The organism is Schaedlerella sp., assembly GCF_056796775.1.
This window is the reverse complement of record NZ_JBQIKP010000012.1, coordinates 1-57,671: the sequence shown is the minus strand read 5'-3', so window position 1 is coordinate 57,671 and position 57,671 is coordinate 1. Positions and strand designations below refer to the sequence as shown.

General features: G+C 50.7%; 56 protein-coding genes, 1 tRNA gene and 1 other RNA gene (1 of these 58 running past the window's edge). 6 read left to right on the top strand and 52 right to left on the bottom strand.

Translation table 11 applies throughout. The features are described from left to right. The 15 genes from ACTOY7_RS08090 to ACTOY7_RS08020 form a co-directional block, all read right to left on the bottom strand. Positions 1-458 carry the 5' portion of a carbohydrate ABC transporter permease gene (locus ACTOY7_RS08090; RefSeq protein WP_482670445.1) on the bottom strand. Its footprint begins 412 nt before the window's first position, so 458 of the gene's 870 nt are visible here — the first part of the coding sequence; its start codon is at positions 456-458; the stop codon falls past the left edge of the window. A gap of 153 nt (positions 459-611) precedes the next feature. After that, positions 612-2,075: an ABC transporter substrate-binding protein gene (locus ACTOY7_RS08085; protein ID WP_482670446.1), complete on the bottom strand. Its 1,464-nt coding sequence runs from the start codon at positions 2,073-2,075 to the stop codon at positions 612-614. 384 nt (positions 2,076-2,459) lie between these two features. Next, on the bottom strand, positions 2,460-3,488 hold the full coding sequence (locus ACTOY7_RS08080) for a LacI family DNA-binding transcriptional regulator (protein WP_016296754.1): 1,029 nt from the start codon (positions 3,486-3,488) through the stop codon (positions 2,460-2,462). Positions 3,489-3,586: 98 nt separating this feature from the next. Next, positions 3,587-4,174, bottom strand: a complete 588-nt coding sequence (locus tag ACTOY7_RS08075) for a hypothetical protein (protein WP_160280658.1) — start codon at positions 4,172-4,174, stop codon at positions 3,587-3,589. Between the two features lie 4 nt (positions 4,175-4,178). After that, complete coding sequence (ade, locus tag ACTOY7_RS08070) at positions 4,179-5,876, bottom strand: adenine deaminase (protein WP_300884894.1); 1,698 nt, start codon at positions 5,874-5,876, stop codon at positions 4,179-4,181. A gap of 209 nt (positions 5,877-6,085) precedes the next feature. Next, a complete protein-coding gene (locus tag ACTOY7_RS08065; RefSeq protein ID WP_482670447.1) occupies positions 6,086-6,655 on the bottom strand; it encodes a DNA-3-methyladenine glycosylase I in 570 nt (189 codons plus the stop codon). A 106-nt stretch (positions 6,656-6,761) separates the two neighbouring features. Further along, positions 6,762-7,382 carry a cytidylate kinase-like family protein gene (locus ACTOY7_RS08060; RefSeq protein WP_482670448.1) on the bottom strand — a complete coding sequence of 207 codons (621 nt, stop codon included), beginning with the start codon at positions 7,380-7,382 and terminating at the stop codon, positions 6,762-6,764. 117 nt (positions 7,383-7,499) lie between these two features. After that, positions 7,500-8,210: an ABC transporter ATP-binding protein gene (locus ACTOY7_RS08055; protein WP_160280662.1), complete on the bottom strand. Its 711-nt coding sequence runs from the start codon at positions 8,208-8,210 to the stop codon at positions 7,500-7,502. Positions 8,211-8,221: 11 nt separating this feature from the next. Further along, a complete protein-coding gene (locus ACTOY7_RS08050) occupies positions 8,222-8,980 on the bottom strand; it encodes an ABC transporter ATP-binding protein (protein ID WP_160280663.1) in 759 nt (252 codons plus the stop codon). Between the two features lie 5 nt (positions 8,981-8,985). Next, positions 8,986-10,053 (bottom strand): branched-chain amino acid ABC transporter permease, encoded by a 1,068-nt coding sequence (locus tag ACTOY7_RS08045; RefSeq protein WP_300884905.1) that lies wholly within the window; start codon positions 10,051-10,053, stop codon positions 8,986-8,988. 9 nt (positions 10,054-10,062) lie between these two features. After that, the gene (locus tag ACTOY7_RS08040; protein ID WP_160280665.1) at positions 10,063-10,947 is read right to left on the bottom strand and encodes a branched-chain amino acid ABC transporter permease; all 885 of its coding nucleotides are present in this window, start codon (positions 10,945-10,947) and stop codon (positions 10,063-10,065) included. 146 nt (positions 10,948-11,093) lie between these two features. Next, positions 11,094-12,320 (bottom strand): ABC transporter substrate-binding protein, encoded by a 1,227-nt coding sequence (locus tag ACTOY7_RS08035; protein WP_300884888.1) that lies wholly within the window; start codon positions 12,318-12,320, stop codon positions 11,094-11,096. Between the two features lie 172 nt (positions 12,321-12,492). Then, positions 12,493-12,747 carry a 3'-5' exonuclease gene (locus tag ACTOY7_RS08030; RefSeq protein WP_482672122.1) on the bottom strand — a complete coding sequence of 85 codons (255 nt, stop codon included), beginning with the start codon at positions 12,745-12,747 and terminating at the stop codon, positions 12,493-12,495. A 25-nt stretch (positions 12,748-12,772) separates the two neighbouring features. Then, a complete protein-coding gene (locus ACTOY7_RS08025; protein ID WP_160280668.1) occupies positions 12,773-13,189 on the bottom strand; it encodes a DUF1284 domain-containing protein in 417 nt (138 codons plus the stop codon). Continuing rightward, entirely contained in the window at positions 13,180-13,728 is a 549-nt protein-coding gene (locus tag ACTOY7_RS08020) for a biotin transporter BioY (RefSeq protein ID WP_482670450.1), read from the bottom strand. Before ACTOY7_RS08020 ends, ACTOY7_RS08025 begins: the two co-directional genes overlap by 10 nt. 448 nt (positions 13,729-14,176) lie before the next feature. Between ACTOY7_RS08020 and ACTOY7_RS08015 the strand changes: the two genes are divergently transcribed. After that, positions 14,177-15,910 carry an Rqc2 family fibronectin-binding protein gene (locus ACTOY7_RS08015; RefSeq protein ID WP_482670451.1) on the top strand — a complete coding sequence of 578 codons (1,734 nt, stop codon included), beginning with the start codon at positions 14,177-14,179 and terminating at the stop codon, positions 15,908-15,910. A gap of 166 nt (positions 15,911-16,076) precedes the next feature. On the opposite strand, the gene ACTOY7_RS08010 is transcribed toward ACTOY7_RS08015, so the two are convergent. The 3 genes from ACTOY7_RS08010 to pheA form a co-directional block, all read right to left on the bottom strand. Further along, positions 16,077-16,904, bottom strand: coding sequence for a DUF6612 family protein (locus ACTOY7_RS08010; protein ID WP_482670452.1), 828 nt, complete (start codon positions 16,902-16,904; stop codon positions 16,077-16,079). A 16-nt stretch (positions 16,905-16,920) separates the two neighbouring features. Further along, positions 16,921-18,219, bottom strand: coding sequence for an ATP-binding protein (locus tag ACTOY7_RS08005; protein ID WP_300885782.1), 1,299 nt, complete (start codon positions 18,217-18,219; stop codon positions 16,921-16,923). 106 nt (positions 18,220-18,325) lie between these two features. Then, a complete protein-coding gene (gene pheA / locus ACTOY7_RS08000) occupies positions 18,326-19,456 on the bottom strand; it encodes a prephenate dehydratase (protein ID WP_300885781.1) in 1,131 nt (376 codons plus the stop codon). A 421-nt stretch (positions 19,457-19,877) separates the two neighbouring features. Here pheA and pyrB point away from each other — a divergent pair, with 421 nt between their 5' ends. Then, a complete protein-coding gene (gene pyrB / locus ACTOY7_RS07995) occupies positions 19,878-20,798 on the top strand; it encodes an aspartate carbamoyltransferase (protein ID WP_160280674.1) in 921 nt (306 codons plus the stop codon). A gap of 146 nt (positions 20,799-20,944) precedes the next feature. Further along, the gene (locus tag ACTOY7_RS07990) at positions 20,945-21,388 is read left to right on the top strand and encodes an aspartate carbamoyltransferase regulatory subunit (RefSeq protein WP_300885779.1); all 444 of its coding nucleotides are present in this window, start codon (positions 20,945-20,947) and stop codon (positions 21,386-21,388) included. 217 nt (positions 21,389-21,605) lie between these two features. On the opposite strand, the gene ACTOY7_RS07985 is transcribed toward ACTOY7_RS07990, so the two are convergent. The 20 genes from ACTOY7_RS07985 to ACTOY7_RS07890 all read right to left on the bottom strand — a co-directional run bounded on the left by ACTOY7_RS07985 (position 21,606) and on the right by ACTOY7_RS07890 (position 39,964). Continuing rightward, a complete protein-coding gene (locus ACTOY7_RS07985; RefSeq protein ID WP_300885778.1) occupies positions 21,606-22,637 on the bottom strand; it encodes a 3-deoxy-7-phosphoheptulonate synthase in 1,032 nt (343 codons plus the stop codon). Positions 22,638-22,671: 34 nt separating this feature from the next. After that, positions 22,672-23,070, bottom strand: an RNA gene (gene rnpB, locus ACTOY7_RS07980) — RNase P RNA component class A. 140 nt (positions 23,071-23,210) lie between these two features. Beyond that, positions 23,211-23,687 (bottom strand): ribonuclease HI, encoded by a 477-nt coding sequence (gene rnhA, locus ACTOY7_RS07975; RefSeq protein ID WP_160280677.1) that lies wholly within the window; start codon positions 23,685-23,687, stop codon positions 23,211-23,213. A gap of 99 nt (positions 23,688-23,786) precedes the next feature. Beyond that, positions 23,787-24,491, bottom strand: a complete 705-nt coding sequence (locus tag ACTOY7_RS07970; protein ID WP_300885777.1) for an MBL fold metallo-hydrolase — start codon at positions 24,489-24,491, stop codon at positions 23,787-23,789. 102 nt (positions 24,492-24,593) lie between these two features. Continuing rightward, the gene (locus ACTOY7_RS07965; RefSeq protein ID WP_160280679.1) at positions 24,594-25,055 is read right to left on the bottom strand and encodes a MogA/MoaB family molybdenum cofactor biosynthesis protein; all 462 of its coding nucleotides are present in this window, start codon (positions 25,053-25,055) and stop codon (positions 24,594-24,596) included. Between the two features lie 85 nt (positions 25,056-25,140). After that, positions 25,141-26,418: an amidohydrolase gene (locus tag ACTOY7_RS07960; protein ID WP_160280680.1), complete on the bottom strand. Its 1,278-nt coding sequence runs from the start codon at positions 26,416-26,418 to the stop codon at positions 25,141-25,143. A gap of 21 nt (positions 26,419-26,439) precedes the next feature. Next, positions 26,440-27,261: a purine-nucleoside phosphorylase gene (locus ACTOY7_RS07955; RefSeq protein ID WP_160280681.1), complete on the bottom strand. Its 822-nt coding sequence runs from the start codon at positions 27,259-27,261 to the stop codon at positions 26,440-26,442. 116 nt (positions 27,262-27,377) lie between these two features. Further along, positions 27,378-28,310, bottom strand: coding sequence for a thiamine pyrophosphate-dependent enzyme (locus ACTOY7_RS07950; protein ID WP_160280682.1), 933 nt, complete (start codon positions 28,308-28,310; stop codon positions 27,378-27,380). A gap of 13 nt (positions 28,311-28,323) precedes the next feature. Then, positions 28,324-29,505 carry a pyruvate ferredoxin oxidoreductase gene (gene porA, locus ACTOY7_RS07945; RefSeq protein WP_160280683.1) on the bottom strand — a complete coding sequence of 394 codons (1,182 nt, stop codon included), beginning with the start codon at positions 29,503-29,505 and terminating at the stop codon, positions 28,324-28,326. Between the two features lies 1 nt (position 29,506). Then, the gene (locus tag ACTOY7_RS07940; protein ID WP_482670453.1) at positions 29,507-29,809 is read right to left on the bottom strand and encodes a 4Fe-4S binding protein; all 303 of its coding nucleotides are present in this window, start codon (positions 29,807-29,809) and stop codon (positions 29,507-29,509) included. Then, entirely contained in the window at positions 29,809-30,381 is a 573-nt protein-coding gene (locus ACTOY7_RS07935; protein ID WP_160280685.1) for a 2-oxoacid:acceptor oxidoreductase subunit gamma family protein, read from the bottom strand. Before ACTOY7_RS07935 ends, ACTOY7_RS07940 begins: the two co-directional genes overlap by 1 nt. A gap of 376 nt (positions 30,382-30,757) precedes the next feature. Further along, a complete protein-coding gene (gene gpmI / locus ACTOY7_RS07930; RefSeq protein ID WP_482670454.1) occupies positions 30,758-32,296 on the bottom strand; it encodes a 2,3-bisphosphoglycerate-independent phosphoglycerate mutase in 1,539 nt (512 codons plus the stop codon). A 279-nt stretch (positions 32,297-32,575) separates the two neighbouring features. Next, entirely contained in the window at positions 32,576-33,325 is a 750-nt protein-coding gene (tpiA, locus tag ACTOY7_RS07925; protein WP_016296777.1) for a triose-phosphate isomerase, read from the bottom strand. Between the two features lie 50 nt (positions 33,326-33,375). Next, positions 33,376-34,569: a phosphoglycerate kinase gene (locus ACTOY7_RS07920; protein WP_160280690.1), complete on the bottom strand. Its 1,194-nt coding sequence runs from the start codon at positions 34,567-34,569 to the stop codon at positions 33,376-33,378. Between the two features lie 132 nt (positions 34,570-34,701). Beyond that, a complete protein-coding gene (gene gap, locus ACTOY7_RS07915; protein ID WP_160280691.1) occupies positions 34,702-35,715 on the bottom strand; it encodes a type I glyceraldehyde-3-phosphate dehydrogenase in 1,014 nt (337 codons plus the stop codon). A 224-nt stretch (positions 35,716-35,939) separates the two neighbouring features. Continuing rightward, positions 35,940-36,755 carry a histidinol-phosphatase HisJ family protein gene (locus tag ACTOY7_RS07910; RefSeq protein ID WP_300886172.1) on the bottom strand — a complete coding sequence of 272 codons (816 nt, stop codon included), beginning with the start codon at positions 36,753-36,755 and terminating at the stop codon, positions 35,940-35,942. Further along, positions 36,752-37,822, bottom strand: a complete 1,071-nt coding sequence (mnmA, locus tag ACTOY7_RS07905; protein ID WP_482670455.1) for a tRNA 2-thiouridine(34) synthase MnmA — start codon at positions 37,820-37,822, stop codon at positions 36,752-36,754. Before mnmA ends, ACTOY7_RS07910 begins: the two co-directional genes overlap by 4 nt. Next, complete coding sequence (nifU, locus tag ACTOY7_RS07900; RefSeq protein ID WP_160280694.1) at positions 37,822-38,265, bottom strand: Fe-S cluster assembly scaffold protein NifU; 444 nt, start codon at positions 38,263-38,265, stop codon at positions 37,822-37,824. The genes mnmA and nifU overlap by 1 nt, the downstream gene beginning before the upstream one ends. Positions 38,266-38,282: 17 nt before the next feature. Then, entirely contained in the window at positions 38,283-39,473 is a 1,191-nt protein-coding gene (nifS, locus tag ACTOY7_RS07895) for a cysteine desulfurase NifS (RefSeq protein ID WP_160280695.1), read from the bottom strand. A 32-nt stretch (positions 39,474-39,505) separates the two neighbouring features. After that, positions 39,506-39,964, bottom strand: a complete 459-nt coding sequence (locus ACTOY7_RS07890; RefSeq protein WP_160280696.1) for an RrF2 family transcriptional regulator — start codon at positions 39,962-39,964, stop codon at positions 39,506-39,508. A gap of 444 nt (positions 39,965-40,408) precedes the next feature. Here ACTOY7_RS07890 and ACTOY7_RS07885 point away from each other — a divergent pair, with 444 nt between their 5' ends. After that, the gene (locus tag ACTOY7_RS07885; RefSeq protein WP_482670456.1) at positions 40,409-41,800 is read left to right on the top strand and encodes a polysaccharide biosynthesis protein; all 1,392 of its coding nucleotides are present in this window, start codon (positions 40,409-40,411) and stop codon (positions 41,798-41,800) included. On the opposite strand, the gene vanT is transcribed toward ACTOY7_RS07885, so the two are convergent. From vanT to ACTOY7_RS07830, 11 genes are all read right to left on the bottom strand, one after another. Continuing rightward, positions 41,781-43,964: a serine racemase VanT catalytic subunit gene (gene vanT / locus ACTOY7_RS07880; protein WP_482670457.1), complete on the bottom strand. Its 2,184-nt coding sequence runs from the start codon at positions 43,962-43,964 to the stop codon at positions 41,781-41,783. The two genes, ACTOY7_RS07885 and vanT, sit on opposite strands and share 20 nt — an antisense overlap. Continuing rightward, entirely contained in the window at positions 43,957-44,769 is an 813-nt protein-coding gene (locus tag ACTOY7_RS07875; RefSeq protein ID WP_305181908.1) for a M15 family metallopeptidase, read from the bottom strand. Before ACTOY7_RS07875 ends, vanT begins: the two co-directional genes overlap by 8 nt. Next, positions 44,766-45,809 (bottom strand): D-alanine--D-serine ligase VanG, encoded by a 1,044-nt coding sequence (gene vanG, locus ACTOY7_RS07870; RefSeq protein ID WP_300884943.1) that lies wholly within the window; start codon positions 45,807-45,809, stop codon positions 44,766-44,768. The genes ACTOY7_RS07875 and vanG overlap by 4 nt, the downstream gene beginning before the upstream one ends. Positions 45,810-46,141: 332 nt before the next feature. Beyond that, on the bottom strand, positions 46,142-47,311 hold the full coding sequence (gene vanS, locus ACTOY7_RS07865) for a vancomycin resistance histidine kinase VanS (RefSeq protein WP_482670458.1): 1,170 nt from the start codon (positions 47,309-47,311) through the stop codon (positions 46,142-46,144). Beyond that, the gene (vanR, locus tag ACTOY7_RS07860) at positions 47,304-48,011 is read right to left on the bottom strand and encodes a VanR-ABDEGLN family response regulator transcription factor (protein WP_160280701.1); all 708 of its coding nucleotides are present in this window, start codon (positions 48,009-48,011) and stop codon (positions 47,304-47,306) included. The genes vanS and vanR overlap by 8 nt, the downstream gene beginning before the upstream one ends. Before the next feature lie 15 nt (positions 48,012-48,026). Beyond that, positions 48,027-48,641 carry a stage II sporulation protein M gene (locus ACTOY7_RS07855; protein ID WP_300884941.1) on the bottom strand — a complete coding sequence of 205 codons (615 nt, stop codon included), beginning with the start codon at positions 48,639-48,641 and terminating at the stop codon, positions 48,027-48,029. Positions 48,642-48,800: 159 nt separating this feature from the next. After that, the gene (locus tag ACTOY7_RS07850) at positions 48,801-49,340 is read right to left on the bottom strand and encodes an NUDIX hydrolase (protein WP_160280702.1); all 540 of its coding nucleotides are present in this window, start codon (positions 49,338-49,340) and stop codon (positions 48,801-48,803) included. Between the two features lie 185 nt (positions 49,341-49,525). Further along, positions 49,526-51,073, bottom strand: a complete 1,548-nt coding sequence (gene rny, locus ACTOY7_RS07845) for a ribonuclease Y (RefSeq protein WP_394683336.1) — start codon at positions 51,071-51,073, stop codon at positions 49,526-49,528. A gap of 86 nt (positions 51,074-51,159) precedes the next feature. Then, positions 51,160-51,786, bottom strand: a complete 627-nt coding sequence (locus tag ACTOY7_RS07840) for a regulatory protein RecX (protein ID WP_482670459.1) — start codon at positions 51,784-51,786, stop codon at positions 51,160-51,162. Between the two features lie 39 nt (positions 51,787-51,825). Next, a complete protein-coding gene (gene recA / locus ACTOY7_RS07835; RefSeq protein WP_482670460.1) occupies positions 51,826-53,010 on the bottom strand; it encodes a recombinase RecA in 1,185 nt (394 codons plus the stop codon). Positions 53,011-53,077: 67 nt separating this feature from the next. Next, entirely contained in the window at positions 53,078-53,299 is a 222-nt protein-coding gene (locus tag ACTOY7_RS07830) for a hypothetical protein (protein WP_482670461.1), read from the bottom strand. Between the two features lie 256 nt (positions 53,300-53,555). Here ACTOY7_RS07830 and ACTOY7_RS07825 point away from each other — a divergent pair. After that, positions 53,556-53,626 (top strand) — tRNA-Gly (locus ACTOY7_RS07825). A 343-nt stretch (positions 53,627-53,969) separates the two neighbouring features. Here ACTOY7_RS07825 and ACTOY7_RS07820 read toward each other — a convergent pair. From ACTOY7_RS07820 to ACTOY7_RS07810, 3 genes are all read right to left on the bottom strand, one after another. Then, positions 53,970-55,502 carry a sodium:solute symporter family protein gene (locus tag ACTOY7_RS07820; RefSeq protein ID WP_160280707.1) on the bottom strand — a complete coding sequence of 511 codons (1,533 nt, stop codon included), beginning with the start codon at positions 55,500-55,502 and terminating at the stop codon, positions 53,970-53,972. A gap of 348 nt (positions 55,503-55,850) precedes the next feature. Further along, complete coding sequence (locus ACTOY7_RS07815) at positions 55,851-55,949, bottom strand: putative holin-like toxin (protein ID WP_482670462.1); 99 nt, start codon at positions 55,947-55,949, stop codon at positions 55,851-55,853. Positions 55,950-55,970: 21 nt separating this feature from the next. Beyond that, positions 55,971-56,672 carry a helix-turn-helix domain-containing protein gene (locus ACTOY7_RS07810; protein ID WP_482670463.1) on the bottom strand — a complete coding sequence of 234 codons (702 nt, stop codon included), beginning with the start codon at positions 56,670-56,672 and terminating at the stop codon, positions 55,971-55,973. A gap of 64 nt (positions 56,673-56,736) precedes the next feature. On the opposite strand from ACTOY7_RS07810, the gene ACTOY7_RS07805 reads away from it, so the two are divergent. Further along, a partial coding sequence (locus ACTOY7_RS07805) for a tyrosine-type recombinase/integrase (protein ID WP_482670464.1) occupies positions 56,737-57,671 on the top strand: 935 nt, incomplete at its 3' end.

Sequence of the window (57,671 nt, the reverse complement as noted above, 5' to 3'; positions counted from 1 at the left end):
GCTGTCTTCATATCCGCCAGCGGAGAACTGATGTCAAATCCCATATTCCGGAATACGGAGATCACGCCGGATACCGGGCTGAATACCACATTCAGCCAGAGCATGGCATTGACAGAGGGTGCAAGCACATAGGGAATCAAAAACGCGACCTGGTAGATGCTCCTGGTCTTTTTTCTGGAGAGCAGCAGCATGGCCGCCAGCATCCCGATACAGACCGGGATCGTCAAAAACAGCAGGGTCCAGATGATGTTGTTCTGGATCGCTTTGAAAAAGATCTTATCCTGGAAAAGCTCAATAAAGTTTTTCAGTCCGATAAAATTGATGTTTGGAGATAATCCGTTCCAATCCGTAAAGGAATACGCGAATGTCATAACCCCCGGGAGCAATATAATACTTACGCTGATCAGCAGCGCAGGAGCGATCAGAAAATAATTCCAATTGATTTTTCTTTTTTTCATCTTTTTCTCCTAATAAATGTAAGCAATTTGCGCAGCAAAGTGCCTGCCTGCTTGTACAAAGGAAGCTTTAGTGAAAAAGCGGACCGGAATCTGCTATTTGATCCATTCCGGCCCGCTTGATCACTTATTCATGGTTCTTCAGCACACAACTCCTTAATCCATATTGGGCTTCGGAGTCGGCGGCACCATACCGTTCTCGAACTCTGTTTTAAATTCATCCTCCAGGGACTGTACATACTCATCTACCGTTGATGTCTCATACCAGACTTCATCGATATTGACGATTCTTGTCTGCGTTGCGGACGGGAAGAAGGTGTTGTCATAATATCCGAAATTTCCCTGGTTAACAGCATCTGAAATATCGCTGACTACCTTTACAAATTCTGCGGACAGATAATTCATATTGCCTGTGTCAACACCGGAGAGGTCCTTCAGAGGAGTTCCCCAGTATCCGGGCCAGGCTGCTGTCATTTCCTGCATAAATTCTGCATTCATCATCATATCAATGATTTTTGCAGCTTCATCCTTATGGGAATCCTCCGCGTTTGCATTGATGGACAATGTGCAGGCCCCGCCTAATGTATAAGTCTCATCCGGAACCTGTTCCGTTGCCGGGAACGGGATAAACGCGATGTTTTCTTCCTTATCGCCTGTAAAGAAGGAAGCTGCCCACTGGAATGCAATAGACGGTCCCACGAAGAAAGGTGATTTTTCGTCGGATAAGAGCTGCAGTGATTCACTGAAGTTCAGGTTTACATAATCTTCACCTGCAAGATATCCTTTATCCCACCATTCTTTTGATTTTTCAATGGCTGCTTTCACGTCGTCATTTACCCAGCTTTCTTCGCCCGTCAGAACCTTGTACATGGTCTGAGGCGTCGCGATATGGGTCAGAAACAGAGACGCGTAATTTTCATTTACCGGCTGCCAGCCTTTATTACCTGTGACAGAAGCATACATTCCCTTTTCGATCGCTTCATCCATGATTGCTTCCATTTCTTCGATGGTCGTGGGAACTTCCCATCCATTATCCTGCAGCACTTTTTTATTGTAGAATACGCCCATTGTGCTGACGCCGTTTACCAGGCTGTAAAGGCTTCCATGTACTGTACCTGACTCATAATATGGTTCCAGGATCTTGTCCTTCCATCCATACTCTTCTGAATATGCATCCATGTTTTCCAGCTTTTCTGCTTCTACCAGCGGCATTACAAAGGATGGGCCGGAACCGTAAATGATGTCCGGTCCCTGATTTGCTGCCAGGGCTGTTTTGATATCTGCATCTACAGACGGACGGAACTCTACTACAAGCTGATAATCATCCTGAGATGCATTATAGCTGTCTACAAGTATTTTTTTGAAAGCCTCCTGAGCATATGGCTCTGCACCCCAGAACCACAATGTAATCTCCTCTCTGCCTTCCAGATCTTCATCCTTCATGACAACAACATCGTCCCCTGCTTCTGCGTCAGAATCTGCATCATCTGAGCCTTCTGTTCCTTCCGTGCTCTCTGTGCCGCTGTCATCAGACTCTTTTGTGGTTGATATCGCGCATCCGGATAAAATAGATGTGAACATTGCAGCACACAGTAACATGGATAACATTTTCTTTTTCATGTACTTCCTCCTTTAATTTCATCACTTCTTGATAAACTTTTATCTTTTGTTTATCATTTTTTATTTGTTAAGCATACTATATCTTAGTTTTTCTCATTTGTCAATTACTATTTATGCACATTATTAATTTTACATATTATAATTTTCATTATTTTTTATACATTAAATTAAATAATCTGATTATAAGTATTTTATCAAACATATTTTTCCTTATTTACATATGATAAACTTTGATAAACTTTATATTTTTGTAAGTTATGCACAAAAAAAGCACATTCATTTCTATGATTCTTACAAAACATAAAATGAATGTGCTTTTTTATTTTATAACTCATAAATGATACTCACGTCCGATGAAATCTGGTGCTCAGTATATAGCCGGTATCAATGCCCGATTCTTTTTACAGAGTCTCCCTGCCGCAGGGTGGGTGTAAAATAATTCGTATGGATCCCTCCGATCTCTTCATGCCGAATCCGGCTGATCAGCACTTCCACTGCCTTTCGCCCCATCTGCTCCCCCGGCTGAATGATACTGGTCAGCATGGGATTCACCCACCCGGCCTCCCTGAGATTTCCAAAACTCACGATCGAAATATCCTCTCCGATCACCTTGTTGTTATCTCTGGCATATTCATATACCCCCAGTGACATTTCTCCATTGCAGGATACCAGCCCTGTCACCCCCTTTGAAAGAAGATAACCGGTTCCCTCGTACCCTGACTGCCGGGAATATTCTCCATAGTAGACCAGTTCTTCGTCATACTCCAGGCCATGGAGCGCCAGGCTGTCTTTATAGCCTTCCACTCTTTTTCTGGTGTTATAGATTTCTTTTTTTCCGGCCAGAATCCCAATCCTTCGATGGCCGTAGCTGAGCAGATGGTCCATTGCCATGTCAGCGCCCAGTTTATTGTCCGTTGTGATAAAATCACAAAACACCTTATAGACCGCTTTATCCAACAGAAGATACTGGATCCCGGAATGCTTCAGCGCTTCCCCCAGCAGGATATGGTTATCCCCTGTATTCATGTCATTCGGCGGAATCAGGATCAACCCGGCCGCCCCAATGAACACCGCTATTTCAATCTGCTCAATACACTTCTGCGTTGTCTCCGAACAGTATAGCTGAAATACATGGTAGTCATACAACGACGCATACTCTTCAATCCCCTGCATGCATTCTTCGATCAGTTCATTCCGAAGGCGCGGATAGATCAGCGCGATCAGCCGGCCGCTGTACCTGCTTTTGCTTTTTATTCTGTCTTTCTTTCTGACATAGCCGATTTCCCTGGCCGTATCAAATATTTTCTGTCTCGTTTCTTCTGAGATTCTGCAATCCCTGTGATTCAGCACCAAAGAAACACTTGCAGAAGAAACTCCGACCCGTTCTGCAATCTCCCTGATCGTTGCTTTCAATCAATCACCTCACTCCTTTTGCGGGAGTTCAATTTGCCCTCTTCCTATTCTAGCCGTCAGACAAGCAGATTGCAAGTTTTTTGGTAAATATTTACTATTTAATTTTCAGAAAAAAAGTTTAGCAGCATCAGCGCATTGTCCAGATTCGAAGCATTACCAGCCAGACCAGCCACCGGCTTTTCCATCGGGACCCCGGCAATCTCCCCGGCATATTTTCCAAAACAGCTTTCCGGTCCCGTACCAGTCACATTGCCTTCCTTATCATACTCCGCCAGTCCGCACAGGAAAGCGTCCGGCTGCTCTGCTTCTGTGTCGCCCAGATCCTTCAGATACCCGGCCTGTGCGTATTCCGTCATCTGCTCTTCTTCCCCTATGACCACATCCACTACCTCCGCCCGAATCCAGGTCAGCGCAACCGCTTTATTCGTCCCGACTCCGGCAGAAATGGTCCGAATCTCTATTTCCTCATCCTCGGCCGCCCCAAGCACTTCCCGGACCTGCTGCTCCAGCACGGAGGTATCCTCCATAAATTCCAGGACCAGCACGGAAACAGCCGTCTTTTTGTTCTGCACAAACATGATATTGATAAAATATGCTGCAAGCAGAAGGACCGCACAGCCTGCCAGCAATACGGCGGCATATTTTCTTATGAAACTGATCAAGTGATTTTCTTTTTTCTCTGCCATCTCTCTACTCTTTGATAAACCGCATTGTCGTCACATCAAACATCCCGGCTTCCGTAAGCCGCAGCTCCGGAATCACGGTCAGCGCCATAAAGGAAAGCGTAATGAACGGATCCACTCCCTCGGATACGCCCATGCTCCGCGCCTTCTGTACCATTTCTCCGGTTTTCTTCTGCACAGCCTCCGCACGGTCCACGCTCATCAGTCCGCCGATGGCAAGGGGAAGCTCATCCACTACCTTGCCGCCGGAAGCGATCACATATCCGCCCTGGATCCGCTCCAGTTCCCGGACTGCGCACAGGATATCCCGGTCGTTATCGCCTGCCGCAATGATGTTGTGGGAATCATGGGAAATGGTCGTCGCAATAGCGCCGGACTGGATCCCGTATCCTTTCACCGGGCACACTCCTACCTTTCCGTTTTTGCCGTGCCGCTCTACCACGGCCAGCTTCGCGTAATCCTTGTCCGGAATAAACACGCCATGCCGGCCCGGAACTTCTTCCACCCTGTGCAGAGTCAGCAGCTCATTCGGCACCAGCTCCAGCACATGGTTCTTTTCTTTTTTTGTCAAAAGCAGATCTTCCTCTGACATGCTCCGGATCCGGACTGTACGGAGAAGGGATCGGTCCTTGAGTTCATATCCGAAGGAATCCAGCCATGCTTCCTCCACGATCCTCCCGTCCTTGAGCACCATGGAAGGCACTGCTTCCTTCAGATTGTCAATGATCAGAAGGTCTGCCCGGTAGCCCGGCCCTACTGCGCCTGTGTCCTTGAGGCCATAAAACCTTGCCGCATTCCAGGACGCCATTTTGTATGCCCGCGCCTCCGGCACGCCCAGGGCGATGGCCTTGCGGACGCAGTAATTGATATGTCCGTCCTTTTCGATATCCTCCAGATGCTTATCGTCCGTACAGAACATGCACTGATCCAGGGAAGCCCCGTTTTTGAGGAGACCGCTTAAGATCCCTTCCAGGTTCTTCGCCCCGCTGCCTTCCCGGACCAGGATGTGGAATCCGGCCCGAAGCTTTTCCAGTGCTTCCTCGCCGGTGGAGCACTCATGGTCGTCCTGAATCCCGGCCATCCGGTATGCCTGGATCTCTTTCTGTGAGATCCCCGGAGCATGCCCGTCCATCACCATATCCGAAAACGCATCCAGCTTATCCAGGGTTTCCGGCTCCTCGTTCAGCACATCCACGAACCGCATCATCTCTCCCAAGCCCAGCACCCTCGGATGGGATTTGTATTGTGCCATGTCCTCTGCCAGAAATTTTCCGGCGCCGTTGGTGTCAATGTTGGTGGCAGGCACCGACGAGGGCACCATCACATAGACGTCCGCCGGAACCTGCTCCGACGCGTCCAGGATATAGTCCATCCCCCGCTTTCCGCTGACGTTCACGATCTCATGAGGATCCGCCACGATCCCGGTGGTCCCTTTTCTGATGATATACTTCGTAAACTCCAGGGGGGACACCATGGAGGATTCAATATGTACATGGGCGTCGATCAGCCCCGGGGCGATGTACTTGCCCGTGCAGTCAATCTCCCGTTCCCCTTCGTAGCTCCCCAGTCCCACAATGCGGCCGTCCACAATGGCCACATCACAGGGGACGATCTCCTCTGAAAATACATTCAATACGCTGCCGTTCTTCAGTACCAGGTCTGCGGGAATCTCGCCCTTCGCAGCCCGGATCATACTTTTGCTCATAGCTGCCTCCTTCTCCTTTTTTCTTTGCACACTCTCTATAAAATCTTTTTTCAGCTTCATACTATCATCTGGTGTTGTAATCAATCTTAGCATAAAGGAAACCGCTTTGCAAGCAGGGCAAAAATTCTTAATCTAAACATGTTTGTCATTTTCTTTTCTGAAATTTCTCCGCAGAAAATGAACCGCCCATCTATGAGCGGTTCAAAAATCTAACATTTTTCTTCACAATGTTCCAAAAAGCACCCTTCCTCATGGGAATAGATCACCCCGACTGCCTGCAGATACGCATAGATGATCGTTGTCCCGACAAAGGTCATCCCCCGCTTTTTCAGATCCTTTGACACCTGATCCGAAAGTTCTGAGGACGCAAGCCCTGTTTCATAGATGACCTTCCCGTCTGTCCAGTGCCAGATATACTCCGAAAAACTCCCGAATTCCTTCTGAATCTCCCGAAACACATTTGCGTTGGATACCGCGGCCCGGATCTTCCGTTTATTGCGGATGATATCCGGATTTTCCTGCAGCCTTTCGAAATCCTTTTCCGTATACGCGCACACCTTTTCCAGATCAAATCCTTCGAATGCCTCCCGGAACGCCTCCTGCTTATTCAGCACGCATTCCCAGGAGAGCCCGGCCTGAAAGGATTCCAGTATCAGCATTTCAAACAGCTTATGGTCGCCATATACGGGAACCCCCCATTCCTCATCATGATAATGAATATACTTCTCATTGTTGGGATTAGCCCAGCGGCATCTGCTTTTTCCATCGCTCCACTGCATGATCGTATTCCTTTCTCCAAAATTTTTCTAACTGTACGGTTGCTGATTCGAAATATCGGTTTTATTGCAATAAAACTGAGATTTTGGATTAGCAGCCTAAACCTTTTCATTCAAATCTCACCTTAATATACGCCTTGATCTCCTCCACACACTTCACAAATCCCAGCTTCCCGCTGTTCAGACACAGGTCATAGTTCCTTGCGTCCGTCCATTCCCTGCCGGTATAGTGCTTATAAAAATCAGAGCGGTACTTATCCGTCGAGGCAATGAATTTCTCCATCTCCGCCGTTGTCATGCTGTTGCGTTCCATGGCCCGGGCCAGGTTGAATTCCGGCGAAGCATGGACAAATACGCTGACCACGTTGGGATAGTCCTTGAGCACAAAATCCGCCGCACGCCCGATGATCACGCAGGTCTCGCTTTTTGCCAGCCGCTTGATGACCTCCGCCTGCCAGTTGAACAGATTTTTCGCAGATACGAAATCCTTATGTCCCGGCGGGATCACCTTCCCGTCATAGAGATCTGTCGTCATGCGCAGCAACAGGTTATTCCTCAGCTTTTCGTCAAACTGCATGAAAAGCTGCTCATTGATGCCGCTCTCCTCCGAAGCCATTTTCAGAAGGTTCATCCCATAGCAGGGGATCCCCAGCTCCTTCGCGTACATTTCCCCCACGGTCTTTCCGCCGCTTCCATACTGCCTTGCGATCGTTACTACAATATTTTCCATATCCGCAGTCCTCCTCTCTCCTGCTGAAAAAACGCTGCCATGCACAGAAGTCCCGTCACGGACGATTTCCAGCTGCAGACAGCGTTTCTGTCATTCTTTCAATTCCCTTTCACCGTTTTATTCTCCCAGATACGCCTTCTTGATGGAATCATCGTTCATCAGTTCTTTCGCGTCTCCGTCCAGCACGATCTTCCCGGTCTCCAGCACATACGCCCGGTCTGCGATGGATAATGCCTTCTTCGCGTTCTGCTCTACCAGAAGCACGGTGGTCCCGCCTGCGCTGACCTCCTGGATGATATCAAAGATCTCATTCACCAGGATCGGGGACAATCCCATAGACGGCTCGTCCATCACGATGATCTTCGGATGGGACATCAGCGCCCGGCCCATAGCCAGCATCTGCTGCTCCCCGCCGCTTAAGGTCCCTGCAAGCTGGTTTTTCCGCTCCTCCAGACGTGGAAACCGTTTGTAGACCATTTCTAGAGTCTGGGCGATCTCCGCCTTGTCCTTTCTCGTATAGGCCCCCATTTTCAGATTCTGGTACACGGACAGCTCCGCAAATACACGCCGCCCCTCCGGTACATGAGCCATCCCCAGGGATACGATCTTGTGGGCCGGAACCTTCGTGATATCCTTTCCCTCGAAGATCACGGAGCCCTTTTTCGGGGACAGAAGACCTGTGATGGTATGCAGGATCGTCGTCTTTCCCGCGCCGTTGGCGCCGATCAGGGCGATGACCTCGCCTTCGTTGACCTCAAAGGAAATGCCCTTGATAGCCTGGATCACGCCGTAAAATACTTCGATATCTTTGATTTCAAGCATTGCCATGATCTCACCCCCTATTCTCCCAGATATGCCTTGATGACTTCCGGATTGTTCAGCACATCGCTTGTCTTGCCCTCGGCCAGTACCTGTCCGAAGTTCAGTACGGTCAGCTCCTCGCAGATCCCGGACACCAGTTTCATATCGTGCTCGATCAAAAGCACCGTCATGTCAAAGGTATCCCGCACGAAACGGATCGTCTCCATCAGTTCCTTTGTTTCATTGGGATTCATGCCCGCCGCAGGCTCATCCAGGAGCAGAAGCTTGGGCTCCGTCGCCAGCGCCCGGGTGATCTCCAGCTTCCTCTGCTTTCCGTATGGAAGGTTGGAAGCCAGCGTCTGAGACTCCCTGTCCAGGTCAAAGACCTTCAAAAGCTCCATGGCCTTTTCGTCCATTTCCTTCTCCACCTTATAGTATCTGGGAAGGCGCAGTACGCCCTCCAGTGTGGAATACGGATGATGATTATGCAGGCCTGCCTTCACATTATCCAATACAGTCAGCTCCTTAAACAGACGGATATTCTGAAAGGTCCTCGCAATGCCTGCCCGGTTGATCTCGATGGTTTTCTTTCCGACGATGTTTTCCCCGTCCAGCGTAATGATCCCTTCATTCGGCCGGTATACCCCGGTCAGCAGATTGAAGACCGTAGTCTTGCCCGCGCCATTGGGACCGATCAGGCCGTATAGACAGCCCTTTTCGATATGCAGGTGAAATTCATTCACCGCGCGCAGCCCGCCAAAGGAGATTCCCAGATTTTTCACTTCCAGTAATGCCATAATTTTCAAACCTCCTCTGCCTTTGCTTTTTTCCTTGCACGGAACTTCTCCGCATACTTCTCTCTCCACTCAATCGCCTTGGGGCTCCAGTTAAAGAGCATCATCGCAATCAGCACCACCGCGTAGATCAGCATCCGGTAATCACTTAAGCTCCGCAGCAGTTCCGGAAGCAGCGTCAGAACGATAGCCGCAATGATGGAGCCCCGGATATTTCCGATACCGCCCAGTACGACGAACACCAGGATCATGATGGACATGTTGTATCCGAAGTTCTTAGGCTGAGCCGTCAGAGTCGCCAGATTGTGGGCATAGATCACGCCCGCCACGCCTGCCAGCGCCGCAGAGATGGAAAATGCCATCAGCTTGTATTTGGTCACATTGATCCCGATGGACTCCGCCGCGATCCGGTTGTCACGGATTGCCATGATGGCGCGGCCGCTCCGGGAATGGATCAGGTTCAGTACGATAAACAAGGTCAGCAGGATCAGAAGCACTCCCACTGTAAAGGAGGAATCCTTGGGCGTTCCCGTGATTCCCTGGGGGCCGTTGATGATGACCACCCCGTCCGGCTCCATATTCAGCGCCATCACGTCCTTCGTAGAAAAATGAAATCCGTTGGCGTCTTTTCCGATAAACAGGATGTTCATGATATTTTTAATAATCTCGCCGAAGGCCAGTGTCACGATCGCCAGGTAATCCCCTTTCAGGCGCAGTACCGGGATTCCGATCAAAATGCCACAAACCCCTGCCGCCGCCGCCCCGATCAGCAGGGCGATAAAATACCGCAGGCCCGCAACCGGGATCGCCGCTGACGTACATTTTGAGAAAAAGGCGCTGAAAAAGGCGCCCACGCACATGAATCCGGCGTGGCCCAGACTCAGCTCTCCTAAGATCCCTACGGTCAGGTTCAGGGAAACCGCCAGGATCACATAAGCGCACAGCGGCACTAAAAGCCCCTGCATGAGGCTGGAAAGGCTGCCTGACATGATCAGTGCCTGTACAATGAGATAGAGGACGATCACCATCACATATGTGATCAGATTATTTCTAGTCATTTTATTCATCTTTTTCATCCCATTCACCTACACTTTCTCCTGAATATTCTTGCCGAGGATTCCGGCAGGCTTCACAAGGAGCACCACGATCAGCACGCCGAATACGATGGCGTCTGCCATCTGGGAAGAAATGTATGCCTTTCCGAAGATCTCAATGATGCCAAGCAGGATCCCACCGATCATAGCCCCCGGAATCGAGCCGATCCCGCCGAATACCGCCGCCACAAATGCCTTAATTCCAGGCATGGCGCCTGTATACGGGGTCAGGGTCGGATAAGTCGAGCAGAGCAGCACGCCTGCAATGGCCGCCAGAGCAGAACCAATGGCAAAGGTCAGCGCAATGGTCCCGTTGACATTGATCCCCATAAGCTGAGCCGCTCCCTTATCCTCGGACACTGCCCGCATGGCCTGTCCTGCCTTGGATCGGTTGATAAACAAGGTCAGTCCCGCCATAATCACGATGCAAGCCCCGATGGTCATGATGGTCTCTCCGGAAATGGTCAGATTGCCTTCCGCAAGCACCACCGGGGGAATCGGAACAACAGAGGTAAAGGATTTTGTGTTGGCGCCGAAGATCAGAAGCGCCAGATTCTGCAGCAGATAGCTGACACCGATCGCGGTGATCAGAACTGCCAGCGGGGATGCCGCGTTGCGCAGAGGCTTATAAGCCACCCGCTCAATCAGCATTCCCAGCACGGTACAGAAAATAACCGCTGCCAGCACCGCCGCCGCGGGAGGAAGCCCCGCGCCGGTCATGGCAGTCAATACTACATAAGCACCGATCATGATAACATCACCGTGCGCAAAATTCAGCATCTTCGCGATGCCATATACCATCGTATAGCCCAGCGCAATGATTGCATATACGCTTCCCAGGCTGATACCATTGATCAAATAAGATATAAAGCTCATATACCCGTCCACCTGTCTCTCATTTTTTTAGGAGAAATGATACAAATAGAAGGCTATCCCGAAAGATAACCCTCTATCTGATATTACATACGTTTCCATGGTCTTTTACAGACCTCTTTTTATACCGATCGTCAGATCATCATTGCTTACTCAACTACCGCATAATCTCCGTCTGCGATCTTCACTACCATAGGCTCTTTGCTCGGCTCGCCGTTTGCTTCCCAGGCCAGTGCCTTTGCAGTCACTCCGTCGATAGTGATCTCTGTCATGGCTGTTTTCATAGCGTCACAGATATCGGCCGCGCTCATGTCCGCGGTCACGCCTGCTTTTTCCATAGCCGCCTTGATGGCATAGATTCCGTCATACGCGTCTGCCGCAAACTGGTTCGGTGTTCCGCCGTAAGCTTCTTCGAAATCTGAGACAAAGTTCTTGATCGCTTCCTCCTCAGAGGTCGGTGTAAACGGGCTCAGGAACATCAGATCCTGCGCCATAGACGCATCAAATCCGTCCACGTCCAGGATACCGTCCATACCGTCGCATCCGAAGAAGATCGGCTCATAATTGATGCCTGCTGCCTGCTGCAGTACAAGGGCTGCCTCAGAATAGTAGAACGGCAGGAATACCAGCTCTGCGCCCGCGTCCTTCGCCTTCTGGAGCTGTACGGAGAAATCGGTCTTGCTCTCTGCCGTAAACGCCTCAGTCGCTACCAGTTCCAGACCCTGGTTCTTTGCCTCTGTCGCAAATGCCTGATAGATCCCTGTGGAGTATACATCCGAACTATCATAGATAACCGCAACCTTCGTCGCCAGCTTATTCTCTCCAATGTATTTTGCAGACTCCAGTCCCTGCATCGGGTCGGAGAAGCATACACGGAACGCATTGTCATACTGCACGCACTCTACTGCGGTTCCTGACGGTGTCAGAAGGAACATGTTGTCCCCCTGTGCCACATCGCCGACTGCCACACAGGGAGCAGAAGTCACGGTTCCCAGCAATGCCTGCATGCCCCAGTCCTTCAGGGTGTTATAAGCATTGACTGCCTTCTCCGCGTCATTCTCATCATCCTGGAAATTAAACTCGATCTGGATGCCGCCTATGCCGCCGTCCGCATTGATCTCCTTAACTGCCAGCTCCGCGCCGTTCTTTACAGCCATGCCGTAGATCGCTGCCCCGCCGGTGGTAGGTCCGATCCCGCCGATCTTCAATACCGCGTCGCCGCTCCCGGCATCACTGCTGCTCTCGCTGCCGCTATTGCTTTCGCTGCTGTTGCTGTTGCTGTCACTGCCGCTGTTCCCGCCGCCGCATCCGGCAAGCATTCCAACCGTCATGGCTGTGACCATTGCGGCTGACAAAAATTTCTTCCAATTTCTCATCTTATCTTTCCTCCCAAATAACAGAGTACGCTCTGTTCTTCTTTTCTCAAAAATCATATCGTGGATTGGGAGTTTTGTCAAGTATTTTATAAAGAATTCAATGCCTGCTGTGTTACTATTCACAGTTTTTATCTGACTGTGAATAGTAACTGCCTGCTTTAAATCTTCTATACTACACGATTAAGTTCGACATCGCTCCATAACATGTCATGTATATACCAGTTCTTGCTCTGGTCAATGCCACATGCAGCAGACATTTCTCTCCCATCTCAAATTCCTCAAGAGATATATCATCTGAGAAGTCGCCGCGGGCTCCGTTTGGAAGCGCCCTCTTATTGACTCCGACGGCAAAAATGTAATGGAACTCCAGGCCTTTTATCCTGTGCATAGTAGCGATACGCACACCGTTAAAGGAGCGGTCATCCACCTTGTTCGCTTTAATCTCAAATATATCAATCTGGTTGTTGCGGTGTCCTTCTTTTCTTCTTTCCCAATATCTTCTCCCGACAGGCACTGACCGGATACCAGCTGCACCCGTCACAGATATCTGCGAGCATCTCCGGTGTCATCTCTTCCCGGATCCTTTCCACCAACTCCTGATAAATATAATCCTTTTCTTCCAACTGAAAATATTTCATCACCTTCCAGTCATACCGCTTCACCTTTTCGTTGGTACTGCACAGATCCGTCCCCAGCATATTGGGACAATCAGCGCACAAAACATCGGTGGAACAGGTCAGATGGACCATCACCGGCTCACTGCCCCGAAGTTTCTCCGTGACCCGGTTCATATTTTCTACAAATTTGTCGCTGTACCCTTTTCCGGAATATCCCTGGGTGCAGAGAAGATGATGCGGCCTCAAGTCCATTGCAGCGCCTCCCCCAATCGAACATGCAGCTTCAGCCCCAGTATGGAGGCAGCGGCCGCTTTGATCACTGCCGTCGGAAGGAAGGGCAGCACACAGGCCGTAATGCCCGTCCAAACGGATGCTTTCATCAGGATGCAGAACATCAGCACACCGACTGTATAATTGACAGCTGTCCCCAGGATCAGGAATAAAACAAACATGCCTTTCTGCTTTCTCAGCTTTGTACCCACGCCGATCAGGTATGCCATGATAGGAAAAGATAGAAGAAATCCCCCGGTAGGCCCGATGAGATGCTGGAAACCGCCGCTGAATCCGGCCAGCACCGGAGCGCCGATCGCCCCCAGCAGTACATAAATGATCATGGAAATTGCCCCCCGCTTCGCGCCGAGGACCACCCCAGCCAGAGTCACGGCAAATGTCTGCATGGTCATCGGCACGCCCATCGGCATGGGAATGGAAATCTGCGCCATGACCGCTGTGATGGCCGTCATAATGGCAATGCTGCATATGTCCTGAGTGGAAATCTTTGAATTTTGCATGGTGTATGCCTCCCTCATATTCTAATCTCATTAGTTACAGAAAACCTGTCGGCAGCAGATTTTCTGTACTGGCTTGCGAAATGGATCCCGATAGCTGCGCAGTACGCTATTGGAATTCATTCTTTTTTTAGTATAATTACATATACGCAAATTGTCAACCAATTTATTTTTATAGTTAACATTTTACTCTTCAAAAAAAGAGTTTCAGTATCGCTTGAAATCGCAGCATCTTTATAGTAAAGTTAAAGAAATTGTTGTGAGTACTTTCCTGCAATTCTGCCAATCTCTTTGATTAAAAACCAGTAGAGAAGAACTCTGCCAAGAATAAAATAATATATCTGCCAAGGCAGCCGGAGGACGTGCTCCCATCCGTTCCGAGATAAGAAATAGCCGTCCCGCTCACTGGCAATGATAGCGCATTATATAAAACGAAAGTGAGGAATACATCATGGCTTTTGACGGAATTGTCGTGGCAAACCTGGTCCACGAATTAAAAGAACAGCTTCAAAACGGAAGAATCGCAAAGATCGCCCAGCCGGAAGCGGACGAACTGCTTTTGACCATCAAGACCCCCGCCGGGCAGAAGCGGCTCTATCTGTCCGCCAGCGCGTCCCTGCCACTGGTCTATCTGACGGAGTCCAATAAGACAAGTCCCATGACCGCCCCCAATTTCTGCATGCTTTTGCGCAAGCACATTGCAAACGGACGGATCGTGGATATTTACCAGCCCCGCCTCGAGCGGATCATCCACTTTACCATCGAGCATCTCGACGAACTGGGCGATCTGTGCCGGAAGGACCTGATTGTGGAGATCATGGGCAAGCACAGCAACATCATCTTCTGCACGGAGAACGGCACCATCATCGACAGCATCAAGCATGTGTCCGCCCAGATGAGCTCGGTCCGGGAGGTGCTCCCCGGGCGGTCCTATTTCGTCCCGGATACCATGGAGAAGCAGGATCCGCTGTCTGTGGATTTTGAAACCTTTTCCCAAGTATTGCAAGCGAAGCCAATGCCTCTTTCCAAAGCCGTCTACACCAGCTTTACCGGAGTCAGCCCGGTGACGGCGGAGGCGGTCTGTTCCATCGCCCAGGTGGATTCCGGCCTTCCGGCGTCTGCATTTTCAGAGGACATCCTGCGGCATGTTTACAATCAGTTTGACATCTATTTTTCCGGCGTAAAAGAACAGCGATTTTCTCCGGCCATTTATTATGAAGGGAAGGAACCGAAGGAGTTTTCTTCTCTGCCTCTGCCCCAGAAGAGATGGGAACGTGTGGAATTCGATTCCATTTCCCGGGTGCTGGAGACCTACTATGCCCTGAAAAACACTATTACCAGAATCCGGCAGAAATCCACGGACCTGCGGCATATCCTCCAGACTGCCCTGGAACGGAATCGGAAAAAATACGACCTGCAGATGCGGCAGCTCAAAGATACCGAAAGCCGGGACAAGTTCAAAGTCTACGGTGAGCTCATCAATACTTATGGATATAATCTGGAAGAAGGAGCGAAGAAGCTGGAAGCTTTGAACTATTATAATAATGAAATGGTCTCCATTCCGCTGGATCCTACGAAAACGGCGCAGGAAAATTCCCAGCGTTATTTTGAAAAATACAACAAACTGAAACGGACCTATGAGGCTCTCTCCCGCCTGATCCAGGAGACGCAGGAGGAGATCTCCTACCTGGAATCCGTCCGCACCTCCCTGGATATTGCCATGAGTGAGGATGATCTGGCGGAGATCAAGGAGGAGCTGATCTCGTCTGGACTGATGCGGCGCAAATTTTCCAAGAAAAAAGTGAAGATCAAAAACACGCCCCTGCATTACGTTTCCAGCGACGGTTATCATATGTATGTAGGGAAAAATAATTTTCAGAATGACCAGCTCACCTTTGATCTTGCCGTCGGAAATGACTGGTGGTTCCATGTCAAGCAGGCCCCTGGCTCCCATGTCATCGTCAAGACAAACGGGGAGGATCTGCCGGACCAGACCTTCGAGGAAGCCGGACGGCTGGCCGCCTACTATTCCAGTATGCGGGGAGTGGAGAAGGTGGAGATCGACTATGTGGAGAAAAAGCATGTGAAAAAGCCCAAGGGCGGGAAGCCCGGCTTTGTAGTATACTACACAAATTACTCTCTTGTGATTGACAGTGATATCAGCGGGATCCAGGAGATTCGGTAAGGAGCTGTGCCCCAAAGCTTTACAATCCATATTTTATATCACAAAAATCAGGGAACAGACCGCCGCAGCGTCCATTCCCTGATTTTATCTTTGATCGCGCAAGGCAGCCTGAGGATCTGCGCGAAAATAACCTGCTGTTTTGCGCAGTTCCTAAAGCAGCGAATGCTCACCCCGCTGCTGCCTTGACCTCCTCAGGCACCCTGATCTCTTCCACTGTCCCATACTTGTCAAAATCCAGCTTAATACTATAGGAATTGACATTGGTTGTTTTCTCGAACTTGTCATACAGCCCGTTCATAGCCTCCGACATATCAACCACGATCCGCGCCGGGAGCAGCTTCTCCTTGTATATATTGAAGGTAATGGGGATCACCAGCTCCGAAACCGCGTCCTCATCCGGCAGCTTCACCAGGCCGTAGGCATTGAGCATCTGACCGCCGATCAGCCCTTTCAGATTCTCTCCGGTCACTTCTCCGTACATCTGATAGCACTCCTCGCCGTTGACTTCGATCATGCTGTCCGCAATCTCAAAATCCTCCACGGAATTCGACATGGTGGAAAATAAACTGTTGTCAATCGTAATAACAGACCCCTTGGTATGCTCCGATATCTCCTTGCTCCAATTGCCGTCCAGGCTGCTGTAGGTAGCTCGCCGGCCATCCTCCATCACCTGATAGACCTCCAGGACGCTTTCCAGCTCCGCCCCCCGCATCTTAATATGTGCCTTCCCCAATGCATGCCCTGCCTTCGGGTCCGACGTGCTTTCCAGGCTGATATCCATGGAAACCGAAGTTGTATACAGCACATCCTCCAGCTCAAAGTTCAGCTTCACCTTATTTGCAAAGGACGTAATCCCAGACATATTGGTTGACATGGACTCCATCAGCTTCTCGGGAGTCATTTTTTCGCCGCATGCCGTGAGCATGCACATGGACAGAACCATCAGAGCAAGGCAGCCTGCCCGTTTCCATACCGCTTTCCACTTTCGTATCATTGTCTTTTATATCCTTTCAAGAAAATTCTGTACCGGATAAGTAATCAATAAACTGCTGTGCCGTCCGGCCGGAGAGTCCCCCGTGGTTCAGCTCCCACCGGTTCGCCTCCAAGAGCAGCGTCTCCTCCGGCATATTGATCCCGTTTGCCCGGGCAAGCGTCCGCACGATCTCCTGGAACTCCTTCTTATCCGGAGAACCGTAGTAGATCGTGACGCCGAACCTGGCGACCAGAGACAGCTTTTCCTGCACGGTATCGTTGGTATGCAGCTCATCGTCCCGATCCGCCTTGTCCCGGAAGGTCTCCCGGATCAAATGCCTCCGGTTGGAGGTGGCATAGATCAGCACATTTTCCGGCTTCTTTTCCAGCCCGCCTTCGATGACCGCCTTCAGATATTTATATTCTGTCTCAAATTCTTCAAAAGAGAGGTCGTCCATATAAATGATGAACTTATAGTTCCGGTTTTTGATCTGCGCGATCACATCGTTTAAATCCCGGAACTGGTGCTTGTAGATCTCGATCATCCGAAGTCCCTGGTCGTAATACATATTCAGGATCGCCTTGATCGAGGAGGATTTTCCCGTTCCCGCATCTCCGTAGAGCAGGCAGTTGTTGGCCTTGCGCCCTTCCACAAACGCCTTCGTATTGTCGATCAGCTTTTTCTTGGCGATCTCATAGCCCACCAGGTCATCCAGGCGCACATGGGCAATATTGGAAATGGGTTCGATCCGCGCCCCTTCCCCCTCGGGATGCTCCACCCGGAATGCCTTATGAAGTCCCAGCTTCCCCACCCCGAATTCCTGATAAAACCGGGTCAGACACTGTTTAAATTCCTCCGTTCCTGCCGCTTTTCCCAGGGACCGGCTTAAACCGCAGATCCGATCCCGAATCCGTTTGTTAAATACCTTGCTGGAAGCGTTGATATTCTCATAATCCAGCAGGAGGGAAAAGCAGTCGGCGTTCAATGCCTTCTGCATGGGTCCGAAATCATAGTCAAACAGCTCTCTCATCACCTCAAAATCATGGAGCACAATCTGATTGATGCTGCCGTTCACCTGTCCTACGATCTCACAGGACGTACTGTAGGCATTCTCGTGATTGGCCAGCAGAAAGGTCAGATAGGCATGCCACAGATTGCCCTCAAACCCATACCGGGCCGCGATCTCCAGCAGTTCATTGACGCACTCGAAGAGGAGGCTTCTCAGATCCTCCTGATTATAGAATCCGTTCTCGTAATTCTCCATCAGAAAGGTCATATCCAGCAGGATATCCCCATGTTCCATATTTTTATAAAGCATCAATTCATTCGTACGCATATTCTTTTCCTCATTATATACTCATGGCCCGTAAGTATCACACCAGCCGCGGAGGGATCAGTTATGGGATGCCCCTTTGGGATGGATTCCTTACACTGCTGTTTCATTAATAATTCCCCAGGATCTTCAGGTTGATCGCTTCCTCTCTCAGCCCCCGGATCGTATTCTTCACCGCCGCGTCCCCCATGTTGCCGTCGAAATCCACGAAGAACCGGTATTCCCAGCTCTTCCCTTCCACCGGACGGGATTCGATCTTGGACATATTCAGGTCATTATATATAAAATGTGACAGCAGCCGGTACAGAGATCCACTCTGGTGAGGCACCTCGAAGCAGATGCTGATCTTGGACGCATCCTTGAGAAAAACCTTCTGGTTGGTGATCACGATAAAACGGGTGGAGTTATTCATTTCGTCATTGATGCCGTCCACCAGCACCGAAAGCCCGTGAACCTGTGCCGCGTAGGCGCTGCAGACCGCCGCCTGAGCGGGATCTTTATCTTCCAGGATCTTCTTTGCCGCAACCGCCGTATTGACCACGCTGATCTGCTGCCAGTTCGGATACTCGTCCAGAAAATGGGTGGTCTGCATCAGTGCTTCCGCCTTGGAATAGACCCGCCTGATCTCATTCAGATCCGTCCCCGGAAGTCCGGCCAGAGTATGCCGCACCGGAAGGATTGTCTCTCCTACGATATAGTTTTCAAATTCCACCAAAAGATCATAGACCTCTGTCACCGCTCCCGCCGATGAATTCTCGATCGGCAGCACCGCATAATCCGCCGCTCCGTCCTCGATAGCCTCCATGGCGTCCCGGAATGTCCGCACATGGAAATTATTGCAGCCTTCCCCAAAATATTTCAGCATGGCCGCCTGTCCGTAGGCGCCTTCTACTCCCTGATAGACTACACGTGCCGTATCCTTTTCCAGGGAATCGATCCCGATAAAGGGCAGCTTCCCCAGGGCGCCGGCCTCCACCATCTGCTGGTACTGCAGCTTCCGGCTCATGGACATGAGCTGTTCGTATAACTCCTGGATCCCTTTTTTATTGAACTCATTGGAAGCCTTCGAAGCCACATCGTTCAGCTTATTGCGCTCCCGCTGCCGGTCCAGCACCCGTCCCCAGTTCTGTACCTTAAGCTCCCCCACTTCCTCGCAGACCTTCATCCGCTCTTCATAAAGCCTGACGATCTGCTCATCAATCCCATCCAAACGTACCCTCAAGTCTTCCAGTGCAGCCATACTCTCTTCTCCTTTGTCCCTGTTTCAATTCATTCTTATTAGTATAATATATTTTTTTAATAAATGCTACTATTTTAACAAAACATATTTTTCAAAATTTTGTTGACAAAGGGTCATTTTTAAGATATTGTATGTAAAAGAATGTTGCTGTGAACAGTAACATCAGAATCCGTATCCGGAGAAAGGAGGCAGACAGATGAACCAGATCAGACACAATATGATACGAAGGCGCAAACCAGGACCAGTCACCGCTTGTCGTTGTATCACTGTTCCTTTTATTTCCGCATTTTCTATTTCCTGTCTGGGAAAGATGTTCAATTCATCTGATTTATTTATATTTTCTGTTTTCCTTTTCCCAAAAACATACGGTTTTGAATCGTTATTACCGTGATCATTCACACAAAGTACGAGGAGGTATTTTATGAGACACTTGATGAGCCCTCTGGATTTATCTGTTGAGGAATTGGACACTCTTTTGGAACTTGCACAGGATATCGAGGCACATCCCGAAAAATATGCTCATGCCTGCGAAGGCAAGACGCTTGCGACCTTATTTTATGAGCCAAGCACACGGACGCGCCTGAGCCATGAAGCTGCCATGCTGAATCTGGGCGGCAATACGATGGGATTTTCCTCTGCGGATTCCAGCTCTGCCGCAAAGGGGGAAAGCGTATCCGATACGATCCGGACAGTTTCCTGCTACGCAGATATCTGCGCCATGAGACATCCCAAGGAAGGCGCTCCCATGGTGGCCTGCCAGCATTCCGGCATTCCGGTCATCAACGCAGGCGACGGAGGACATCAGCATCCGACCCAGACTCTGACCGACCTTCTGACCATCAAGAATCTGAAAGGACGTCTGGACAATCTGACCATCGGCCTCTGCGGGGACTTAAAATTCGGCCGTACCGTACACTCCCTGATCCATGCCCTGGTCCGTTACACCGGCATCCGTTTCATCCTGATCTCTCCGGAGGAATTAAGACTCCCGGATTATATGCGACAGGATGTCCTGGACAGACAGCAGATCCCGTATCGAGAGGTTGTCCGTCTGGAGGACGCGCTTCCGGAGCTGGATATCCTGTACATGACCCGAGTTCAGAAGGAACGCTTCTTCAATGAAGAGGATTACGTACGGATGAAGGATTTTTATATCCTGGACCGCAAGAAAATGAAATTGGCGCCCGAGGATATGTATGTGCTCCATCCACTTCCCAGGGTCAACGAAATCTCCGTAGAGGTAGACGACGATCCCCGCGCCGCATATTTCCGTCAGGTACAGTACGGCGTCTATGTGCGTATGGCTCTGATCCTGACGCTTTTGGATATCCATGTGGACTGATTTTTGAACATAGCTCAAGTGTAACCTTATTATAGAACAATACAGTCCTTCCGTGCCGCAAAGCATCGGCCAGAAAACCGCGGTTTCAGGCTGGCGCGATACGGATGCGGAAGTTCTGCGGATGATGAAAAAGAAAGAGGCCGAATATGGTAAATAGTACATTGAACGTTGGAAAGCTTTCCGAAGGTTTTGTTTTAGATCACATCGAGGCAGGAAAAAGTATGGAAATCTACAAGTACCTGCATCTGGATAAACTGGACTGCTGTGTTGCCATCATCAAGAACGCAAAGAGCAGCAAGATGGGCAAAAAAGATATCATCAAGATCGAGTGCCCCATTGATTTTATGGATCTGGATATTCTGGGATTCATTGACCACAACATTACGGTCAATATCATTCAGAACGAACAGATCGTAGAGAAAAAGCTGTTAAAGCTTCCCGCGGAGATCAAGAATGTGATCCGCTGCAAGAACCCGAGATGCATCACATCCATTGAGCAGGGTCTGGACCATATCTTTATCCTGACGGATGAGGAGAACCAGGTTTACCGCTGCAAGTACTGCGAGGAGAAGTACCGCAGCATAAAATAATCCCGCATAATTTCCACCTGTATGTTTTTTTCATTGTATGGAGTCGATTGGATACTCTTTAGAGCATTCAGCCGAACAGATGGAATCATTTTAAAACAGCAGCATAAAAATACAGCCTGCGCATGTTATCCGCGGAAGGCTGTATTTTTTATATCATCTATGAGCTTCGCCGCAGCCGCCCCTCACAGCAAGCTGCTTTTTTCCTCTTGTAAAAGTTTCAACACCTCTCCGCAATCTCATAAATCAGGTGCTCGGTATCCTCCCATCCCAGACAGGGATCGGTGATAGATTTTCCATAGATCCGTTCACTGTCGATGCTCTGACAGCCTTCCACCAGATAACTCTCGATCATCACTCCCTTGATCAGTTTTTTCAACTCCGGGTTGTAACTCCTGCTGTGGAGCACCTCGCTGGTGATGCGGATCTGTTCCCGGAACTTCTTGTCCGAATTGGAATGGTTCACATCAATCACCGCCGCCGGATTCTTCAACTCTTTTTTCTGATACATATCCAGCAGCCGTACCAGATCCTCATAGTGATAATTGGGGATGCAGGTTCCATACTTATTTACGCCGCCCCGCAGGATCACATGCGCAAGCTCATTGCCTTCTGTGCTCACATCCAGTCCCCGGTAGATAAAACGGTGAGAATTCTGCGCCGCAATGACGGAATTTAACATCACCGAAAAGTCGCCGCTGGTGGGGTTCTTCATTCCGATGGGAATATCCATGCCGCTGGCTGTGAGCCGATGCTGCTGATTCTCTACGGAACGCGCCCCGATAGCCTCGTAGGACAGAATATCATCCAGATAGCTCCGGTTCTCCGGATAAAGCATCTCATCCGCTCCGGTCAGCCCGCTCTCCTCCATGACCCGGATATGCATCTTTCGGATCGCCAGGATCCCCGCATAAAGGTCCGGCGCCTTATCCGGCTCCGGCTGGTGCAGCATCCCCTTGTACCCTTCTCCGGTCGTCCTGGGCTTATTCGTATAGATCCGCGGGATCACCATCAGACGGTCCGAAACCTTTTCACTGACCCTGGCAAGCCGGGTCACATATTCGCAGACCGAATCTTCATTGTCCGCAGAGCAGGGGCCTACCAATACGATAAACTTATCCGAAGCCCCGGTAAAAATATCCCGGATTTCCTGATCCCTTTCCTTTTTTATCTGACGCAGCTTCTCTGTCAGAGGATATTCTGCCTTCAAGTCTGTCGGCAGGGGCAGCTGTGCATTTACAGTCATTCCCATTGGTGTGCCTTCTTTCTTTATAAAAATAGTTTCAGATTTAAGCAAGACGATAAGCCGGGTTATGTCGTTGGACAATCATCTATCTAGGCCCGGCGTCGCCGCCAGGCTCAAGCGACCTACCTAAAGCGTGACGGGCCGCCACATCGCTTTCTTCCGGTCTTGCTTCGGATGGGGTTTACATGTGCCCTCTCTGTTACCAGAGAGGCGGTAGTCTCTTACACTGCCTTTCCACCCTTACCCCATGTCTTTGTGTACTGACAAGCCGAAATCTATGAGCTTATCAGTACGCAAAGACATAGGGCGGTTTATTTCTGTTGCACTGGCCTTGGAGTCACCTCCACCGGACGTTATCCGGCATCCTGCCCTGTGAAGCCCGGACTTTCCTCGTCTGCAGCCTTTCGGCTCCCGCAGCCGCGATTGTCTGTCTTACTTAAACCTGAATCCACTGTTTCTGCTGTGCGGAACACGCGTCTATCATACTTCCAGGTCACACCCTGGCCAGACCGCAGCCTGGAACTCAGGCTGCCCTGACTGCCGTTAGACAGACCTGTGCTCCGATGCTCCATACATCCATTACGACACCCCCGGGTCTTTTAGCAGACCATCGCCGTCCGCCGCCGTAGTCGCCAGCTCGTCGCACCGCTCATTCTGAGGATGCCCGGCATGTCCCTTGATCCAGTGGAATGTCACCTCATGATTTTTTTTCGCCTCCAGAAGGCGCTTCCAGAGATCTACATTCTTCACCTCTTCGTTTTTTCCGCGCTTCCACCCCTTTTTGACCCAGCCCTCGATCCAGTGCTGGTTGAAGGCGTTGACCACATACTGAGAATCCGAATAGACCTTCACCTGACAGGGGCGGTTCAGGGCTTCCAGTCCCACGATCACCGCCATCATCTCCATCCGGTTATTGGTGGTCTTTACATATCCCTGGGACAGCTCCTTTGTATGCAGCTCTCCTTTCGGATCCACATATTCCAGTACCGCGCCATAGCCGCCGGGCCCCTGCGGGTTTCCCCGGGCCGAACCGTCCGTATATAAGTTTACCTGCATTTTCTTCTCCGTTCTTCTCTGAACCCCGGTTCCTGAATCCAATATTCATACAAGCAGGGGCAAATAATAAACATTGCGACATAGTAAAGTCTGATTACTTCACGGCAATAAAAAGGTCTGCCCCGGCTCTCGGATCTCCATGATCCGCTCCCTGTATTTTGCCGTACACGCCTCTTTCTTAAGCCGTTCGAAAATTCCATAGTCATTCCAGAAATGCATGGGAAACACGCATTTGGTCCGGGTGTGGAGCATAAAGAACTCCAGCCCTTCTGCATACCGCCCTTCCAGCCTGGGATCTACGGGAACAAATGCCGCATCAATGGTCTCACCGCCGATCTTTTGAATCTCCCGCTCATAGCTCCGGCGCATCATCTTTACATAGTCTTCGCCCTCTTCGTCCCAGTACCATGCATTCAGATCCCCTGCATGATAAAGGACCTTCCCCTGATATTGAACCAGAAAAGCGACGCCCTCATCCGTAGAGCACAGGGTCCGGATCCGGCATCCCTGCACATCCAGCTCTTCCTCCGGCTTTACGAACCATATATTTTCTTCCCGGCCCCCATGCTTCAATGCATCCCTTTTGATATCTTTTGATAAAATGTAAAAGGTATGGGGCATCTTCTCCTGAAATTCAAATATCCTTCTCTGATAGTGGTCCTGGTGCGCATGGCTTGAAAAAATGAAAAACTTCTTTCCCGGATCCAGCTCCGGCAGCTCACCGCGGTAGTAGTCAAACAGGAAATACGCATCCTCCAGTTCCACCTGAAATCCACTATGCTCGATATATAGCACTTTGATCATACGATAACCTCACTCCTTGCCTAAAGAACTGTAAAGAGTAATCTTCTTTCACGGCGCCTTGCGCTCTGTTGCAAAGTATCCGGCCAGTATAGCTGAGATTTCTCAGACATTCAGCATCTCCACCGCCCGCACCAGCTCCGGCAGGATAAATTCGATCCCTTCCTTTGCCAGCTTTCCGCTGTCTGGAAGGTTCACCATGACCGTCCGGTTGCGGATACCGGCTGCCGACCGGTCCAGTATGATTTTTTTTGAATACCGAATACTGTATGCACGGATGGCCTCCGGGATCCCCGGAAGCAGGCGTTCCGCCGCATCTGTCAGAGCATCCGGCGCGCAGTTCTTTTTCAGGACGCCTGTAGACCCTACCGTCAGGATCAGCTGCACCGAGCCCGTATCCGCCAGCTGTCTTAAGACTGCTTCCACCACAGTCCGGTCCTCCGGCAGCACCCCTGCCTTGACATCAAATCCCACCTGTTCCACGACACGCTTCACCGCTGTTCCCGCGGCGCTCTCCTGCTTTGCCTTGTATGCCCTTGTACTGACCGTAAATACCGCTGCCTTCATGATACCAGTCCTCTTTCATTTTATAACAGTTCCAATCAACCACCGCAACAGGATAAAGCTGATTTCCGATTGCAGTCCGGATCTTTTACATTGCGAATATCTTCTCCGCATATTCATTGGCTTTTGCAAAAATTTCTTCTTTGGAAGAATCCAGATAGAATTCCCCGTCCTGATACAGCACCTTCCCGCCGATCATCGTCATCTTCACATTCGACTTGCTCCCGCTGTACACCAGGTTTTTGTCCAGGTTGCGGATGGGCTGCATATTAGGCTGGTTTAAGTCGATCAGGATCAGATCCGCCTTTTTGCCCGGCGCAATGCTGTCGCACTCCGGCAGTCCACAGGCATAAGCCCCGTTCACCGTTGCCATTTTCAGCACTTCCCTTGCTGGAACCGCCTCGGGATCGTCGCAGACCGCCTTCTGCAGCCCGGTCACCAAAAACATCTCCCGGAACATATCCAGACAGTTGTTGCTGGCTGCCCCATCCGTTCCGATAGCTACCGGGATCCCCATCTCCAGATACCGCTTAATGGGCGCGATCCCGCTTGCCAGCTTCAGATTGGACGCCGGATTGGTGACCACATAAATACCCCGTTTCTTGATGATCTCATAATCGGTCTCATCCATGTGTACACAGTGGAACAGCGTGCCGCCGTATCGGAACAGCCCAAGGGAGTCCATATAGGCAACCGGAGACATGCCTGAACGCTCGCGGCACTCTTCGACTTCCTTGTGCGTCTCGGAGCAGTGCACAGAAACCGGAGCCTGATACCGTTCCGCCAGTGCCGCGATCCCTTCCATCAGCTCCCTGCTGGTGGTATACTCCGCATGGAAACCGATCCGATGGCTGATCTGCCGTGCCGGATCGATATTCAGCCGCAGGTAGTCCTTTTCCACCTGGTCTACGGTGCCGCCGAAATTATTAATGCTGTCACAGAACACATACCGAAACCCGGTGTCCTTTGCCGCCCGTGCCCCGTCGTCCACGTAGAAATACATATCGTATGCCGTCGTGATCCCGCTGGTCAGATATTCCATGAATGCCAGCTTGGTGAACCAGTAGAGACTTTCGCCAGTGAGCTTCCCTTCCGCCGGAAACACCTTGTTAAACAGCCATTCATCCAGCTTTAAGTCATCCGCGTGGGAACGCAGGAAGGTCATGGCCGAATGGGTATGGGCGTTCTTGAAGCCCGGCATCAGCAGATTGCCCTGGCCGTCGATCTCCCTGTCCCATACCTTTCCGTCCTTACGCTCAGGCCCCGCATAGGTGATGGTATCATCCTGGATCCATACCTCTCCCTGAAAGATATCTTTCCCTTCTTCCATGGTCAGTATTCTTACATTATAAATTCTTGTGTTCATGGATTTCCTTTTTCCTCACTTTCACAGCTTTCTGATGATCTGGGTCACCAGACGCTCAAAATCCTCTGCCCGTTTATCCGCCGCAATCTGCACGTCCTCATGCTTTAGCTTCTCCTTAGAGATCCCGCTCGCCATATTGGATACGCAGGAAATGCCGCACACCCGGATGTCCGCGTGCCGTGCCGCCAGCGCCTCGCCTGCCGTGCTCATGCCCACCGCATCCGCGCCCAACGCCGCAAACATGCGGATCTCTGCCGGGCTTTCGTAATTCGGCCCGGTGGTCTGCACATAGACTCCTTCCCGGATGGGAATCCCCTCTTCTTTGGAAGTCTTCCGGATCAGCTCCTGAAGCTCCGGGTCATAGATATTGGACATATCCGGGAATCGAAGCCCCAGCTCCGAAACATTTTCCCCGATCAAGGGAGAGGGAACAAAATTGGAGATCTGGTCCGTGATCATCATGAAATCTCCCACCTGGAAATTCCGGTTGATCCCGCCTGACGCATTGGTCAAAAACAGCACCTCAATCCCCATCAGCTTCATCACCCGGATCGGCAGCACCACCTCCTGGGGCGTATACCCTTCGTAAAAATGAACCCGTCCCTTCATCACCACTGCCGGAACATCGCCGATCATTCCAAACAGGAATCTTCCATCATGGCCTGCCACCGTGGAGACCGGAAAATCCGGGATATCCCCGTACGGGATCTCACACTCCACCTTCATATTCCTGGCATAATTGCCCAGCCCGGAACCCAGGATCAGGCCCACTCTGGGTTGAAAATCCGTGACTGTCCTGCAATATTCATAACATGCTTTTACCTTTTCATACTGTCTGCTCATCTATCCTATCTCCTTCTTAAGCCTTGTGAAACTTCGCCGTAATGAGGTACCCTGGGTGTACATTGCCCTCCTTTGTCCGCCCCACAGACTTCCTGCGCAGGATCCCTGTTTTGCCGCTACCTGGAACACTTCCATACCAGCTCGTCCCATCTCCGGTCCACTTCCTTCTGAAACTCCCCGATCAGGTGCTCGTTTTCTTTCTTAAACAGATGTTTGAACCGCCCCTGCTTTACCAGGAAGTCCTCAATTGGAAGCTTCTTCTTCGGCTCATAGTTGAGGATCCATTTCCCTTCCGCGACCTCGAACAGCGGCCAGTAGCAGGTCTCCACTCCCAGTTTACAGATCTCCATGATATCCGGCGTATTGTACCTCCATCCCCGGGGACAGGGCGCCATGATATTTAAAAATGCCGCGCCCGGCGTATAGATCGCCTTCTCCGACTTAATATGAAGGTCCTTAAAGTTCTGTACAAATGTAGTCTGTGCCACGTAGGGGATGTCATGGCTTGCGATGATCGCCGCAAGATCCTTCCGGTTCTGTGGCTTTCCGTTGCTCTTCGTGCCTACCGGTGTGGTTGTCGTATCCGCATACATGGGAGTCGCGGAGGAACGCTGGATCCCGGTGTTCATGTAAGCGCCGTTGTCATAGCACACATACACCATGTCGTGATTCCGTTCCATGGCGCCGGACAATGACTGAAAACCGATGTCATAGGTTCCGCCGTCTCCTCCGAAGGTGATGAACTTGTACGTCGCATCCAGCTTCCCTTTTCTCTTCAATGCCTTATAAGCGCCTTCCACGCCGCTCAAGGTCGCCCCCGCGTTTTCAAAGGCATTGTGGATATAGCTGTCCTCCCATGCCGTATATGGATAAGTAAATGTAGAGACCTCCAGACAGCCGGTGGCATTGCCGATCACGGCCTTGTCTCCTTCATGGAGCCCACGCAGGACATTGCGCACCGCAATGGTCCCGCCGCATCCCGCGCACATCCGATGTCCGGGAGCCAGACGCTCCGGCTTATTCATGGTTTCTTTAAAATTGTAGCTCATATCCTGTCCCCCCCTATTCTCGAATTCCAAGATAGCGGTAGGTTTCCCCTGTCTCGCCGTCTTCTGCAATCTGTTTCAGGGCTGCAAAAATATGCTCCATATCTTCCACGCGCACGTCCCGTCCTCCCAGTCCGTAGATATAATTCACTGCCAGGGCCTGAGAACGTGCACGGAACAATGCTGCCATCACATCTGCGCCCAGCGGTCCTCCATGATTCGTATAGCCTTCCGCCCGGTCCATGACCGCAACGGCCTTCACCCCGGATAAAGCCTGCGCGATCTCCTCCGCCGGGAAGGGGCGGTACATCCGGATCTTCACCAGTCCCACCTTCTCGCCCTTTGCCCGCAGCCAGTCGATGGCATCCTTGGTTGTGCCTGCCGCAGACCCGATCATCACTACGGCCAGCTCAGCGTCTTCCATGCAATATTCTTCAAACAGTCCGTATTTCCTGCCGGACAATGCGGCAAATTCCTTCGCTGTCTCCAGCACCACCCGGCTTACATGCTTCATGCCCTCGGCCTGGTTCCGTTTTGCTTCCATATAATAATCCGTAATGGAATAGGGGCCTACTGCCATGGGGCAGTCCGGATTCAGCAGATAGTTTTCCGGCTCATACTCTCCCACAAAGCTCCGTACCTCTTCGTCCTCCAGCAATTCCATATTCTCCACCGCGTGACTGGTAATAAATCCGTCCTGGCAGATCATGATGGGCAGCCTGACATCCGGATGCTCAGAGATCCGGTATGCCTGCACCATATTGTCATAAGCCTCCTGGTTGTTCTCCGCATAAAGCTGGATCCATCCCGAATCCCGCGCGCCCATGCTGTCCGAATGGTCGCAGTTGATGTTGATGGGACCCGACAGGGCGCGGTTCACCAACGCCAGTGCCAGCGGCAGACGGTTGGACGCCGCAATATATAATTCTTCCCACATATAGGCCAGTCCGCAGGAGGATGTGGCTGTCAGGCTCCTTGCTCCCGCCGCTGAGGCACCGATCGCCGCACTCATGGAGCTGTGCTCACTCTCCACCGGAATGAACTCCGTATCCACCTGTCCGTTTGCCACAAAGGAAGCAAAGTACTGTGGAATCTCCGTGGACGGTGTGATGGGAAAAGCCGGGAATACATCCGGGTTGATCTGGCGCAGCGCGATCGCCACTGCCTCATTTCCTGATAAACGGTCTCTCTTTGCCATGTCAGTTCACCCCTTCCATCGTGATCGCACCGAAAGGACATGCCTTCACACAGATCCCACAGCCCTTGCAGTGCTCATAGTCAAATGCCCCCCGCTTATAATCCGCAACCGGGATACAGCTGTCCGGACAGACCGGAACACACATCAGACATTGTTTGCATTTTTCCTCGATAAATTCCGGCTTGTCCGTAGACCACTCACCGGTATTGAACTCCCTGGATGTGCCGGCTCCCGCAATCACCATGCCTTCCGTCAAGTCCTTCCATCCCGCTTTCACACCTAATTTACTGATATCTGCCGCCATCACCGCACCTCCTGCAATGCCATCTTCAACGCCGCCATGTTGCCCTCAATCACTTCAGGCTTACCTGCAAATTTGTGGGAAAAGGATGCCTTCATCTCTTTCAGAAAGGTCTCTTCCTCCATGATCCCCGCCACCTTCACAATGGCCGCCAGCATGGGCGTATTGGGAAAATATCTTCCCATCGTCGCCATGGATACCTTGTGGGCGTCAATGATATAAACTTCCCCTTCGTATCCTTTCAGGTGGGGAATGATCTCTTCTTTTGAACGCTGGGTATTCACCAGGATCGCCCCGTCCTTTTTCAGTCCGGAGGTCACATCCACTGCCTCCAGAAGGGATTCATCCACAACAACCACATACTGGGGATCATAGATATTGGAATGCACCCGGATCACCTGGTCGCTGATCCGGTTATACGCGGTAATGGGCGCGCCCATACGCTCCGGGCCGTATTCCGGAAATCCCTGGACATACTTTCCTGTCTGGAATGCGACATCCGCCAGCAAAAGCGCCGCCGTCTTGGCACCCTGGCCGCCCCGGCCGTGCCATCTGATCTCTGTCAGGTTCCTCATGTTCTTTCTTCCTTTCGTTTTTACTGTACTCCGCCTGCCAAAAATCAAACTGCCATACACTGACGCAGGCGGAATCAACGGCTTATATACAACTAGTACAATGTTGCATTAATAATTGAGTAATAAGTGCTCGCTGTCCATGCCATTACTGCGTTGGAGTCAGTCAACGATGCTACCGGCATCGCCTCCTTCCTCCGCCTTGTACTGACATGAACATCGGACGCTTATTACTTCAAAATTAATGCAACATTGTACTAGCAGTGTCTTCAGATCCAAAAACACTGCCAGTTTTTCATCTTGTAAGACGCAGAAAAACTGCCCGAGACAGACTTTCTGCTATTCTGCCATAAAAGCCATGTATACAGCTTCCGGTTCTTTATTTTTTCAGAAGTGACTTTCCTGTCATCTCCGCCGGCTGCTCCAGTCCCATCAGCTCGATCAGAGTCGGCGCGATATCCGCCAGGCATCCTCCCTCCCGGAGCTGATAAGCCGGGTCTGCATTGACCAGGATAAAGGGCACCGGATTGGTCGTATGGGCGGTGAATGGCTCTCCGTTCTCCTCGTCGATCAGCTGCTCCGCATTGCCGTGGTCTGCGCAGATGAACATCTGTCCGTTCACTTCCTTCACTGCGTCCACCGCTCTGCCCACGCATTCGTCCACCGCTTCGATGGCCTGGATCGCCGCCGCTTCCACGCCGGTGTGTCCTACCATATCCGGATTGGCAAAGTTGATGATGATCACGTCATAGGTTCCGGACTTGATTGCCTCCACCAGCTTGCCGCATACTTCATATGCGCTCATCTCCGGCTTCAAGTCATAGGTGGCAACCTTGGGGGACTTTACAAGAATCCGGTCCTCGCCTTCGTTGGGTTCTTCTACGCCGCCGTTGAAGAAAAAGGTGACATGAGCGTACTTTTCCGTCTCTGCCAGACGAGCCTGCTTCAGGCCGTTCTTTGCAAGAAACTGTCCGAACGTATTGGTGATCTCTTCCTTCGCAAAAGCCACCAGCTTGTTCTCGATCGTCACATCATATTCTGTGAAGCATACATAGGTCGTCTTGATTCGCGAGCCTCTGTCAAAGCCGCCGAAATTGTCGTCACAGAAGGTTCTTGTGATCTCTCTTGCACGGTCCGGACGGAAATTAAAAAAGATGATGGAGTCATTGTCCTGGATCGTAGCCACCGGTGCTCCGTTCTTCATCACAACGGTAGGAAGTACAAATTCATCCGTCGCGTCTGCGTCATAGGAAGCCTGGATTCCTGCCGGTCCGGACTCCGCAGTCTCGCCGATCCCCTTTACCAGCGCGTTGTAGGCTTTTTCCACACGCTCCCAGCGGTTATCCCGATCCATCGCGTAATAACGTCCCATCACGCTTGCGACTTCACCCACACCGATCTCCTTCATCTTTTCTTCCAACTGTTCTACATATTCCTTGCCGGATGCCGGAGGCGTATCACGTCCGTCCAGGAAGCAGTGTACATACACCTTCTGGATGCCCTGCCTCTTCGCCAGCTCCAGCAGTCCGTATATGTGTTCATTGTGGCTGTGCACGCCTCCGTCGGATACCAGTCCGAACATATGCAGCGCGGAATCATGTTCTTTTACATTTTCGCAGGCTGCCAGAAGAGCCTTGTTCTCAAAAAAGTCTCCGTCCTGGATTGCCTTTGTGATCTTGGTCAGATCCTGGTATACGATCCTGCCGGCACCCATATTCAGATGTCCGACCTCAGAATTGCCCATCTGTCCGTCTGGCAGCCCCACTGCAAGGCCGCTTGCATTTCCCTTGACAAAAGGATACTCGGCCATCAGCTTATCCATGACCGGGGTCTTTCCCTGTGCAACGGCATTTCCGGTTGTATTGTCATTTAATCCATAACCATCAAGAATCATTAATACAGTTGGTTTTTTGCTCATTGTCCTTCTCCTTTTAAACACTGAAATTGTAACAGTTCTGTCACTTAAAAGTCCAGTATCTATTGTACATGCTTTTTCCGTTTTTTGCAAATCATTTTAATCGTTCGAGTATATTTTTGTAATATTCGTTACTGTTCACGATGCCAGTCAAATGTCCACTTCCTGCTAACAGCAACTATTAGAAACCCCCCGTTTCTATTCATGCCATGAACAACGAAACAGGGGGAAATTCATTTTTCTCTCATTGATTACATTTTACACCGTGAACTTTCTGTCTGTTTACTTGTAATTCACGATCTTGCCGAAGTCAGCCTTCAAGGAAGCGCCGCCTACCAAGCCGCCGTCGATATCTGCCTGCGCAAACAGATCTGCTGCTGTTGCAGCATTGACAGATCCGCCGTACTGGATGCGGATGGCTTCTGCTGTCGCATCATCATATACTTCCGCGATGCATGCACGGATTCCCGCGCAGACTTCCTGTGCCTGCTCTGTAGTCGCGGTCTTGCCGGTTCCGATCGCCCAGATCGGCTCATAAGCGATCACTGCGGTCTTTGCCTGATCTGCGGTCACGTTCTGGAATCCAACCTTAACCTGCTGGCGGATGAAGTCCATAGTCACACCCTGCTCTCTCTGCTCTAGGCTCTCGCCGCAGCACATGATCGGCGTAATGCCGTGCTCAAACGCCTTAAGTACCTTCTTGTTCACGTCTTCGTTGGTCTCGCCGAAGTACTCTCTTCTCTCGGAATGTCCGAGTACCACATACTTCACGCCTGCGTCTACCAGCATGTTCGGGGAGATCTCGCCGGTGTATGCCCCGCTCTCCTCAAAGTACATATTCTCCGCGCCCACCTGGATGTTGGTGCCCTTTGCAGCTTCCACAACCGGAACGATGTCGATCGCCGGTACACAGAATACAACGTCCACTTCTTCATTTGCAACCAACGGTTTCAGTTCCTCCACCAGAGCAACAGCCTCGCTCGGTGTTTTGTTCATTTTCCAGTTGCCTGCGATAATTTTCTTTCTTGCCATGATATGGTCTCCTTAATTTTTTAGTATATTCTTTAGACTTCTCTAAGTATTTACTTATCATTAGCTGCCGCAACGCCCGGTAATTCTTTTCCTTCCAGGAATTCCAGTGACGCGCCGCCGCCGGTGGAGATGTGGGTCATCTTGTCGCCGTAGCCGAGCTGGTTCACTGCTGCCGCGGAATCTCCGCCGCCGATGATGGTCACAGCGTCTGTATCCGCCAGTGCCTTTGCCACTGCTTCGGTTCCTGCCGCGAACTTGGGCATCTCAAACGCACCCATCGGTCCGTTCCATACAACGGTCTTTGCTTCCTTCACTGCGTCTGCATAGATCTTCGCAGTCTCCGGTCCGATGTCAAGACCCTGCCAGCCGTCCGGAATCTCACCGTTTGCAACGATCTTTGTATTTGCGTCATTAGAGAAATCATCTGCGATCACATTATCAACCGGGAGAAGGAGCTTCACGCCCTTATCCTCTGCCTTTTTGATCATGTCCAGCGCGTACTGGCAGTAATCTTCCTCCAACAGAGACTTGCCTACGCTTCCGCCCTGAGCCTTGCTGAATGTGTAGGACATTCCGCCGCCGATGATCAGAGTATCCACCTTCTCCAGGAGATTTTCAATCACGGAAATCTTGCTGGAGACCTTAGCTCCGCCCAGGATCGCCACGAACGGGCGCTCCGGATTGTTCACTGCGTTGCCAAGGAAATCAATCTCTTTCTGCATCAGGTAGCCTACCGCAGCCGTATCCACGAACTGGGTCACACCTACGTTGGAGCAGTGCGCCCTGTGAGCGGTACCGAACGCGTCGTTTACAAATACATCGCAGAGGGAAGCCAGGTCTTTGCTGAATGCTTCACCGTTCTTGGTCTCTTCAATCCTGTAACGGGTATTCTCCAGAAGAATGATCTCACCGTCCTGGAGTGCCTCTGCCGCTGCCTTTGCATTCGGTCCGACCACTTCCGGATCTGCCGCGAATTTTACTTCCTGGCCGAGCAGTTCGGATAATCTGGCAGCAACAGGAGCCAGGGATAATTCCGGCTTCGGCTCTCCCTTCGGCTTGCCCAGATGAGAGCAGAGAATGATCCTTCCGCCGTCCGCAACCAGCTTCTTGATCGTCGGAAGCGCCGCGACGAGACGGTTCTCGTCGGTAATCTTCCCATCAATCAACGGCACGTTGAAATCACATCTTACCAGGACTTTTTTACCCTTTACATTAATATCGTCTACTGATTTTTTATTAAGCATGTCATTGCCTCCCTGTTTTCATTGTAAAAACATTGTAAAAAAAGGGATCCGGTCCCATTATAAGACCGGACCCCTTCGTGAGTCTATTTCAGAATCAAATCTGACAAATTCAGTTTTCTCTGAAAGCCTGTCCTACAGTAATGTTCCAAAATGCTTGATTGTTCTTACCATCTGGCTTGTGTAAGAATTCTCATTGTCATACCATGAAACAACCTGTACTTCTGTTGTACCGTTGTCAAGCGGCATAGCCATTGTCTGAGTAGAATCAAACAGAGAACCAAATCTCATACCAACGATATCGCTGGATACGATCTCGTCTACATTGTAACCGAAGGACTCGTTAGAAGCAGCCTTCATAGCGTCGTTGATCTGATCAACGGTTACGGTGCCTTCTACTACTGCTGTCAGGATTGTTGTGGATCCGGTCGGAGTCGGGATACGCTGAGCAGCTCCGATCAGTTTTCCGTTCAGTTCCGGAATAACCAGTCCGATTGCCTTTGCAGCGCCTGTGCTGTTCGGAACGATATTCACTGCTGCCGCGCGGGATCTTCTCAGGTCGCCTTTTCTCTGCGGTCCGTCAAGTGTCATCTGGTCGCCTGTGTAAGCGTGGATGGTGCACATGATACCGGACTTGATCGGCGCAAGGTCATTCAGAGCCTTTGCCATCGGCGCAAGGCAGTTTGTTGTACAGGATGCCGCGGAGATGATCTGATCATCCTTTGTCAGCTTGTCATGGTTCACGTTGTAAACGATAGTCGGAAGGTCATTTCCAGCCGGAGCTGAGATGATCACATACTTCGCACCTGCATCAATATGAGCCTGTGCTTTTGCCTTGGATGTATAGAAGCCTGTACACTCCAGAACAACGTCTACGCCGATCTCTCCCCAGGGAAGCTCTGCCGCGCTTGCCTTCGCATAGATCTTAATCTCTTTGCCGTCAACTGTGATAGAATCTTCACCTGCAGTCACCTTATCTGCCAGTTCATACTTACCCTGTGTTGAATCATACTTCAACAGGTGAGCCAGCATCTTCGGGGATGTCAGATCGTTGATCGCTACGATCTCAAAACCTTCTGCTCCGAACATCTGTCTGAACGCAAGACGTCCGATACGTCCAAATCCATTAATCGCTACTTTTACTGCCATGATTAATTCCTCCTAAAAGTTTAAAATGTTAACTGTAACACAGTTATTATGGTGAACTCCCAACAAACCTAAATCAGGCGCAGTTTGTTAAAGATTCATCAACTAGAAATATTGTACTAAATGGGGAACAAAAATTCAAGTCCTAAATCTATTTTTCTGGAAGTTTGTGTAAATCTTATACCCTGCCCGTAAATCCTTTAGTTATTTTTTATAGCCGTGCGCTCTTACAGCTTCCGGAAAACCGGCTTTCTCTCCAAAAATTCCGTATAATACTCAAATCCGCATTCCCGCAGGACCTCGGCCGCCCTGCCGAACTCATAGGCAATGTGCTCCGGCTGATGCCCGTCCGCCCCCACGGTGATGATCTCCCCGCCCAGCTCCCGGTAGCGCCTGAGCACATCCGGATGGGGGTGGCAGAAGCCGAGCCCGTATTTCAGCCCCGCCGAATTCAGCTCGATTCCTTTCCCCATCTCAATGATCTGCTTCAGAACCTCATCCAGCCAGGGCGCAAATGCCGCATAAGAGTAATCCTTTGTCTTATAGGTCCCATACCGCACGATATAATCAATATGCCCCAGTACATCAAAAGTATCCGTATGCCGGATACTTTCCAGTGTCTCCTCGAACGCCAGACGGTAGAGCTCCCGGTCCGTCAGCTCCGAAAACAGTTCCCGGTAATATGGATCCTTTTTGTCCACCACGTGAATCGAGCCGATCACAAAATCAAAGGGATATGTTTCCGTGATCTCCCTGCAGAACGCGCCTGCGTGAGGCTGCAGTCCCAGCTCGATCCCGATGCGCAGCTCGATCCGCCCCGCATACTGCTCCCGCAGCTTGGTCAGTTTTTGAAAATACACATCCGCGTCAAACAGAAAGGCATCCTTCCCCAGCTCCTCGCTGAACGGATAATCCCAGTCCATATGGTCTGTGACGCAAATTGCTTTCAGTCCTTTTTCCAGCGCGCCCTCCACCATGGCTTCCGGCGCGGTGCTGCTATCCGTGGAAAAAGATGTGTGCATGTGACAGTCACTCGTAATCATACTATCGTCCCACCTCCCAAGATGTACTCTCCGTCATAGAACACCGCAGCCTGTCCCGGCGTCACGGCCCGCTGGGGCTCCTCAAAGGCGCAGGTCACCTCATCCTTCCCGGTCTTCTCAATGGTCCCCCAGACTCCTTTATGGTTATAACGTATTTTCACAAACACACGTCGGGGTTCCGTCAGGTCTTCTACGGACATAAAATTCACATCCGATACACACAGAGAGTCTGCCAGAGATTCCTCATGGGTTCCGATGACTACCTCCCGGGTCTCTGGCCGGATCTCCAGGACAAACGCCGGATACCCCAGGGCCAGCCCCAGGCCCTTGCGCTGCCCCACCGTATAATGGATGATCCCTTTGTGCTGTCCCAATACCCTGCCGTCAGAAGTCACAAAGTTTCCCTTCTGCAGTTGGGTTCCCGCGTTTCTTTCTATAAAAGAAGCGTAGTCCCCGTCCGGTACAAAGCAGATATCCTGGCTGTCCGGCTTTTGGGCCACAGGCAGTCCGATCTGCTCCGCCATCCTGCGGATCTCCTCCTTGGAAAATTCTCCCACCGGCATCAGCGTCCGTTTCAGCTGGTCCTGGGTCAGATTGTATAATGCATAGGTCTGATCCTTTACCGACGCTGCCGAGCGGCGGATGGAATACCGGCCGTTTGGCAGCCGTGCCACTCTGGCGTAATGCCCGGTAGCAATATAGTCCGCCCCGATGGACAGGCTCCTGGACAGCAGAGATTCCCATTTCACATATCGGTTGCAGGCGATACAGGGATTGGGGGTGCGCCCCCGGAGATATTCCTCTGTAAAATAGTCGATCACATGCTCCTGGAATTCCTTCCGGAAATTCATCACATAATAGGGAATGTCCAGGCGGGCCGCCACGCGCCGGGCATCCTCCACGGCGCTCAGGCCGCAGCACCCGCCGTTTTCCTCCTGGAATTCCCGCGCTTCTTCCTGCCAGATCTGCATGGTAACCCCGATCACCTCATAGCCCTGCCCCTTTAACAGACAGGCAGCTACGGAGGAATCCACTCCTCCGGACATCCCCACTACAACCCTGCTCATCAGTATTCCTCTTCTTCCTCTTCCTCGCCTTCATGGATATCCGACTTCGGCTTTTCCAGCCCTTCAATCTTGATGCCATGCTTTTGGGCATAATCCCAGAGGGCCGCATGGATCGCCTCCTCCGCCAGGAGGGAGCAGTGTACCTTCACCGGCGGCAGTCCGTCCAGTGCCTCCATCACCGCTTTGTTGGTGACCTCCATCGCCTCCTGCACGCTCTTTCCCTTCACCAGCTCCGTTGCCATACTGCTGGTGGCCACTGCCGCGCCGCAGCCAAAGGTCTTGAATTTGACGTCGCGGATGATCTGATCGTCATCAATATCCAGATAAATGCGCATGATATCTCCGCATTTCGCGTTTCCCACAGTACCTACGCCGCTTGCATTTTCAATTTCTCCAACATTCCTTGGATGCTGGAAATGATCCATTACTTTCTCTGTATACATAATCCTTCCTCCTGATTTTATTTGCCTGCCATTTCCTTATTGATAAAATCCTCATAAAGAGGAGACATGTTCCGCAGATCCTGAACAATCTCCTTTAATGCTTCCACCACGTAGTCCGCCTCTTCCTTCGTGATCTCCTCGCTCAGTGTCATACGCAGGGAGCCATGGGCGATCTCATGGGGAAGGCCGATGGCCAGGAGCACATGGGAGGGATCCAGGGATCCGGATGTGCAGGCCGAGCCGCTGGAAGCACAGATCCCTTTCATATCCAGTCTGATCAGCAGAGATTCCCCTTCCACAAAGCGAAAGCTGAAATTCACATTGTTGGGAAGTCTTTTTTCGCGGTCCCCGTTCAAACGGCAGTAGGGAATCTCCGACTCGATCCTGCGGATCAGGTAGTCCCGCATCTCCCGCTCTTTCCCGGTCCGCTCTTTCCTGGTCCGGGCCGCGCGCTCCGCCGCAGCGCCGATCCCCACGATGCCGGGAACATTTTCCGTTCCGGCGCGGCGCCTTCTCTCCTGCGCGCCTCCATGGATAAAGGAACGGATCTTCACGCCCCTGCGGATATACAAAAAGCCGATTCCCTTGGGACCGTTGAATTTATGTCCGCTTGCGCTGAGCATGTCAATATGCAGCTCATCCACGTTGATGGGAATCTGTCCGAATGCCTGCACCGCATCCGTATGGAACAGGATGCCGTGTTCCTGCGCGATCTGTCCGATCTTCCCGATCGGCTGGATGGTGCCGATCTCATTATTCGCAAACATAACGGAAATCAGGATCGTATCCTCCCGAATGGAAGCCCGAAGCTGTTCCAGATCCACCAGTCCGGCTTCGTCCACATCCAGATATGTCACCTCATAGCCCTTCTTTTCCAGGTATTCACAGGTATGCAGAATGGCATGATGCTCAATTTTGCTGGTAATGATATGCTTTCCTTTTGAGCCATAGGCTTCTGCCGTCGCGATCAGCGCCCAGTTGTCCGACTCGCTTCCCCCTGCTGTAAAATAAATTTCTTCACTCTTTGCCCCCAGGATCCCTGCGATCTGCTCCCGGCATCCGGTGATCACTTCTTTATTTGCCGCCGCAAATCCGTAGATGCTGGACGGATTGCCGTAATGCTCCGTAAAATAGGGAAGCATGGCCTCCACCACCTCCGGCGCCGTTTTCGTTGTAGCCGCATTATCCAGATAAATTAATTTTTCCATGTGTGTATTCCTCCTGAAATGTAATACGCCGTCTAATTCTTACAGATATTCCGATCCGGCGCGTCCTGGCAGCACCGCTTCCGGCTCTCCTCCACAAGCTGGTCCAGCTTGATCTCGTCCACCGTCCGGTTGATACTCTCATTGATCCTCTGCCAGACGTACTTTGTCACACAGCTGTCCGCAATCTGGCAGCCCTCCTCCGGGTTCAGCCCGGAGCACTCCACCGGATCCAGGCTCCCTTCCAGCGCCCGCAGGATATCCCCCACGGAGATGTCGGCCGCTTCCCGGGCAAGCACATAGCCGCCCCCCGCGCCCCGCAGACTTTTCACAAGCCCGCCCTTTTTCAGCATCGACATCAGCTGTTCCAGATAACGCTCTGAAATGTTCTGCCGGTCCGAAATGCTGGTAATGGACACCGGAGCTTCCCCGCTGTACCGCGCCAGATCGATCAATGCGCGCAGCCCGTATCTGCCTTTCGTTGATAATTTCAACCTTCTGCCCTCTACTTTCCAAATGCAGCAGCCCAAGCCAAAAGCCGGATCTGTGATCTTTTTGTTATGAACCGCTGCCTGATTCTGTAATTCCCAGTATTTCAATCCCTAGCGTTTTAATCCCTATGAAAATACTAGGATATCTTTCCGTAATGTAGAATAACACCAGTCTTATGTTCTGTCAAGCCAAATTTAAGAATATGCTATAAAAAAGTTACTATTCACAGTCGGATAAAAAATGGCAGTCGGATTCTTCAAGCGAAGCTTGTAAGAAGCCGATTAACAGTTTTTATCTGACTGGAATCAGTCGCTTCACCCACATAAGCAAAAAATCAAGACGCAAAGCATCGGCAGACGGCTTTGCCGACTGTTTTTGCGCATGTGAGTGAAATGACTGTGAATAGTAACTAAAAAACCGTTACGGTTCATGAAAAGGAGTTTTCTATGTCCAGAAAGCAAACCATCATCCGTGGGACCATCATTCTGACCATCACCGGTTTTTTGAGCCGGTTCATGGGATTCTTTTACCGCATTTTCTTAAGCCGCACCTTTGGCGAGGAAGGCGTAGGGCTGTACCAGCTCATTTTTCCGGTCTATGCACTCTGCTACTCCCTCACCACCGCCGGGATCGAGACAGCCATCTCCCGGACCGTAGCCCGCAAGGTCTCCTTGGGAAAGGAACGGGAAGCGCGGGAGTTCCTTCTGACCGGTCTTTCCCTTTCTTTTTTTCTGGCTTGTATCTGCATGGTGGCCATGCAGAAAAACACAGCATTCATCGCCGCCACGATCCTGGGCGATGAACGCTGCATCCCTCTGCTTACCATCTTATCATATACGGTCCCCTGTTCCGCCATACATAGCTGCATCTGCGGGTACTGCTACGGGCTCAAGCAGACCTCCATTCCGGCGGCTGCCCAGCTGGTGGAACAGACCACCCGCATAGCCGGAGTCTGGCTGCTGTACCGGCTTCTGATCCAGGACCAGGGAAATGCTCCCATCACAATCGCCGTCTGCGGGCTTGTGATCGGAGAATTTTTTTCCGCCCTCTACACCACCAGTATCCTGCCTGGCTTCCTGAAAGGCCGCAGCGTTCTCCGGGGGCCGCGCCGACACGCTTCTCCTGATCTTCCTACAAAACGGGCGTTTCCTTCCATGACCGCCGGAATCTTCTGTCGGAATCTGAAAGAGCTGCTTCCCCTTTCCGTCCCGCTGACCGCCAACCGGGTCCTGATCAATCTGCTGCAGAGCATTGAAGCCATCTCCATTCCCGGCCGCCTGCAGCGCTTTGGGCTGGGCACTTCTGAAGCCTTAAGCCTTTACGGTGTATTAAACGGAATGGCTCTGCCCTGCATTTTATTTCCATCCGCCGTCACCAGTTCCATTTCCATCATGCTGATGCCCACCGTGGCCGAGATCCAGGCCGCAGATGACCGCCATGAAATGCTGGATATCATCAAGAAGGTGACAGGCGCCTGCTTTACCCTGGGACTATTCTGCTGCCTCATCTTCCTGCTGTTCGGCTCCTGGGTCGGGGTCACCCTGTTCGGCAGCCGGACCGCCGGAAAATTCATTCTCACCCTGGCCTGGATCTGTCCTTTTCTTTACACCAACAGCGCCCTGTCCAGCATCATCAACGGGCTCGGAAAAACAAGCAGCACGCTGTTCATCAATACGTTCAGCCTTCTGATCCGGATCGCCGGGGTGTTCTATGCCATCCCCCGGTTCGGAATCCAGGGTTACCTCTGGGGCCTCCTTATCAGCCAGCTTGCGGCCACCCTGCTGTCCGTCTGGATCATCTGCCTCAACACAAGAAACATTAAAAAGTGTACGTCCTGAAACAGGCTCGCGCCGTCCGCGTAAGCCTCCCTCCCAGACGGCTCAGAAGTTCGTTTGTGATGGTCCCGCCCTGGTCTGCCAGATCCGGGGCCGCCGCCTCCAGACTGCCGTCCCAGCCGATGAACGTAGCCGTATCTCCCACGAAAATCCCATGTGCATCGGTAATGTCAACCATCAGCTGGTCCATGCAGATCCGGCCGATCACCGGCACTCTTTGTCCCCGGATCACCGCCTGAGTCCGGCCGCAGGAGAGATTCCGGGGCAGTCCGTCTCCGTAGCCCAGTGGAAGCACTGCGATCCGGCTGTCCCGTTCTGCTGTAAATGCCCTGCCATAGCCTACACTTTCGCCTGTTCGGATCTTTCGGATCAGAACCACTTTGGATTTCAGGGAAAGCACCGGCCACAGGTCCAATTCCAGCCTGGTCCGGTCGCCGGGAGCGCTCAATACCCCGTACAGGGCAATCCCGGCCCGCACATAGTCACAGGGAAGCTCCGGATAATTCAAAAACCCGTAGCTGCTCTGGATATGCACCTTCGGAATGGCAATGCCTCTTTCCTTCAGCTTTTCCAGCAGCCCATAAAAGCTTCCAATCTGCTGCTTCGTAAACCGGACATCCTCTGCTTCCAGACTGTCGGCCGCACAGAGATGGGTATAGATCCCGCAGACCTTCAGATGTTTCATGGAAAACACATGGGCGATCCTGTCCGCCTCTCCCTTGCCGAAGCCCAGGCGGTGCATCCCCGTATCCACCTTCACATGCACCTTCACAGCTTTATGCTGCTGGTTCAAAAGCCGGGCATAGGGATAATCGATGAGGGTCTGCGTCAGGTCATATCTGCAGAGCTCTTTCGCCCTTTCCGGATCCGTATACCCCAGGATCAGGATTTCCCCGGAAATACCGAAGCGGCGCAGCCGGATCCCTTCCTCAACAGAAGCCACCGCAAAGGCGTTCACCCCCATCCGGCTGACGCAGACTGCAGCCTCATACATGCCATGACCGTAGGCCTCCGCCTTCATCACCGCCATCAGCTCACACCCCGGCCGCATGGCATTTCTGAATTCGTTTACATTGTGCCGCAGGCAGTCTTGATCCAGTTCGATCCATGCGCGGTCCTTCCCCCGCATAGCGGAACACCTTCCTCCTCTTTTCTTTTTTCCATACAAGACGCCGCAGCATTCCGCGGCCAATATGCCGCATCCCACGGAAAGGGCGCTGACTGCCAGAAAATGTACCAGGCTGTTGTAGATCAGCAGGCTTTCCAGTCCGGTCAGCTTCGCCAGGAGCCGGACTCCGACGATCATCAGGGGGTGGATGATATAGATCAGAAGCGCCCAGGTCCGAATCCTTTCCTTTCGGCTCCCCTGCCGGAACAGAAGCAGACGAAACAGAAAATACATACAGGGCGGCAAAAACAGATACATACTGTCGTGACGCTGGATGCCAAGCTCGCGGAGCAGCAATCCTTCGCACGACATCAGCAGGAAGGAAACGCTCAGGCCTGCCCCGCAGATCCGTAGAGATAAGCTCTCCCCTCTGGCCGCTTCCTCCGCCGCCATTCCTCCCATCACCAAAAACACCGGCGCGAAGAAAATACCGTTTCTCGTATAGTCTGTGATCTCGAAGAGATTTTGATAAAATACCGAGAGTATCGGAAGTTTTTCTGCGATCCCGTAATAGCTGTCTCCCAACAGTCCCGCGGCATAAAGGCCCAGGGTGACGATCAGCGCTTTTTTGAACCCCAGCCTCCTTACCGCATACCATGCGATCCCTGCGCCGAGCATAGAGGCCGGAAGATACCAGAGATGATACATGGTCCCGTCGAAGACCAGATCCTTGATCAGCTCCGGCAGAAAATGCTTCCCGGAAAAGTATCCGTTGTACAGATTCAGAGGCAGATAGACCGCAATCGAAATTCCATAGAGGACTGCCGTTTTTTTGAGAAATGCCCATAGCCTCCCGGCATCACGGGCGTATTGAGAGATCAGGAAAAATCCCGATGCCATCAGAAAAAAAGGAACTGCCACGCGGGCTATGACCCGAGTCAGGAAAAAGTCGCCCGTTTCGCTGCAGGAGGCCAGAGGGGATGTGTGGATCGTGATCACCAGCAGCGCCGCCGCAAGCCTGAATTCATCAATTCCTGTATAAGCTGTTCTGTCATTCATAGTCTCTTCTCCATCTGCCTGTCGTGCCAGCCTGTATCGTAAACTCATAACTCTGCTGACATCGCCGGGTCACAATAAATCCGTCCACATTATTGCCGGATATCATGTAGAGCGAATCCTCGGGCAGTGTGATCGCGGTCGTGCCTGTTTGAAATGCTTCTGTATAAAACACTTCTGTCACCTGACTGCCCTTTGTCCACCGCAGCGGGCTTTTACAGGAGAATTGTTTGATCCATGCCATATATTCCTCCAGCGTCAGTCCGTATTCACTCATGATCTCGGAATGTGGATACCCCACATACCGGAAATGCCATGGCTCATGGCCGATTCCCGTGATCCCTTCCTTCCCCTTCGGGTAGCGCTCGATAAAGCCGTACGCCGGAGCAGTTCTTCGGAATCTGTCACAGATTCCCTCATAAGGAAATTCCGGACAGATAAAATCAATAACCTCCTGCTTTAAGCCCAGATCAATCGCCAAGCCGGTCTGATGTTCGCTGTGGTTGGGAACCGCCACATATTTTCGGGTGTATTCCTCTCCGTTCTCCCGCAGGGAGGATTGAAAAATCTCAGTCTGTTCCTCTGCGGAACGGTATCCGCTCACCGGGACGATGCTGTCCCGGCAATGGAGCTTGTCAAAGATCAGGTGGAGGATATACACCGCCTCACGCATCAAAAGGATGTCCGGATATTGTACGTTCACGGGCAGAAGCCTCTCCTCCCCGTTTTCCCGCAGAGGATGATCCGCATTGACCAGAAGCAGGCTTCCCTGATATATTTTTTCATCCGATAATTTCAGCTTCATCATAGGTACAGTCCCAGCAGCCTGTCCAAAAGTTCTCCGAAGTTCAGGCCGATTCCTTTCATCATATTTGGGTAACGGCTGTGGGAGGTGAATCCGGGAATGGTATTCACTTCGTTGAAAACGATCTCCCCTGCCGTATTTAAGAACATATCCACTCTGGCAAATCCGGAGCAGCCCAGCGCCCTGTAAATGGTTTTTGCCGTTTCCTGGATCCGCCTTTCCGTCTCTTCATCCACCCTGGCCGGCATATGGATTCTGGAGGTCTTTAGCGTATATTTTTCCGTATAGTCGAAAAATCCGTCTGCCAGTTCAATCTCGTCCACTCTTCCCACGAGCAGCTCCTCTGTTCCCAGCACCGCGCAGCCTACCTCAAAGCCATCGATATTTTCCTCGATCACAGCCTTGTCATCATGCTCCAGAGCAAGCCTGACCGCCGGTTCCAATTCTCTTTCCTTATAGATCTTTGAAATCCCGAAGGAGGATCCCGCCCTGGCCGGTTTGATAAAAAGAGGATACCTCAGGTTTTTCGTCTTTTTTCCCGGCTTTTCCATCTCCCACCGATCAACGGTCACCGAGCCTGGAACTGCGATCCCCGCTGCCTCTACAACCCGGTGAGCCAGATCCTTGTCCATGCAGACCGCAGAGGATAAGGTATCACAGCCTACAACCGGGATACCTGAGAGTTCAAACAGCCCCTGCACCGTTCCGTCCTCCCCGTTCTTTCCGTGAAGCACAGGAAATGCCAGGTCCAGACGGACCATCCGATTTCCCTCTGGCCGCAACTCAATCAAGGCGGATTTGGTCCGGTCCTGGGAAACTGCCGCAGGGATGAGATGATCCGCATCTTCATACCAGGTATCCTTTTGAATCCGTTCCAGGTCTCCCTCGTACCGATACCAGTCTCCCTGCCTGGTGATCCCGATCCGGATCACCTCATATTTTTCCAGATTCAGGTTCGCCAGCACCGAACACGCGGACTGCAGCGACACCTCATATTCTGTTGAGCATCCTCCAAAAATAACTGCGATTCTCTTCTTATCCATATTGATTCTCCTCCTGTAATGATTCCGTCAGTGCCAAAGCCCACATAAGAGAAAACTGCCATAAGCGCTGCACCGTCCGCAACCGCAAAGCGGCGGATTTTCTTAATGCTGAATGCTGTGCCTTCAATACAAAAACAGCAATCTTTGTTCTGACACAAGTATTGTATCAAATAAAGATTGCTGTTTTTTCTGTTTATTCTTAAGGTTTTCCTACTTTTCCATACGTAAATTCTTATGATTTTCTTAACAGGCAGAAACACCAAAACGGAGCTTCCATTTGCATCCTGTCAGTTTAGATATGGAACGCCTGCCCACTCCTCATACATTGGTATTCAGATTTTACCGCATGGAAGCGTCACTTCAAATTCAATCCTCTCGTCCTCGCTCCTGGCCATGATCGTCCCCTGGTGCAGCTCCACGATTTCCTTTGCAATGGCAAGTCCCAGACCGGCGCCGCCGCTTCGGGAACTCCGCGCGGAATCAAGCCGGTAGAACTGCTCGAAGATCCTCTCCAGCTTTTCCTTCGGGATCGTATTGCCCCGGTTTGAAAACCGGATCTTCATATCATCCCCTTCCCGTGCGGCGCCTATCCGGATCGTACCGCCCTCAAAGCTGTAGTTGACCGCATTTCTCAAAAGGTTGTCCAGGACGCGCTGCATCTGATCGACATCGCATCTCAGCGTCATATCCCGTTCCATCTCCAGGCTGCACGTCAGATTTTTCTCCGACAGCATGGGCTGAAATTCATAAGTCAGCTGTTCCAGAAGGCGGGTCAGGTTCACGCTGCTGTATTCCAATGTAATACTGGAAAGACTGAACCGAGTGATCTCAAAGAACTCATTGATCAGGTCCTCCAGGCGCTCCGCCTTTTCCAGGGAAATGGACAGATACTTTTCCCGCAGTTCCTCGGATATCTTCCTTTCATCCCTCAGAAGGGTCAGGTATCCGATCACAGAGGTCAGCGGCGTTTTCAGATCATGGGCCAGATAGACCACCAGATCATTTTTCCGCCGCTCCGCAACCGCCGCCTCTGACTTGCGCTGTTCCAGCGTGTGCCGGATATAATTGATCTTCCGCTCCGTCAGAGACAGCTCCGGAGACAGGATGACTTCCCCCGGATTTTCCTCGATCAGGGCGTCAATGCCCCGGTTGATCTCGTAAAAATATTTCGTAAAATTCCTTAAATAGATCCACATGCTGACCAGAAATACAGCAAACAGCCCCATGAGCCAAAACCATTCCAGGCGGTTCCTGAAGATCAGCTGATAGGCCTCCAGTGCCCGATCATAATCGTGGTAAATAAAACGGTTCAGAATCCCGACCATAAAGTTCGCAAACCGTCCAAACAAAAAAAGATCGCTGAAAATTAAAAGCAGAACCGCATCTGTTATCAAAAGCAGGATCGTGCGCAGAAACAGCGTAGTCCGCAGCTGCCTGTAGCGACCATCGTGTTGGTATCTTTCTTTTTTATTTTTTTGCCGCTTCCCTTTTTTCCTATTCAACCGTATACCCCACTCCCCACACTGTTTTAACAAATTTCGGATGTCTCGCAGGCTCCTTCAGTTTTTCCCGCAGCCTCCCGATATGTGCCATCACGGTATTGTTATTGTCAATATACTTTTCGCCCCAGACATTCTCAAACAGTTCCTCTGAGGAGATCACGCTCCCCCTGTGCTCGCACAGATACCAGAGAATGGAAAATTCCATGGGCGTCAATGCGATCTCTTTTCCGAAAAGCGTGCACTTGTGGGTATTTTTATTGATCGTCAGCCCCCGAATATCATATTCTTCCGTCAAATGAGCCGCTTCTTCCCCCGAATTGCCGCCATGGTTATACTGCACATACCGGCGGATCTGTGTCTTGACTCTCGCTACCACCTCCAGCGGATTAAAGGGCTTGGTAATATAGTCATCCGCCCCAATGGTCAGCCCCATGATCTTGTCCATATCCTCCCCGCGGGCCGTCAGCATGATGATGGGGTAAAAATGCTTCTCCCGGATTTTCTGGCAGATCCGGAATCCGTCAATATCCGGCAGCATCACGTCCAAGATCGCCAGATCAAACGGCACAGTCTCGACATATTTCAAAGCCTCGATCCCATTGTAGCATTTCCAGACCGTATATCCGTCATTCTGAAGGCAGACCTCGATCAGATCCGCAATCTCTTTCTCATCATCCACAATCAGAATCTTTCCGTCCATATCCGTTTCCTCTTTCTATACGATTCCCAAAAAGGCCTTCATCCATATCGGATTGACATACGCCTCCATAACCAGCCCCATCAATACCATCAGCGCTACAAACACGGTTTTCTGCTTATTCCACCGATTCCGGGGATACATCCAGCAATACCAGAGCACCACGATACAGGCAGGGATATAACACAGGAACTGGGGCAGGATCCCTACAACACACAGGATGATCCCTTTCACTCCCATCCCCACCACAGCCATGGTCAGCAGCATCCCGCTGGAAAAGCCCGTCCAAAGCAGGAAAGCCGCCGCTCCTAATTTTCTCAGCTTGGTAAAGGCCATGCCCGCAAGCAGCAGCGCTGGGAACAGGCGCACCCGTACCAGATAAAGCATATATTCCCCGGCAATGATCTCCACCGCCGCATACTGTCTCAGGAAATACGTGCTGAAAATGCCCGGCTCCGCAATATACTGCTTTACGATAAAGTTTACATATAAGATCCCCAGCAGAAACCCCGGCAAAAAAAAGGCCAGCATCTGCTTCTTTGAATGAAGTATCCTCACACCGTTTCCTCCCATCGTCCCGATGCTGTGATAATCCACAGCCTCATGGCCGCAGAGTATCGCTCGATACTTCATTATATGCCGGTCATAATTCCTCCATGCCTGTTATCTGTAACGTATTATGCCTGTTGAAATTAACCTGACAGTAAGGGGCTTGATGTCTGAAACCGCTGTTTCATCGGTCAGATGCCCCGCAGCAGGCGCAAGGCGCCGTAAATCGTAACCAAGTTCCTCTCAGTCGGTATATTTCGCCGCATATGCCAGCAGCGATGACACGGTCTTGCCGTCCTCGATCTCTCCGGAAAAGATCTTTTCTTTCAGTTCTTCGATCGAATAGGCTTTCAGATCAATGAACTCATCCTCGTCCAGATGCTGCTTGGAGGGAATCAGGTTCCTTGCCACATAAACCTCAATCCGTTCATTGCAGAATGCCACGGTCGTCCGGATCGTGATCAGCCATTCCAGATTTTCACAGCGGAATCCGGTCTCTTCTTCCAGTTCCCGGCCTGCGCATACGATCCCCGGTTCTTCCTCTGCATCCAGCGCTCCTGCCGGGATCTCCAACGTATACCGGTCCAGCGCGTTCCGGTATTGTCTGACCATCAGGATCTTCCCGTCCTCCGTTATCGGCACAACGGCCGCCGCCCCTTTATGCCTGATAAAATCCCACAGCGCCGTATGGGTTCCGTTGATCTCCATTGTATCCTGGTAAAAATCAAGGATCGTGCCTTGAAACTTCAATTCTCTTTTGATTCGTTTGATCTGTTCACTCATCACTGTCCTGCTCCTGTTTTCACTGTTGTCCGAAGGAATCTTCCGCCTGCGGCAGCCGCATGGCGACATCTGCTTTTTGCATTGCGGTTTGTCCTTCCCGACAGCCTTTTTTGCATACGATGTATTAAAGAAAAGCCCCTGTCTTTCGACAAGGGCTGTACTTTCATAAGCCGGTTTGATCACTGTTACTTCGCATAATCTGTTACCCGCGATTCGCGGATCACATTTACCTTAATCTGACCCGGATATTCCAATTCATATTCAATCTGCTTTGCAATATCCCTGGCCATAAGTACCATATCATCATCCGATACCTGCTCCGGAACTACCATAACTCGAATCTCTCTACCTGCCTGAATAGCAAAAGACTTATCCACACCCTTAAAATGATTGGTGATCTCTTCTAATTGTTTTAATCTGTTTGTGTATGTCTCGATGGTCTCTCTTCTGGCTCCCGGCCTTGCCGCTGAAATGGTATCAGCCGCCTGGATCACACACGCGATCAGGCTCTGCGGCTCTACGTCTCCATGGTGGGATTCCACCACATTGATCACGGTCGGGGATTCCTTATACTTCCTGCAGAGATCCACGCCAATCTGGATATGCGATCCCTCCACATCGTGGTCGATCGATTTCCCGATGTCATGTAAAAGACCTGCGCGCTTGGCCATGCGCACATCCAAACCGATCTCGCCTGCCAGCAGACCGGAAAGCTGTGCCACCTCAATGGAATGCCGCAATGCATTCTGCCCGTAGCTTGTACGGAACTTCATGCGTCCCAGCAGACGGATCAACTCCGGATGGATCCCCGGCACACCAACCTCTAAGGCTGCCGCTTCTCCTTCTTCCCGGATCATCACATCCACTTCCTTCTGCGCTTTCTCCACCATCTCCTCAATCCTTGCCGGATGGATACGCCCATCCACGATCAGACGTTCAAGGGCAATCCTTGCAACCTCTCTTCGGATCGGATCAAATCCGGATAATACAACAGCTTCCGGTGTGTCATCAATGATCAGTTCTACACCGGTCAGTGTCTCGAGGGTACGGATATTCCGCCCCTCCCTTCCGATGATCCTTCCTTTCATCTCATCGCTTGGAAGCTGTACAACGGAGATTGTGGTCTCGGCCACATGATCTACCGCGCATCTCTGGATCGCATTGACCACATACTCCCGGGCTCTCTTGTCCGCGTCTTCCTTGGCCTGCAGCTCCAGATCCCTGACCATCTTGGCTGTGTCATGCTTCACGTCATCTTCAACAGTTTTCAACAGATATTCTTTTGCTTGTTCGGAGGTAAGTCCTGAGATTCTTTCAAGTTCCTGTACTCTCTTTTGTTCGAGCTCTTCCACTTTGATCTCTCTCTGCTTCAGTTGCTCTTCCCGCGCTGTAAATTTTGCTTCGCGATGTTCCATTGCATCGGCACGTTTATCGACAGACTCTTCCTTCGCCAGCACACGCTTCTCATAGCGCTGCAATTCGTTCCGTCTCTCCTTCGTCTCCTTCTCAAGGTCATTCTTCGTCTTAATAGACTCTTCCTTGACCTCTAAAAGAGCTTCCTTCTTCGCTGCTTCAGCAGTTTTCACGGCATCGTCTATAATCTCTCTCGCCCTGGTCTCCGCATTCCCGATCTTCGAGTCTGCGTCATTCTTCAGCTTGGAGACTGTGGCAAAATATGTGACTATGCCTGCTATCAACGCGAGGGCTACAGCAATAACAATACACCATTGTATTGGCACAGGAGCACCTCCTTATTTAATTTTCATTGTACATTTAAAGCAATACAACAGTTAAATTTTATACTGTTTTCACAACTCTGTCAAGCATTCTCATCAGATTTTTGGTAAAGGTTTTGAATTTCCCTGTTGATATCCTCATACCGGAAGCCCTTCCGGGACAGATAACCGTACAATTTACGCACTTCTTCCCAAGATGCATGGGAAAAATCCATCCGTTTTTTCTCTATGATACGGCGGATGGCATCCCCTTCACCTTCCTCAGGATAGCAGGACGCAAATGCCTCCTCAATCTGCTCCTGAGGCACGCCCTTATTGCAGAGCAGGGCATAAATCTCCTTTTTGCTCTTCCTGTCTCTCCTGCTCTCGATAAAGTTCTCTGCATACCGCAGGTCATTGAGATAGCCGAAAGAACGGACATACGCGAGAGCTTCCTCCACGATATCCTCCGGGTAAAGCCCCTGTCTCAGCTTCTCCCGCAGACCCGATTCCGTCCGTGCCATATCCGTAAGAAGATGCATGGCACGCAGCTTGGCGCGCTTTAGGATCACGTCCTTTCGAATCTGCTGGTATGTCTCCTCCGGCAGCTCTTCGTCCACCCGGATCCCGAATCGTGACAATTCCTTTTTATATAACACAAAGGCGAACTCTCCGTCCAGCTCTACTTTGAGCTTCGCCTTTGTCAGTTCCTCTATTTTTGTTACGGTCATGGCCGAACCCCTATTCCTATCCTGCAAATTGACAAAAGACTACTCCTGTACGTCGCCTTCCTCCGCGGCGTCTTCTTTTGTGCCGGCTTTCGCCGCTGTCTTTTCCTCTGCCTTGGAGGCGCTTCCGGAAACAGTCTTTCCCTTTGCTTTATCTGCACCCTTTTCCTCGGATTTTCCCTTGGGCTTCAGCTTCAGTTCGTCGGTTCCGCCGCTCTTTTCATCCTCTTCCAGGCTGTAATGTTCCCGAACCTTCTTCTCGATCTTCTCCATGATCTCCGGATTAGCTTCCAGATAGGTCTTCGCATTCTCACGACCCTGGCCGATCTTGTTTCCCTCATAGGCATACCAGGATCCGCTCTTCTTGACCACGTCGATGCTCACCGCCAGATCCAGGACATCCCCGGATCGGGAGATTCCCTTTCCAAACATGATGTCAAATTCCGCCTCTTTGAACGGAGGCGCAATCTTATTCTTCACGATCTTGATCCGGGTACGGTTCCCGACCATCTCCCCGCTCTGCTTTAACGTCTCAATCTTGCGCACATCCATCCGAACGGATGCATAGAACTTCAAAGCGCGCCCGCCTGTGGTGGTCTCCGGATTCCCGAACATCACACCCACCTTCTCACGGAGCTGATTGATAAAGATCACCACGCAGTTGGACTTGCTGATCACCGGGGTCAGCTTCCGAAGCGCCTGGGACATCAGACGGGCCTGCAGTCCCACATGGCTGTCCCCCATATCCCCCTCAATCTCCTGGCGGGGCACCAGCGCCGCGACAGAGTCAATAACGATGATGTCAATGGCATTGGAACGGACCATCGTCTCCGCAATCTCCAGCGCCTGATCTCCACTGTCCGGCTGTGAGATGTAGAGCTCGTTGATATCCACGCCGATGTTCTTGGCATAGACCGGATCCAATGCGTGCTCCGCATCAATGAAGCCTGCGATCCCGCCTCTCTTCTGTACCTCTGCGATCATATGTAAGGTGACAGTCGTCTTACCGCTGGACTCCGGCCCGTAAACCTCAACCACACGCCCCTTGGGCACGCCCCCCAGCCCCAGCGCCAGGTCCAGGCTCAGGCACCCGGTGGGCACAGTCTCCACATTCACATGCGCGCTGGAATCCCCCAGCTTCATAACCGTTCCCTTTCCAAAATCCTTTTCCAGCTTCGCGATTGCCGCATCCAATGCTTTTTTCTTATCTTCAACTACATTTGCCATGATTTATTCTCCTTTTTTCGAACAATTGTTCGTCCTTTTTTTATCTTATTATATTTTCCTCAAAATGTCAACTATAAATCTCAGCTTTTTTCTCCATCTCCTCCGCAGCCTGTTGCTCTTTATTCCCATCGGGGATTCCGGCAGCAGTGTCCATATCTTCTCTGTATAAACGAAAACAAAGCACGCACAATTTCCCGTCCTGCACCCGGAATCCATTGTCGCACATCGTAATCCGCTTTCCGAAATCCGCATGCGCAGTGTCTTTTTTGTTTTTCTTCTCCATATACATCAGGGAGTTCTTAATGAATATCGGATGATATAAAGCTGATACCTGCCGTACGGAAAGAAATACCGTACAGAACTCCGCCGTTTTTTTACGGCTGTGTCTATCTTACCATACTCCCCGCCGATTCACAAGAAATTTTTTATCCATTTAACTCCATTATTATCAGACTATTCAAAGTTTATATCCATTTTTTCAGTCTTTTATTTTTTTCATATTTTTCCTTGCATTTCCATTCGTTCGGTATTATAATAGTTTTTGTGCAGATATAGTTCATTGGTAGAATGCTAGCTTCCCAAGCTGGAGAGGCGGGTTCGATTCCCGTTATCTGCTCTGTCAGACTGTCGGTTTTACTGGACTTCCATTATTTGTAAAATCAATAAACCAATAAAAAACCTATCAAGCCAATATTGATAGGTTTTTTATTGGTTTATTGATTTTCTGCAGATCCTTACAGGGAAAGATTCCTTGCTGTGAACACCCGGCCAGGGTAAAAACAGCGGCAAAGCAACCCAGCCCGGCACAATACATTTGCTGTACAGCACCGGGCCGATAAAATAAGGAGGTATAGAACCAGTGATATTTTTTCATCACCTTCCGTATATAATGAACTGTATGGAAATAACGGATACATCTTGACTCGTCTATTTTCCGCGGTTCCCAAGATATCTTCCGCTTAATTCGCTTCCAGCGACCGCTTCTTTGTGATCGTCACCTTCTCGTCATAGCATACAAAGATCGCATCCATTTTTTCCTTCTCCGGCTTCGGAGTGATCAGACTCACCACCGGCACCACGATCAGGCCTGCGACCATCGCAATTGCTCCGGCATTGATTGGGGAAGCGATGTATCCGATAAACATATTAGACACGGTAATCCCTACCCCGGAGACGAAGCTTGCCCATACTGCCGCTCTGCTCACGCTCTTCCAGTACAGCCCGTACAGAAACGGAGCCAGGAAAGCACCTGCCAGCGCCCCCCAGGAAATCCCCATAAGCTGGGCGATGAAGGTAGGTGGATTCAATGCGATCACTACAGATACCACGATAAAGAACACGATCAGGATCTGCATGGTCACCACCTGCTTCTTTTCACTCATATTTTTCATAACCCGGTCCTTGAGCAGATCCAGCGTCATGGTGGAGCTGGAAGTCAGCACCAGAGAGGACAGTGTGGACATGGATGCGGACAGCACCAGTACCACTACGATCCCGATCAGGATATCCGGCAGGGTGGACAGCATATAGGGAATGATGCTGTCATAGATCACTGCGCCCGTTTCTTCATTATAAAGAGAGGCATTGTCAAAAAGCCGTCCGAAACCGCCCAGAAAATAGCATCCGCCGGATACTACCACCGCAAACAAGGTGGAGATCACGGTTCCTGTATTGATAGCCTTTTCGTCCTTGATTGCATAAAATTTCCCGATCATCTGAGGCAGTCCCCAGGTTCCCAGAGAGGTCAATATAACAACTCCCAGCAGATTCAGCGGATCCGGCCCGAAAAAGGAGGTAAATGCTCCAGGCTGACCCTGGGTCACCGGAATATCGCTGGGAACCTGCGCCATTGTCTGGATGGCATTGAGGAAACCACCCTGTCCGCCTAAGACCGCGCCGATCACCGCCACAATTCCGGCCAGCATGATGATCCCCTGGATGAAATCATTGATGGCTGTTGCCATGTAGCCTCCCAGGATCACATAAACCGCGGTAAACACAGCCATCACGATCACACAGACCGTATACGGAATGTGAAACGCCATACCGAACAGGCGGGACAGTCCATTGTAAACAGAAGCCGTATACGGAATCAGGAAAATAAATACGATAACAGAGGCCGTCACTTTCAGAGCGTCGCTTCCGTACCTTTCTCCAAAAAAATCCGGCATGGTCTTGCATTTCAGATGCTGGGTCATGACCTTCGTCCTTCTTCCCAGCACAACCCACGCCAGAAGACTTCCGATCACTGCGTTGCCCAGCCCGATCCAGGTGGAAGCGATCCCGTATTTCCACCCGAACTGTCCGGCATACCCGACAAAAACCACCGCTGAAAAGTAGGAAGTTCCATATGCAAACGCCGTCAGCCAGGGACCTACGCTGCGCCCTCCCAGGACAAATCCGTCCACGCTGGTAGCATGCTTCCTGGAATACATGCCTACATAAACCATCACCGCAAAAAATACAACCAGTAAAATCAGTTTAATTGCCATATCCTCATCCTCATTTCCTTTTGATACTAGTACACTTTAAAGCGTTGCGCTTTAAAGTATTAAAGTGCCATGTCATAGTTTAACACGGAGTTTCCTCCGTGTCAACTTGTTATTTATAGAAATCCTGCATTTTCGGGCATTGTTCAACTATTTTATGTATTACCAGTGTATGATTCAGTTTGATGTAACAACATGAAATGTTGAACACATTGAACTAATTATTTACAAGTAATTAAAATGATGTTATAATCATATATGTAAAAGGAGTGACCGCCCACAAAGTGGTTAACCTCCCGGATTATCGTTACAATAAACCTACCCAGGCGGCCAAGCACAAGGTAGGTTTATTTATTTTTGCTTGTTGTTCCTATTATCTATATAGGCAAGCAGCGCAAGCAGAAATGAACCGCCTAAGAATAACAGGCTTAAGACTTCATATGTATCCATTTGCACCACCTCCCCTCTTTTTCAAGTGTAGGGAGGCTTTCCACCTTGTAACACGATCACTCTGTAATAGATTCTACCATATCTATTTACTCCTGACAACTCATATAACGCCCACATGAGAATAAAAAAAGCAATAGCAAGGATTCCTCCGGCTACTGCTCTTATTTGGCTATATGGTTGATTCTGCTTTCTTCCCATGCAGGAAGCTGTAGTATTTCTTATCGAACTCCGCAAGCGCTTTTTTATGTGCGTCAAATACATCTGCCTTTGTTCCTGAAGCTGCCCTATTTTAATTTTTATTGTCTGCAATTCTGACAAATGCTGTTTTGCATTCATACCGCTACTCCCTTCCAAGTCGATTAAGTCTGTTACTTGCACATCCAGAGCCTTGGCGATCTTGCCGATTGTTACCGGCTTCACCTTTTTACCAGTGAGCGCATTCATTGTCGTTGCTTTTGATAATCCTGACTTCCCTACTAATTCCTTAGTTGTCATGCAGGCCGTGGCCAGAGCAATCTGTAATTTCTGTTTGTTAATCTTCATCTCTTCACCTTCCTTTTCCTGCTGCAAGAGAGCATCATCTAAAGTATCCAGAAGAGCGATAGCCTCTTCAAACCTGTATTCAGATATCAGCCTGACTGCTTCCTCTTCAACCTGCGTCCTGTGGTCAAGTTCTTCCTGCATCCTTCTGATCTCTTCAATCTTCCTGTCTATCTTCTTCATAGGTTCTCTCTCCCTTCCAATACTTCCACACGCCCGGCAGCGTAAGGAAAGGGGATCGTTATTTATGAAATTACCAAACAGTTTTGGCTCTGTCCATAAATTGCCGGGTAACCAGCGCAATCCGTGGAGAGCGCGAAAAACAAATGGCTGGGTTTGGGATCCAGAGAGCGGAATCTGTAAACAGCAGTACATCACTATCGGATATTATCCAACGCAAAAGGAGGCGCTGCAGGCACTGGCGGAATATAATGCTAACCCTTATGATCTCTCTGCCAGCACAATTACATTTGAGGAAGTCTATGCGAAGTGGTCAGAAGAACATTTTAAAACACTTGGAGCCTCAACCATACGTGGGTGGAAAAGCGCATTCAGTTACTGCAAGCCTCTATACCAGATGCATATGAAAGATATTCGGGTTAATCATCTGGAGCAGACAATCAAAAATGCCGATGTTGGAGATAACACAAAACGGCGAATGAAAAGTCTGTTCAATCTGATTTACAAATATTCCATGAAACATGAGATTGTAGATAAAAATTACGCGCAGCTCTGCGATAGTGTCAAAGAGCCAGAACCAGAAATTATCCGGATTCCATTTTCTGATCTGGAAATCCAAAAACTATGGGACAATATCCAAGTACCTTTCGCAGATATGGTATTGATCGGGATATACACAGGATTCCGACCCCAGGAATTATCCATACTTCAAATAGATGATATTGATCTGGATTTGTGGACAATCACTGGCGGTCTGAAAACCGATGCAGGAAAGAACAGGATTGTTCCCATTCATCCACGGATCAGGGAGCTTGTACAGCAAAACTATGACCGGGCCGGAAAAATGAACAGCAATTACCTTTTTAATTATGGAAGGTACTCCAGAAGGTTCAGCAAAATACCTGAAAGTCGAGCAATAGACACTAAAAATTTTCCACTTGTATGGTTGAACTGTTGTTCGAGAAACGGAAGTCGGGGATACCCTTCCTACGCACTGGAATA

Excerpts from the sequence above, each read along its gene's own strand:
- ACTOY7_RS08085 (WP_482670446.1), bottom strand. The coding sequence starts at position 2,075 with ATGAAAAAGAAAATGTTATCCATGTTACTGTGTGCTGCAATGTTCACA.
- ACTOY7_RS08075 (WP_160280658.1), bottom strand. The coding sequence starts at position 4,174 with ATGGCAGAGAAAAAAGAAAATCACTTGATCAGTTTCATAAGAAAATAT.
- ade (WP_300884894.1), bottom strand. The coding sequence starts at position 5,876 with ATGAGCAAAAGTATGATCCGGGCTGCGAAGGGCGAGATTCCCGCAGAC.
- ACTOY7_RS08065 (WP_482670447.1), bottom strand. The coding sequence starts at position 6,655 with ATGCAGTGGAGCGATGGAAAAAGCAGATGCCGCTGGGCTAATCCCAAC.
- ACTOY7_RS08060 (WP_482670448.1), bottom strand. The coding sequence starts at position 7,382 with ATGGAAAATATTGTAGTAACGATCGCAAGGCAGTATGGAAGCGGCGGA.
- ACTOY7_RS08055 (WP_160280662.1), bottom strand. The coding sequence starts at position 8,210 with ATGGCAATGCTTGAAATCAAAGATATCGAAGTATTTTACGGCGTGATC.
- ACTOY7_RS08050 (WP_160280663.1), bottom strand. The coding sequence starts at position 8,980 with ATGGCATTACTGGAAGTGAAAAATCTGGGAATCTCCTTTGGCGGGCTG.
- ACTOY7_RS08045 (WP_300884905.1), bottom strand. The coding sequence starts at position 10,053 with ATGAAAAAGATGAATAAAATGACTAGAAATAATCTGATCACATATGTG.
- ACTOY7_RS08040 (WP_160280665.1), bottom strand. The coding sequence starts at position 10,947 with ATGAGCTTTATATCTTATTTGATCAATGGTATCAGCCTGGGAAGCGTA.
- ACTOY7_RS08035 (WP_300884888.1), bottom strand. The coding sequence starts at position 12,320 with ATGAGAAATTGGAAGAAATTTTTGTCAGCCGCAATGGTCACAGCCATG.
- ACTOY7_RS08025 (WP_160280668.1), bottom strand. The coding sequence starts at position 13,189 with ATGGACTTGAGGCCGCATCATCTTCTCTGCACCCAGGGATATTCCGGA.
- ACTOY7_RS08020 (WP_482670450.1), bottom strand. The coding sequence starts at position 13,728 with ATGCAAAATTCAAAGATTTCCACTCAGGACATATGCAGCATTGCCATT.
- ACTOY7_RS08015 (WP_482670451.1), top strand. The coding sequence starts at position 14,177 with ATGGCTTTTGACGGAATTGTCGTGGCAAACCTGGTCCACGAATTAAAA.
- ACTOY7_RS08010 (WP_482670452.1), bottom strand. The coding sequence starts at position 16,904 with ATGATACGAAAGTGGAAAGCGGTATGGAAACGGGCAGGCTGCCTTGCT.
- ACTOY7_RS08005 (WP_300885782.1), bottom strand. The coding sequence starts at position 18,219 with ATGCGTACGAATGAATTGATGCTTTATAAAAATATGGAACATGGGGAT.
- pheA (WP_300885781.1), bottom strand. The coding sequence starts at position 19,456 with ATGGCTGCACTGGAAGACTTGAGGGTACGTTTGGATGGGATTGATGAG.
- pyrB (WP_160280674.1), top strand. The coding sequence starts at position 19,878 with ATGAGACACTTGATGAGCCCTCTGGATTTATCTGTTGAGGAATTGGAC.
- ACTOY7_RS07990 (WP_300885779.1), top strand. The coding sequence starts at position 20,945 with ATGGTAAATAGTACATTGAACGTTGGAAAGCTTTCCGAAGGTTTTGTT.
- ACTOY7_RS07985 (WP_300885778.1), bottom strand. The coding sequence starts at position 22,637 with ATGGGAATGACTGTAAATGCACAGCTGCCCCTGCCGACAGACTTGAAG.
- rnhA (WP_160280677.1), bottom strand. The coding sequence starts at position 23,687 with ATGCAGGTAAACTTATATACGGACGGTTCGGCCCGGGGAAACCCGCAG.
- ACTOY7_RS07970 (WP_300885777.1), bottom strand. The coding sequence starts at position 24,491 with ATGATCAAAGTGCTATATATCGAGCATAGTGGATTTCAGGTGGAACTG.
- ACTOY7_RS07965 (WP_160280679.1), bottom strand. The coding sequence starts at position 25,055 with ATGAAGGCAGCGGTATTTACGGTCAGTACAAGGGCATACAAGGCAAAG.
- ACTOY7_RS07960 (WP_160280680.1), bottom strand. The coding sequence starts at position 26,418 with ATGAACACAAGAATTTATAATGTAAGAATACTGACCATGGAAGAAGGG.
- ACTOY7_RS07955 (WP_160280681.1), bottom strand. The coding sequence starts at position 27,261 with ATGAGCAGACAGTATGAAAAGGTAAAAGCATGTTATGAATATTGCAGG.
- ACTOY7_RS07950 (WP_160280682.1), bottom strand. The coding sequence starts at position 28,310 with ATGAGCTACAATTTTAAAGAAACCATGAATAAGCCGGAGCGTCTGGCT.
- porA (WP_160280683.1), bottom strand. The coding sequence starts at position 29,505 with ATGGCAAAGAGAGACCGTTTATCAGGAAATGAGGCAGTGGCGATCGCG.
- ACTOY7_RS07940 (WP_482670453.1), bottom strand. The coding sequence starts at position 29,809 with ATGGCGGCAGATATCAGTAAATTAGGTGTGAAAGCGGGATGGAAGGAC.
- ACTOY7_RS07935 (WP_160280685.1), bottom strand. The coding sequence starts at position 30,381 with ATGAGGAACCTGACAGAGATCAGATGGCACGGCCGGGGCGGCCAGGGT.
- gpmI (WP_482670454.1), bottom strand. The coding sequence starts at position 32,296 with ATGAGCAAAAAACCAACTGTATTAATGATTCTTGATGGTTATGGATTA.
- tpiA (WP_016296777.1), bottom strand. The coding sequence starts at position 33,325 with ATGGCAAGAAAGAAAATTATCGCAGGCAACTGGAAAATGAACAAAACA.
- ACTOY7_RS07920 (WP_160280690.1), bottom strand. The coding sequence starts at position 34,569 with ATGCTTAATAAAAAATCAGTAGACGATATTAATGTAAAGGGTAAAAAA.
- gap (WP_160280691.1), bottom strand. The coding sequence starts at position 35,715 with ATGGCAGTAAAAGTAGCGATTAATGGATTTGGACGTATCGGACGTCTT.
- ACTOY7_RS07910 (WP_300886172.1), bottom strand. The coding sequence starts at position 36,755 with ATGATTACGAGTGACTGTCACATGCACACATCTTTTTCCACGGATAGC.
- mnmA (WP_482670455.1), bottom strand. The coding sequence starts at position 37,822 with ATGAGCAGGGTTGTAGTGGGGATGTCCGGAGGAGTGGATTCCTCCGTA.
- nifU (WP_160280694.1), bottom strand. The coding sequence starts at position 38,265 with ATGTATACAGAGAAAGTAATGGATCATTTCCAGCATCCAAGGAATGTT.
- nifS (WP_160280695.1), bottom strand. The coding sequence starts at position 39,473 with ATGGAAAAATTAATTTATCTGGATAATGCGGCTACAACGAAAACGGCG.
- ACTOY7_RS07885 (WP_482670456.1), top strand. The coding sequence starts at position 40,409 with ATGTCCAGAAAGCAAACCATCATCCGTGGGACCATCATTCTGACCATC.
- vanT (WP_482670457.1), bottom strand. The coding sequence starts at position 43,964 with ATGAATGACAGAACAGCTTATACAGGAATTGATGAATTCAGGCTTGCG.
- ACTOY7_RS07875 (WP_305181908.1), bottom strand. The coding sequence starts at position 44,769 with ATGATGAAGCTGAAATTATCGGATGAAAAAATATATCAGGGAAGCCTG.
- vanG (WP_300884943.1), bottom strand. The coding sequence starts at position 45,809 with ATGGATAAGAAGAGAATCGCAGTTATTTTTGGAGGATGCTCAACAGAA.
- vanR (WP_160280701.1), bottom strand. The coding sequence starts at position 48,011 with ATGGACGGAAAGATTCTGATTGTGGATGATGAGAAAGAGATTGCGGAT.
- ACTOY7_RS07855 (WP_300884941.1), bottom strand. The coding sequence starts at position 48,641 with ATGAAGTATCGAGCGATACTCTGCGGCCATGAGGCTGTGGATTATCAC.
- ACTOY7_RS07850 (WP_160280702.1), bottom strand. The coding sequence starts at position 49,340 with ATGAGTGAACAGATCAAACGAATCAAAAGAGAATTGAAGTTTCAAGGC.
- ACTOY7_RS07840 (WP_482670459.1), bottom strand. The coding sequence starts at position 51,786 with ATGACCGTAACAAAAATAGAGGAACTGACAAAGGCGAAGCTCAAAGTA.
- recA (WP_482670460.1), bottom strand. The coding sequence starts at position 53,010 with ATGGCAAATGTAGTTGAAGATAAGAAAAAAGCATTGGATGCGGCAATC.
- ACTOY7_RS07830 (WP_482670461.1), bottom strand. The coding sequence starts at position 53,299 with ATGTATATGGAGAAGAAAAACAAAAAAGACACTGCGCATGCGGATTTC.
- ACTOY7_RS07820 (WP_160280707.1), bottom strand. The coding sequence starts at position 55,502 with ATGGCAATTAAACTGATTTTACTGGTTGTATTTTTTGCGGTGATGGTT.
- ACTOY7_RS07815 (WP_482670462.1), bottom strand. The coding sequence starts at position 55,949 with ATGGATACATATGAAGTCTTAAGCCTGTTATTCTTAGGCGGTTCATTT.
- ACTOY7_RS07810 (WP_482670463.1), bottom strand. The coding sequence starts at position 56,672 with ATGAAGAAGATAGACAGGAAGATTGAAGAGATCAGAAGGATGCAGGAA.